Raw genomic sequence first — 57,671 nt, 5'->3', positions numbered from 1 at the left:
GATACTATTCAGGCAAACTAAATACTATTTCTACTAACTGCCCATCGCGTTCAACCATAACGCCGATTTCTGTTAATTCTTGTAACTGTGCCATTACTTCTAATGATTGTCCCATGTCGGTCAAATCATAGCCGTTAATGGATTTGGCTAAATCATTGGCTTTAAACCCAGCTGCGGTAAATAAGGTTTTATTCTTACCTGGGTTCAAACGGTAGCCACTCACTCCGTCAGCTCCACGCACCGGAGAAATAGCTAAATAATCTGTTAATTTTCCTGGGTCTGCTAATAATTCATCACGCGAGTCGCTAATTTGCTGAGCAACTTCAGCATTTTGGCGGCGATCAATGCGCTGAACTTCACGATCTTTTTTAGCTTGTTGTAATGATTGGTTTGCCTGGCTTTGTGTGGTGTAGCTTAAGCCGTCTAGCATTAAGGTTTCGTAACGCCCAGCGTTAGTGATAATAATTCGGTCTGCATAGACTTCTTTTAATGAGGCCGATGTGCCTTTAATTTTATCGCCAAGACTGTAGGTTTCTTGACTACCTTTCGATTCAATGACAGCAAGGCCATTGGTGTCGGAAGTCGATGCAACCACACCAGTTAACAGAATAGACAGATTGGTTTTAGGGGCATCGGTAATTTGTTCGACGGGTGCAGGCTTTTTAGGACGGCCATCGTCACTGGCATCTTTCTCACCAAATAATGACAACTTCTGAACACTACTTAGCTCCACTCGCTTCGCACTCGCAACGGATGTAGGTGAAGGTTGCCAAGCAACAGCTTGGCTATTAACTGGTATTAATTTCCAAGTAATCTGTGCTGTCAGTAATAGCACAATCACTAATCCCAACCAGAATACAGCGGTGCTTAACGGCTTTTGCGGTATAGCTGAAGCCTTCGTTATAATTTTATCTAATACATCCATATTCGGCTTGGACCCTCTATGCAGGTCGCTGTTCTAATTCTGTTAATTTAGGAAATACTGCATCATGCTAACCTACCCAGCTTATTGCAACAAGCCCGTAGCATATCGATTGGCGAAATTGCACCGAATATGCTACATTTGCGCGCCTAAAAACGCTGTGAGAAACACCGTTATTTGTGCGCTTTCCTACATTTTAAATATTAAAAATGTCAACCTTGTGAACTCATACCACTTTTGGGGGTGTTTAGATGGGCCAAGCTTCATCATCAGCAACATCAGTCAGACTCGATAAATGGCTATGGGCGGCGCGCTTTTATAAAACACGCTCGCTTGCAAAAGAGATGATCAATGGTGGAAAAGTACACTATAACGGTCAACGTACAAAATCCAGCAAGCAAGCTGAAGTCGGTGCCAAGATTCGTTTACGACAAGGCCACGACGATAAGGAAATAATTATTGCTCAATTGTCAGAACATCGACAAGGAGCGGCTATAGCACAGACGCTATATGAAGAAACAGCCGAAAGCATGAGTAAAAGAGAATTTAATGCCGAAGCCAGACGCTTAAATATTTTGAATAATCCTGCACCAGAAACCAAGCCGGATAAAAAACAGCGTCGTCAACTTATTCGCTTTAAAGATCTATAAAGACGATTAAAGCACAACAAACGAGAGTGAACATGAGCAAAGATATTTTACATCGCTACTTATTTGATAATGCCGATGTGCGTGGTGAGATGGTACAACTTGAAAAAAGCTATCAAGAGATTCTATCTGCCCATGAATACCCATTCGCATTGCAGCAATTATTGGGTCAATTAATGGCGGCAACGTCATTATTAACAGCCACAATCAAGTTTAGTGGTGACATTAGTGTGCAGCTTCAAGGTGACGGTCCTGTTTCGTTGGCCGTTATCAATGGCACTAATTTACAAGCGCTTCGTGGTGTTGCACGCTGGAAAGGTGAGTTAGCTGACGATGCATCCCTAACTGATCTAATGGGTAAAGGCGTAATGGTTATTACGCTGACGCCTGACGAAGGTGAGCGTTATCAAGGTATCGTTTCACTTGAAAATGAAAGCTTAGCAGCTTGCCTAGAAGAATATTTCAGCCAGTCAGAGCAATTACCTACTCGCATCACCTTATTTGCTGATGGCAAACAAGCTGCAGGTATGTTGCTACAAGTATTGCCGGCTCAAACCGATGAAAACGAAGACTTCAACCATTTAATGGCCCTTACTGAAACCATCAAACAAGAAGAGCTTTTCACTTTAGATGCTGAAGAGATTTTACATCGTTTATATCATCAAGAAGAGGTTCGCCTTTTCGATCCGGTTGATGTCACATTCAAGTGCACCTGCTCAAAAGAACGAAGTGCTAAGGCGCTAGCGACATTAGCACAAAACGAAGTAGAAACCATTTTGGCTGAAGAAGGTAAAATTGAAATGGGCTGTGAATATTGCCCAGCGGTTTACACTTTTGACAGCATCGATATTGCTGCAATTTTTGCAGGTAATTTTGAATCTACCACACAGCAATAACTGATCGATACAACACCAAGACTTTCACAAAAAAGCGCATTTAGCGCTTTTTTTGTGTAAAAAATCTATCTTAAAACTAAAAAAACACCCCAAATTACAAAAAAGTTACCAAACTGTTGATTACCTGTATTGTTTATTACGTTACAATGACATCGCTAAATTAGCTTCAACCTAAGCAAGCGATAACGTAAGTCATCCTAAATATAAATCGGCAACATAGACCGATAAACGACCTATTTACGACGGAGAAGACCCGATGACAGATGGAACAAACAGCGTACACTTCAACCTGACAAGCGCTGAATTAATTGAACTTGCTTTACAACGTAACGAAGGACAATTAACAGCCAATGGCGCATTAGTCGCTAAAACCGGTGAACGTACTGGTCGCTCACCAAATGATCGCTTTATCGTTCAAGAAGCCAATACCCAAGATGATATTGATTGGGGTTCTGTTAACAAAGGTATAGCTGCCGATACTTTCGATGCCCTTTGGGGAAGAGTTGAAGCTTACCTTTCTGAAAAAGACATTTTTGTCTCAGAACTGGAAGTAGGTGCCGATGATGAGCATTATCTTCCTGTGCGTGTCACCACTGAATACGCTTGGCATCAAGTATTTGCACGTAACCTATTTATCACTCCAACACATTTCAACCGTGGTAATAAAGACGTATGGCAAATAATGAACGCCCCAGAGTTTGTCTGTGACCCCGCTCGTGACGGTACTCACTCTGATGCGGTTGTGATGATCAACTTCGCCGATAAAAAAGTATTGCTAGCAGGGCTTAAGTACGCAGGCGAAATGAAAAAGTCGATGTTCTCTGTCCAAAACTTCTTATTGCCAGCTAAAGGTGTACTGCCAATGCACTGTTCTGCCAATGTCGGCCATGATGGTGATACAACCTTATTCTTCGGCTTATCAGGCACAGGTAAAACAACCTTATCAGCCGATCCAAAACGTTTTTTAATTGGCGATGACGAACATGGCTGGGCTCCGGGTGGCGTTTTCAATATTGAGGGCGGCTGTTATGCCAAGTGCATCGACTTAAGCCAAAAAAATGAACCCGTTATTTGGGATGCGATTCGTTTTGGTACCGTACTTGAAAACGTCATGCTAGACGAAAATAGAGTGCCTGATTACACCAATACTGAACTAACCGAAAACAGTCGTGCAGCTTATCCACTTGAACATATTGCCCAACGTAAAGAAGAAAACCGCGGTGCAGAGCCTAATTCGGTCGTATTCCTAACATGCGATGTTTCAGGTGTCCTTCCGCCAGTTTCTGTGCTTACTAAAGAACAAGCAGCTTATCATTTCTTATCGGGTTATACCGCTAAGGTGGGGTCAACTGAAATGGGGTCAACATCTGCCATTCAATCGACATTCTCGACTTGTTTTGGAGCACCATTCTTCCCTCGTCCAGCAGGTGTTTATGCTGAACTATTGATGAAGCGAATCGAGTCTTTCGGTAGCCGAGTTTATCTGGTTAACACGGGCTGGACAGGTGGTCCACATGGCGTAGGTAAACGTTTTGATATTCCAACAACTCGTGCCATTGTCGACGCGATTGTCAGTGGTGAGCTTAAAGATGTGGAAACACAGCATATCGATAAGCTGAACTTAGCGGTACCCGTCGCTGTTTCTGGTGTTGATACTCAACTATTGAATCCAATTAACACTTGGGCAGATAAAGCTGAGTACAACAAATATGCACAGCAATTGGCAGAAGAGTTTACTGCTAACTTTGCCAAATATCAGGTATCTGATGCAATTAAAGCAGCAGGGCCCAATAGTTAGGTATTGCTAACTTTCATATTGTTTTATCTGCACTAAGCCTCAAATGACATTGAGGCTTTTTTATTTGTTACATTTTAAACAACAAACAAAGCAACAACCTGCCCTTAACCTCTTGTCTCAATGTTGAAATAATTTATGATAAAACAACACACTTGCTCATTTTGTAGGGATATCTATGCGCCGCGTTTTACTTGCCAGCTGCATCATAAACTCACTTATTTCTTTTTCTAGCGTGGCGACACAGATCACTCCTCCTTCAGCAGGCTCTTTGCAGCTTAGTTCGGAATTTGCCAAACCGGTTTTTATTAACGATGTTATCTTGCCTCCCATTAAGCCTTGGAGTGGTTCAAGTGAAACATTACTGCGATCTGCTGATCAATCTTGGTCAACGCCATTTGAACAAAACGGATTAACCACCAGCCCAAACTATGATGAAACTCATCAATGGATAACTAACCTTGTCGATAATAGTGAATTACTAACACAAGTCTCGATTGGGAAAAGTCCACAAGGGCGAGATATTTGGATGGTGGTTGCCTCAGAAACGGGGGCAACAACCGCCGCGGAATTATCACAAAGTAATAAGCCTACTGTGCTAGTACAAGCTGGGATACATTCTGGAGAAATCGACGGTAAAGATGCTGGGATGATGTTACTTAGAGACATCACTCAAGGTAATAAGGAACAATTACTGGATAAAGTTAACCTTCTGTTTGTCCCCATTCTCAGTGTCGATGGTCATGAACGAAGCAGCCAGTTCAACCGTGTTAATCAGCGGGGTCCTGTCGATATGGGCTGGCGTACAAATGCACGCAACCTTAATCTTAATCGTGACTACGCAAAGTTAGACACCCTAGAACTACAGCATATGATACGAGCCATTAATATTTGGCAACCTGATTTATATATCGATGTGCATGTCACCGATGGCATAGATTATCAATACGATGTCACCTTTGGATATAACGTTAAAGAAGGCTACAGCCCAGCAAGTTTTGAATGGCTTGAAACCTATTACCGTCCTGAAATTGAGTCGGCATTATCAGCCCAAGGGCACATTCCTGGTAAGCTAATATTTGCAATTGATAATACAGATTTATCAAAAGGCCTTTCTTATTGGAACCCAAGCCCACGGTTTTCTAATGGTTACGGTGATGCCCGACATTTACCCACTATTTTAATTGAGAACCATAGTTTAAAACCGTTTAAACAGCGAGTTTTAGGCACTTATGTCATGTTAGAGCAAACCTTGAAAACGGTAGCTAAGCATGGAACTAAACTCAAAGCCGCTATATATGAAGATAAATATCAGCATCCACAACGTATCCCCTTAACATGGGAAACCGTTGAGCAGCCTGGTTGGGACTTTAAAGGAATAGGGTACTCTTTAGAACAAAGTGAGATTAGCGGTAATGAGGTTGTTCGTTGGAATGGCCAACCTAAGCTATACCCAAACTTGCCCGTTATGGGCAATACACAGCCTGCGATTAATACCATACGGCCTCAATATTATTACGTTCCAGCTCAGTGGCAACAGGTCATAGAAAGGCTATCAATCCACGGGGTGAGAATGACCACACTGACCAAGGCGAAAACAGTAAAAGTCGCGCAATATCAATTTTCCAATCCCGTATTTAATACAAAAGACTACGAGGGTCGCCAACGTGTAAATGCCACCAGCAATAAAGTTAAGTTTGAAACTACACTCCCTGTCGGCACGGTTGAGATTTCGACCAATCAACCACTGGGCGATTTAGCAATATTATTGCTTGAGCCACAATCAGCAGATTCATTTTTCCAGTGGGGATTTTTCAATAGTATCTTTACTCGAACAGAATACATTGAAGATTATGCGGTAGAGCCAATGGCAGCCAGTATGCTAGCAGACAATGAAGCTTTAGCGAGTGAGTTTGCCCTTGCATTAAAAGATGAAGACTTTGCCAACGATCCTAAAGCCAGGTTACGCTGGTTTTACGAAAGAAGTCCTTACTACGACAATCAATATATGAAGTACCCAATATTACGTTCAAATTAGTCTTGGTAAGCTAAAATAGCGATACATTGCGTGCAAAAGGTAATTGTCCCAGCGCTTTGTATCGCTTTATTTCGGTTCATAGCTTGCAACTAATGCCAGCTTTTTTGTTCGAGACAGTTTTTTTACCGCAAGTTCACGTTTAGTGGCAGCACTGCGGTTGGCCACGGATTCTTGATACACTAAATGAAGTGGCCCCTTACCACGTAAAAATTTAGCACCTTTCACTCCCTTTTCATGCTCACTAAAGCGGCGAGCAACATCTGTGGTAATCCCTGTATATAACTGCCCATCTCGACATTGAATCATATAAAGATACCAATTCGCTCCTTTCGCTTGCGACTTATCTACAGGCTTAGTTAACTGTGACGTTGACCCAATTGAGTCATCAGCTTGATTACTGCTCATCGATATAAAAAACCTTCGTTCGGATCATAGTTATCTGTGGCTATCATGGCATAATGCGGTATCAAAAATAAATCTTATGTTCTAAGCCTACCTTAGACAAACCACAACATGATGAACGTCATGTGAGGAGCAACGATGTCAACAAAATCTGATGCCTGTGCACAACCAGGCTTAATGGCACCCCAAGATGCAATTAACGCGCTTTTAGCACAAGTCAGTGTCATTGAAGATAGCGAGATGGTGGGCTTAAATGATGCTGTTGGGCGGATTTTGTCTGAAGATTTAGCATCATGTATTGATTTACCACCTTTTGACAATTCTTCTATGGATGGTTATGCCTTCCGTTATGACGATTTAACAGGCGAGACAGCAACAACACTGACACAGGTCGGTACTTCTTTTGCGGGTCACCCATACACAGGGCCTATTAAACCCAACACTTGCATTCGAATCATGACTGGCGCCCCTGTACCTGCTGGATATGACACAGTACAGATGCAAGAAAAGACTCAAGCGGATGGTGAAAGCATCACTATCGAACACCCTAGCGCCAAAGGCAATAGTATTCGCTATCGTGGTGAAGAGTTACTGGCAGGAACCAATGTATTAAAAAGCGGTACTCAAATTCGTGCTGCCGAAATGGGCGTACTGGCGACTATCGGAATTAGCCAAGTGCGAGTAAAGCGTCGCTTAACGGTTGCCTTCTTTTCAACAGGCGATGAACTCCGCCCTGTTGGTAGCGAGTTAGCACCAGGACAAATTTATGACTCTAACCGTTATTCAATTCAAGGTTTGCTAACTCAAGCAAATGTTGAATGGATAGACTTAGGTGTTATTGAGGATGATAAAGAAGCCATTCGTGGCGCTTTTAAAGAAGCGGCAGACAGAGCAGATATGGTCCTTACCTCTGGCGGCGTGTCAGTTGGCGATGCTGATTACACTAAGCAAATTTTATCAGAAGTAGGTGAAATTACCTTTTGGCGTTTAGCCATCAAACCAGGTAAACCTTTTGCATTTGGTAAACTTGGCAACGCCGTATTCTGTGGTTTACCGGGTAACCCTGTTTCTTCAATGGTAACTTTCTATAAACTCGTTTGGCCAATCATCAATAAAATGCAAGGGTTAACCCCTAAGCCAGCCTTAGTGGTCAATGCAACCCTATCAACGCCTATCCGTAAACAACCTGGCCGAGCCGAATATCAACGTGGTATTTTAAGCCGCAATGAGAACGGTGAACTTATTGTTGCTTCTACAGGTGGCCAAGGCTCAGGTATGTTGACCTCAATGAGTTTGGCAAATTGCTTTATTAACTTAGATCAAGACCAAGGGGATATTGCCGCTGGTGCAACCGTTCACGTCGAACCATTTACCAGTGTGCTGTGCTAAGGAAATATCATGACTCAGATACCTAAAGATAATGAAGTCGATATTTTAACTGACAATGAAATGCTGCGTTATAGCCGTCAGATCTCCATTAAAGCAATGGATATTGAAGGCCAAGAAAAGCTTAAACAAGCAAAAGTGTTAGTCATTGGAGCCGGTGGTCTTGGGTGCACGGTGACACAATACCTCGCTGTCGCGGGTGTAGGTGAAATGACCATTGTTGATTTTGACACTGTAGAGTTATCCAATCTACAGCGCCAAGTCTTACATCAAGATGCCAATATTGGCCAAGCAAAAGTCGACTCTGCCAAGCAAACACTTGCTCAATTGAACCCGCTCATCACTATCAATACCATCAATCAATTTTTGGATGAGGATCGTATTGATGCGTTGGTTGCTGAACATGGGTTAGTACTCGATTGCACCGACAATGTTCAAGTCAGAGAGCAACTAAATCAAAGCTGCTTTAAACATAAAGTCAGCTTTATCTCAGCTGCCGCGATCAGAATGGAAGGCACTGTCACTGTTTTTGATTATCAAGCCAGCTCTCCTTGCTATCACTGTTACAGCAGTTTGTTTGGAGAACAGCAGTTGACCTGCGTCGAGTCTGGTATTCTAGCGCCAGTTGTTGGTCTTGTCGGCTGCATTCAAGCAACTGAAGCTATCAAAGCCATTAGCCAGTTTGGTCAAGGCTTAAATGGACGCATTTTAATGATTGATGCGATGACAATGGAGTTTCGAGAGATGAAGCTACCAAAGCAAACTAATTGCTCTGTTTGTGGTGGAGAAAAGTAACAAAAACGGCAATTTGTGGTTATCTTGTCTATAGTTAAATAATGAAAAATAGCAGCGTAATCAGGATGCTAAAATGTTCATTGATTTAAAGATAACCACTGTATTATCTTGCTTCAAAAAACACTGTGAGTTAATAAGCCCGCTTAGCTTGGCAATTTACAGTGTCATTTTAGGTAGCTTAACAGCCTGTTCAGGCGATGACATAACGCCGCTACATTCAACTAATCCTGCTTCGAATTATTGTTTAGATAACGATGGGACACTTGAAACCATAAAACACATCAATGGCGATATCTTGTTATGCACTTTACCTGACGGAGAAGTCATCGAAACTTGGGAATTATTTAGACGGGATCACCAAAAAACCTAATCAATTTATAAGTGGTTAAACTTAATTTATGCCACTTTCAGCAAGCTTTACATCCTCAACACCTTGCAAATCTGCCGTTTCAGCACTAAGTAGTGCTTTAGCTGCTTGTTCCTCTACTGCCCTATCCGCTTTTGAAATATATTTAGGTTTATTACTCGCGCCAGCCTTTTTCGCATTGGCTTTTTTAGCTTTACCTTTTAGGGTTTGATTAATTTTTTTACGTCGGTTCATCTTAGTATTACCCTAAAGTACATATGGAAAAGCGGTTTCATTACAGCTCTGTCAGTCGAGGGGGGATTTTACAATCTATACACCAAAATACCAATTCAAAATCGCTTCAACCATCGACGCAATTAAGAATTGGCCTTTCTGTTACAGCTACTCACTCATAAAAAGTGCTTGTTGCTCATCCCCGCAGTTCTCGCTAAATGCCTATTCTTGTATTACAACCCAAATGGCATGGAGCAAACCAGGAATGAAAAATAACAGGCACAAGATAACGTTAATAAGTAAGTCTTTCCCCACACCTTTTTTCAAAAAAACCGCAACCGGTGGCAATAAAATAGCAATGATAATGAGTAATAGTTTATTTGTATCCATAAGTGTTTAATCCTTTATTTGTAAGTGAATCAATTTAATTACAGCTCAACTGCAACAATTTGTTAAACAGTTCAAATATCATTATGATGATTAATAAATACAATTTATTCTTGATTTTTAATCATTTAAGCTAATTACTATGTAGAAGGTGCGATGATAGAAAACAGTAGCCTTATTCTCGTTCAAGTTATTTGCCTATTAAGCTTCGCAGCGACAATAGCTTGGACAGTTATGGTCACCCCAATGCGAGTTTCGCCTAGCGCAAGTTGGCGATTCGCATTAGCTAATTTTTCTATCTTGATAGGTATGTTGCTGTATACCCAGCGCACATTTGAACCCAGTTACCTGCATTGGCTCGTTGCAGATAATATTATTCTAGTCGGTTTTTGCTTATTGCGCTGGGGAGCCCAGCGTTTATATCATCTCAATTCCAGTTATCAGTTTGATATTGGCGTATTACTGGTCACCTGCGGCTTCATGCTCATGGTACAACCCCAAGCAGAAAATGCGTCCTATCTCATGATCATCTTATCCTTGGCCGCCTCAGTGTTATTTTTCATGTTAGCCAAAGATCATTACACCGCTTTCAAAGCTAACTTTACCGCTTTTGCCACTTACTGGCTGGTTGTCCCTATTTTCTTGATTGGTTTATTGTTCTTTATCCGCTCGGTAATTTTAATTATCTATCCAGAAAAAGTAGCCACCTATGCAGCTTTTAACACTGAACAATCCATCCCTGTTCTTTGGACTTACATCGTCCTTATTTTAGTCGTCAACATTCTCATTATTGGCAACACCATTAATCGCCTAGTCGTTAAAATAATGACGCTTGCTAACAAAGATCCTTTAACAGATCTTTGGAATCGAAATGCATTACAGAAAAAGTTAACCGCTGAACATGAGCGCTGGCTACGAGATAAAGTGATGTATAGCGTCGTGTTAATCGACATAGACCACTTCAAACAAATTAATGACACTCACGGGCATACCGCAGGGGATGAAGTATTAAAGCTGACCGCTAAACGGCTTAGTAAAGTGACTAGAAAAATAGACTTTTTGTGCCGTTTTGGCGGAGAAGAGTTTGTACTAATTTTACCTAACACCACTGAGCAACAAGTTCTTTGTGTTGCAGATAAGCTGCAACAGACGCTAGCAGAGATTGACTTTGAATGGCAAGGTACACCGATTCAAATACAAGCGAGTATTGGCTGTGTCACCATCACGGAATCACTAGCAGTAGATTCGCTATTACAGTTGGCAGATAAAGCGATGTATGAAGCAAAAGCCAGTGGTCGTAACTGTATCAAAAGTGCTAATTAGCCATACAGTCTCGGACATCAAGCTTAATTTTCCAACTCATGCCTAAATCGCTGAAGGTTTAGTTTTGGCTTTCGGCCAATCTAGTGCTGCCGGAGTCTTCCAATCACCTTGTAATTGCTTAGTGACCTTTTCATTTGAAAAGATCTCACCAGAGACTGGAAGTTGGTTTATGTGATAATGCTGCCCTTTGTAATAAAAATCTAATGCCATAGCATGCAAATAACAACGATCGCTTTGTTCGGCGCCATAAAGCGTGTCTCCAACTATCGGAACGCCAATACTGACCAAGGCAACTCGTAACTGATGGGTTTTACCACTTAACGGTTTTAATAGGTACAGTCGCAAGCCGTTTTCTAGCGAGTAAGAGAAAAACTGAGTGATAGCAGGATTCTCTTTGCTGCGAAGCAATTTATACATACTGCGCCGAGATTTACTCATGTCACCGATAACCCAACCTTGCTTCTTTTTCGGTTTACCCTGAGCAATGGCGACATAGTATTTTTGAATACGATGCTCAGTAAACAACGCAGTAAACTCCGCTGCAGCTTGGGCAGATTTGGCTAAAATAAGCAGCCCCGAGGTTGGTGTATCTAAACGATGAACACTAAATAGCTTAATACCTAAATCAGCCTCAACTTGAGCAACCACTCCTGCACTGCCATCTTGGCTGTGGAAATGCACATTAGGTGATTTATTGATCACAATAAAGTCAGGGTGTTGTTCAACGATTTGATACATAGACTGATTTCTGTTGGGGAAAATGAGTAAGGTTTATCTGTTTTACCAGCTGGCTTAAAACTGAATGTCGACAATCAAACCCGGGTGATTATCTTTAAGTTCAATAGTAGCATGATGACGCGATAAAATCGCTTTCACCATTGATAAACCAAGCCCAGTCCCCTTGTGGTGACGACTTGGATCAAGCCTCACAAGACGCTCAAATACTCGCTCTTTGTCTTCGTCGCTGATCCCGGGGCCGTTATCAATAATCTGCACAGTGCGACCAGTTTGAACAATTTTAATCTCGGCATCTTCAGGCGCATATTTAATTGCGTTATCAACTAAGTTAAACAGCGCTTGGAATAACAAATATTTATCGCCTGAAATGGTCACATCATTAGCCACACTTAGTGACAAGGTTTGCTGCTTCGACTCCGCAACCACCTCTGCCATTTCAAACAAGTCTTCACATAATAACTGCAAACTCACAGGCTGTTTATCTAACGTCTGCTGGCCTTCTTCAATGCGTGTTAATGACAGCATCGCATCAAAAGTCGCTAAACAATGATCCAGTTCTTCAAGTAGCATAGCCGTGAGTTCTGGCACCTGTTCAGCTGGTTTACTCGGTAACTGCTCAATGCCTATGCGCAAATGTGATAAAGGTGTTCGTAAGTCATGGGCAATATTATCGGTCACGCCTCGCACTGACATTAAATTATGCTCAAGCGTATCTAACACTCGGTTAAATTGTCCGGCTAGCATGTCAAATTCATCTTGATTATGACTAACGGGCAAACGGGTGTCGTACTCTCCTTGTTCAATTTTCTCACTGAGTAAATTGTACTGTACCAATCGTCTTAAAATGGCCTTGGAAAACACAAAACCAACCGCAAGAGTGATGCCCAAAGTAAACGCAACCGCCCAAAAAGCAGCATTGATAAACTTCTCAATTAAGGCTGACAAATTATCGGTTCGGGTTGCAATCAGCACAGGCCCGTAATGGGTCATGACGATTCCGCCAGTGAGGATATGTAGCTTATCAGGGCCACCCGTCAAAATCGGAAAGTCACGGGTTTTAGGCAATAGCGGCATGTTGTCTGGCACAAAACTTAATGCACCAACCATATCTACACTGTTACGCCATGCTATGAGCGCAGTTTTGGGATCCGCTGCGCGTATTTGGGCTGCAAAGCTGCGACGGTCAACCGTTAAGGCTAACTGCTGATAACGTTGCATTTCTGTGGCAAGGTGCTGCTCGACTTGGTTTTCCTGTTCAATCACCAATTGCCGATAGAGCCCAAACACCAGTAACACAATGAGTAAGGTTACCAGTGTTGAGAAAATCAGCGTTATTCGCCAAGCACTACTTTGGTAGGGTTTAATTCCCTTTGCAAAGGCGATATCCAGCCCCTCGAACCGTTTCAATGATTTCAGGGTGGCCTAACTCTTCAAACTTACGACGTAATTTAGCAATGTGCACATCGATGACATTGGTGCGAGGATCAAAGTGATAATCCCATACTGCTTCAAATAACAATGTGCGACTGATAACTTGATTAGGGTGTTCCATCAGATACTTAAGCAACTGAAACTCTTTAGGTTGTAACAATAACTCATGTTCATCAAGTGTCACTTTACGAGTCAACAACTCCATTTTTAAGTTGCCCACTTCCAAGTCTGTATTGGCTGCAGACGGAGCGTTACGCTGAATAAGCTTCTCTGCACGCACTTGTAACTCAGCAAAAGCAAATGGCTTGGTCATATAGTCATCACCACCAGCACGTAAACCTTTTACACGCTCATCCACATGGCTTAGTGCCGAAAGGATTAATACTGGAGTCTGGTTACCGTTATTACGTAATGCCGTAAGTAATGTAAGTCCATCAAGCTGAGGTAACATGCGATCTAAAATGATAATGTCATATTGATTATGTTTAGCTTGGTGCAAGCCATCATGGCCATTTGTCGCGGTATCGACTTGATATTGTTGAGCGGTAAAACCTTCAGCAACATATTGTAGCGTGGTTGCGTCATCTTCAACGATTAATACTCGCATAGTGCTATTCCTTCGTTTTACAGCATGAAATTCATTGTGAGTTTAGTCCCACTGCAATAATGGCAATGGGCGTAATTCTTCAATATCAAACGCTATCGTATGCTTACTAGAGACGTTCAGCAGTTTCAGCTCAAGATAGCTGATGGCAAGGTCGTGATCTAACTCAGCTTCAATTAAATACCCAGACTGATTTTCTTTTGCCAACTTAACTAATTCGGTAAAAGTCATACCTTTTGAAATTAATACTTTGGCAGCCTTCACCTGATCTAAATCATCGGACTCAAGCGTCGTTAATTTCTTTTTCATCAAGGCGCCATCAACAGCAAAAAAAGACAGCTCAGTGATTTCACTGTCTTCAAGGTTGAGTACATCCACTTCATAGATTAACTGACCATTTTCCACATCCATATCAAATGAAGAAACAATACCGCGATAATCTAATTCAATTTGTTCAATCACAGTTATCGGTTGCACGTATCCACCTTCAGACAACAAAGTATGCATACTCGGGGTTGCCATCACCATTGACGGGAACACAACTAGCAACGACAAAACGATACGGAACATGAAAGCCTCAATAAAGAGAATTGGAATAGTGATACTTTACCTAAGCCCGACAAAAGACCCAAGCTTTGTAAGATTAATAATTGATCATGATTCTAGTATATGAACTTGTTCAGATTTAAGCGCGATAGTCGTCTCTAATCCCGGTTTCAAGTTCAATTTAGTGGCCAAGTGAGAAGGAACATCCATATTAAAGGTCTCTTTCACATCCCGCATAGAGGCCTTAACACGCACAGATTCTCCCATGACCAAAATCGAATCGATGACGATATCCAGTTTATTAATGCTACGACATAATCGCCCACTGGAAATGGCATTAAAGCGAATGCCTTGGTTTGGAATGACCCAACGTACCTGTTGGCCTATCGCCAACTCTGGCGCACTATCACTGGCGATGATCTGTTCGCCCATTTTAAGCCATGTGATATTGGCTTCCTCATCTCGCCCACTGACTTCGGCGTGAAATATATTACGCAGCCCCATTTGCCTTGCGACGGTTTCATTACGGGGATGGGACAATACTTCAAACGGCTCCCCTTGCTGAAGCATATTTCCCTGACTGATAAGAATCATTTTATCGGCCAGCAACAAGGCTTCATTCATATCATGGGTCACCATGATAACGGGTATAGATAATTGCGATTTGAGCCGTGCAAGCTCGATATATAATCGCTCACGGGTTTCCCTATCTACGGCAGAGAAGGGCTCATCAAGTAATAACACCGAAGGCTCACGGGCTAATGCCCTCGCTAAAGCCACACGTTGACGCTGACCACCAGATAATTGCGCAGGCAACCTAGCAGGCAGTCCATGTAAGTTAACGCGCTCAAGCCAGTCTAGAGCCCTCGCTTTACGTTCGCTCTTAGGGATATGGTCTAAACCAGAAATGACATTATCAAGGGCTGTTAAATGTGGGAACAAGCCAAAATGCTGCGGCACATAGCCGATATGACGCTGTTGAGGCGATAAATGCAACTTAGGCTCACTCGCATACCAGTCTTGTCCGCCACATTGAATGGTGCCCTTTTCAGGCGAACTCAGACCAGCAATCATCCGCAATAAGGTGGTTTTACCTCCACCAGACGGCCCTACTACAGCCAAGACTTCGCCAGCCTTACAATCGAATTTGGCCGATAAAGGAATAGGAAGTTGCTGCGAAATATCGCAATGTAAATCAGCGTTGCGGGTTGGCATGCTGCCCCCCAATACGCTTTGATAAACTGGTAGTGATTGCCAGTACACTAATGGCAAAGACAAGCAGCACTAACGACATCGTACCCGCCGCTTCAAAGTCAAAGGCTTGCACACTGTCATAAATGGCAATTGAAATGGTTTTCGTTTCACCAGCGATATTGCCGCCTAACATCAATACCACACCAAACTCACCTAATACGTGGGAAAAACATAATACCACCGCAGTTAAAATCCCGGGCCAGATCATCGGTAATTCGATTTTGAGAAATATGCGCCACCAGCTCATACCACAGCATGCTGCGGCATCTGGAATATCATGGGGGATAGTTTCAAAAGCACGTTGAATTGGCTGAACAGCGAAGGGAATATTGACCAAGATAGACGCAATAACCAATCCGGAAAAATTAAACACTAATTGTGCACCAGTAAATTGCTCAACCCATTGCCCAATAAGGCTTTGGCTGCCTAAGCCAACCAATAAGTAATAACCAATAACAGTCGGCGGCAACACAAGTGGCACCATAATCAAGGCTTCAACCCAAGACTTGCCTTTAAACTGGCGGTAAGCCAAAAAACGGCCAACAAATACTGCCATTGGGACTAAAATTAATACGGTTACACTGCTTAACTTGGCCGATAGCCACAATGACTGCCAATCCATAAATTACTCTTCCGCCACTTGCTGTCTTGGTTGTGGTGCACGAAGTTTAGGTTGATGCAAATGATGCTTGTCTGTCAGTGAGTCTGGAAAACCAAAACCGTAATTTTCTAATACGTCATGAGCCGCACTCGACTTCATGTATTCATAAAACGCTTTGGTGGTATCACCAGCTTTAGGGGTCATCACCATGCGTTGATTAATCGGTTGATATAAAGACTGCGGGATTTCAACATAGCGTCCCATTTTGCTGAACTGCGGCGCAGAAGCTAATGATAACGCCACAATACCACCTTGAGCAGAACCGCTTAGGGCAAATTGAGCCGCCTGAGAGACATTTTCACCCATAATGATGGTTGACTGCAGTGCTTCCCAAAGGCCTTTGTCTGTTAATAGCGCTTGAGCACGTTCGCCGTAGGGAGCGTGAGCCGGATTAGCAATCACAAAACGTTTAATTTTGCCTTGCTCAATTGCCGCTTCAAGACCTGCAAGTTGTGGATCAAGGTTTAAAGAAGAGTTATTAGGCGCAACAAGGGCAAGTTTACCAATGGCATAAATATCACCATCAGAGTCAGTTTTACCGACTTTATGTAACTGCTGTACATAAAACTCATCAGCGCTAAGCAGCATTTCAAAAGGCGCACCATGTTGAATCTGCGCCACAAAATTACCAGAAGAACCGTAAGACACTCTAAGCTTCAGGCCCGTTTCAGCGGTAAAGTTCGCCACAATTTCATCTAAGGCAAACTTCACATTCGATGCTGCAGCAATCGCAGGGGGTTTGGCTGCTTGTGCCGAGAATGACACTAAGGTCACCAAACCAATGACCCCACTCAACACTAAAGCTTGAATACCCTGCGACAAACGGCAACTCACGGTCATAAACTTAGTGTCCTTATTTACTTAACATCATTCCACATTGATGCAGCTTGTTCGTCCGAGTCGCGTGCTTCAACCCAGTTATTGCCTTCTTCACCGGCTTCTAATTTCCAAAATGGCGCTTTGGTTTTTAAGAAATCGATTAAGAATTCACACGCTGCAAATGCCGCTTTACGATGCATACTGGTGACACCGATAAACACGATTTGCTCGCCTAGTTCCATACGCCCTACGCGGTGAATAATCGTGACATAGTTTAGCGGCCAGCGCTCATAAGCTTGCTCCGCTAATTGGACTAATACCGCTTCTGTCATACCAGGATAATGCTCAAGGGTCAGATCCGTTACCGCACTGCCATCATTAAAATCACGCACTTTACCGGCAAAGGTCACCACAGCGCCGTCACTGTTGTCAGCCGCAATAGCAGCGTATTCATCGGCGACATTAAAATCGGCCGTCTGAACACGGACGACTTGTTTTGGGTTTGTTTCTTTACTGGCCGTCATATTAACCGCCTGTCACTGGAGGGAAAAAAGCAACTTCATCACCATCAGCAACCGCAGCATCCCATGCGCTCATGGTTTGATTCACGGCAACAAGTAGTTTGTCTGAAGACAAGACTTTTGCCCATTTCTCATCAGTCGATGCCAATGCTTGGCGTAACTGCTCGGTGTTTGTGATCCCTTCAGCTGAGATTTCTGTTTTGGCTGTACCCAGTAACTCTCTAACTTGTGCAAAAAATAAAACCTGAATCATGACAATGTCTCTTTAAATATTTTGGATGCCAGCGAAAAATTAATCTTCAGCTTGGAAGTGACCTGATTTACCACCACGCTTTTCGAGTAAACGTACTTGGGAAATAATCATGTCTTTTTGAACCGCTTTACACATGTCGTAAATCGTTAACGCCGCCGTTGATGCAGCCGTTAATGCTTCCATCTCAACACCGGTTTTACCAGAAAGTTTACATAAACTGGTAATACGAACGCGGTTGTGTTCTGGTTGAGCTTCTAAGTCCACTTCAACTTTCGTCAACATGAGTGGATGACATAGCGGGATTAAATCTGAGGTTTTTTTAGCAGCTTGAATACCTGCAATACGGGCTGTCGCAAACACATCACCTTTGTGATGGCTGCCACTCATGATCATTTCTAACGTACTTGGCGCCATCTCAATGAATGCTTCAGCACGCGCTTCACGTTCAGTAATGTTTTTCTCTGTCACATCGACCATGTGCGCGTTGCCATCGGCATTGATATGGGTAAAACAATTGCTCATGCTAACTTGCCTTATAAAATCTAGATGTCAGTTAGGGATTGAATTTAGCAACCAAGATTAGCCACCAATTGATGCTAAATGTTTGGTTACGCCTGTTATCCCTTGATGTAAATAATGGGTTTCTTCTTTTTGCGCTAACTGACTGTGTAAACGCTCAATTAACTCTGCTCGTTGAGATTCGTGTTGCAATAAATCTCGTAAGTCCAAACCATTTTCGGTAAATAGACACAAGTGCAATTTACCTTTGGCTGAGACTCGCAGGCGATTACAGCTAGCGCAAAAGTTTTTGGCGTACGGCATAATCAATCCGATACGGCCTTGATAATCTGGATGACTAAAGTTTTGTGCAGGACCATCATCTACGCTAGGTAAGTCATATAACCAGCCTTCTGACTCAAGTTTTAACTTGATATCAAGGCCCGCTAAATGGTGTGCGTTAAAGTAATCATGACCCAAGCCCGTTTCCATGAGTTCAATAAAGCGCAAATCAATCGGTGTGCTTTTGATCCAATGTAAAAAACGTGGCAAATCTTTGTCATTTAAGCCTTTTAACAATACGGCGTTAATTTTAATTCGCTCAAATCCAGCATCCAATGCTGCATCGATTCCGCGCATGACCTCATCAAATTTGTTTTCACCAGTAATTTGGTAAAACATCTTAGGATCAAGGCTATCAACTGAAACATTAATGCGTCGCAAGCCTGCGTCGTACCATTCTTTAGCATGTTTTTCGAGACGATAACCGTTGGTTGTCATTGCGACAGTATTAATGTTGTCATTGTCGGCAACAATACGAACGATATCAGTAAAATCTTTTCTTAGTGTCGGCTCACCACCGGTAATGCGGATTTTTTGCGTACCTACCTCGCCAAACGCTGCCACTAAATTTTCTATTTCATTTAGCGCAAGGAACTTAGGCTTGCCATCAGGCTTGTAGCCATCAGGGAGGCAATAGGTACATTTGAAATTACAAACGTCAGTGACTGACATCCGCAGATAGTGAAATCTTCGACCAAAGCTGTCTTGTAGTTGGGACATGTTAACCTTTCCAAGTGTGGGAGGTAAGCGCATTTCTTTACTCACCCCGGTGGCATTATTACCACGGCTAAATACCCGTATCTGTGGACGTAGGATATAGAGCTCGGAGAACCGTCAACCTTGATTATAGGCCTAAAATCACTCGGATCAGTACCTTTTTATGACAATTTGTCCCAGTTTGAGCAAAATCTGTAAAGATTTGCGAGCTAGCTCACGAGCTCAAAATCGCAGTTGCTACTGTGACCTAAGTCATTTTTGAGGTAAGGTGAGTAAAACAAAAAAACAACAAACCCGCCATAAACCGGGAAACGAAGATCAAAGGTGAGATGATGGAACGCGAATCTATGGAATTCGATGTAGTAATAGTCGGTGCAGGACCTGCCGGACTCGCTACTGCATGTCGATTAATGCAAATATCACAAGATGCAGATAAAGAAATGACCGTCTGTGTGGTTGAAAAAGGCTCTGAGGTTGGAGCGCACATCTTATCAGGTGCGGTTTTCGAACCTAAAGTATTGGATGAATTGTTCACAGATTGGCGAGAATCCGATATCCCTTTGAATACCAAAGTGACTCACGACGAGATTTATTTACTTAGCTCAGAGTCAAACTCCAAGTTAATGTCGAACAGCTTAGTGCCTAAAACCATGCATAATGAAGGCAACTATATTATCAGCGTCGGGAACTTAACCCGCTGGTTAGCTGAAAAAGCTGAAGGCTTAGGCGTTGAAATTTTCCCAGGATTTGCTGCAAGTGAAGTGCTGTTTAATCAAGATAACAGCGTAAAAGGCATTTTAATTGGCGATATGGGCGTCGGCGCTAACGGCGAAGAAAAAGACAGCTATATGCCAGGTATGGAATTACATGCCAAATACACCGTCTTTTCTGAAGGTTGTCGAGGCCACCTAGGTAAAGAGCTAATCGCAAAATATCACCTTGATAATGGAAAGACCCCACAGCATTATGGTTTAGGTTTTAAAGAAATCTGGAAAATTCCTGCCGAGCAACATCAAGAAGGTAAAGTTGTCCATACTGGTGGCTGGCCATTAAACCAAGGTACTTCAGGTGGCGGATTCCTATACCACATGGAAGACAACCAAGTTGCGGTAGGTTTAATCATCGACTTAAACTACAAGAACCCTCACGTCAGTCCATTTGACGAGTTCCAACGTTATAAGCAGCACCCTGTGATCAGCCAAACACTGACAGGTGGTGAACGCTTAACCTACGGCGCGCGCGCAATCGCAAAAGGCGGCTTAAACTCACTGCCAAAAATGAGCTTCCCTGGTGGTCTTCTGATTGGCTGTGATGCTGGCACCTTGAACTTTGCCAAAATTAAAGGCACTCACACTGCAATGAAGAGCGGTATTGTGGCAGCCGAAACCTTAGGTGAAGCCTTAATGGCTGGTGTTGAAGCGGGTAAGGATCTTGATTGTTTCCAAACTCGTATCGAACAAAGCTGGTTACACGAAGAGTTATTCCAATCACGTAACTTTGGCCCTGCTCTGCATAAGTTTGGCACTTATTTGGGGGGCGCATTTAACTTTATCGATCAAAACTGGTTTGGTGGCAAGTTCCCAATCACCTTGCGAGATGAAACCCCAGATCATGCAGAAATGGGCTTAGCGAAAGACTTTACTCCTATAGAGTATCCAAAACCGGATGGTAAATTAAGCTTTGATAAACTGTCTTCTGTTTATCTTTCAAATACCTATCATGAGGAAGATCAGATGTGTCATTTGCAACTTAAAGATGCCTCAATTCCTATCGCGGTAAACTTAATAAAATACAACGAACCAGCTCAACGATACTGCCCTGCAGGCGTGTATGAAGTCGTCACTGAAGGTCCTGAAAACAAGTTTGTGATTAATGCGCAAAACTGTATCCACTGTAAAACCTGTGACATAAAAGACCCAAGTCAAAATATCACTTGGGTCACCCCAGAAGGCGGCGGTGGTCCAAACTATCCAAATATGTAGTTGATATCCTTAGTATCACTTAAGCAAAATTGTCACTTGAACAAAACGCACTATTAATTGGTGCGTTTTTTTATTGTATAAATAACCTATTACCGCAAAATTAGCTCAAGACCACATAAAACCTATTTAACTATTCCGCAAATTGCCGATATTAAACATATCGAACTAATTAGGTTGTCCGAATGAATCAGCTAAAACATCTATCCATTAAACAAAAAATCTTGTTCTCGATGATCTTTGGCGTGGTGTTTTCAACCATGCTAGTGGGAGTACTGAGCCAGCGTAGCGCCAAAGTCGTTGTTGAGCAGCGTATGATTGATTCAGAACTGCCGAGCTTATTGATGCAAATACGTCATAAATTAGAGCTTGATATTAACAACTTGCTCAATGCCGCAGAACAACTGGCAAAAAGCCGAATGCTACTGGACTGGGTAGAGCAAGGTCGTCCCAATGATAGAGAAGACGATGTGATTGCCCAGTTAGGTGATATACAAGCACAGTATCAGTTAGTACAAGCCTCCTACGCGGACCGTGAAACAGCAGCTTATTACACTCAAGATGGTTTTCTACGCGTTCTTAATCCGCAGCAAGATAGTTGGTTTTTCGACTATCTCAATAGCGGACAGGAGCGAATGCTGAATGTCTTTACTGAAACAACTGGCGAAGTAAAACTGTTTATCAACTATCAGCAACCTAATGGCCGAGGGTTAGTCGGTTTAGCTAAATCTCTTGATGATATGGTGCAGCAACTTGCTTCATTCAAGATTGAAGATAGTGGCTTTGTTTATCTTGTTGACGCATCAGGTAGCGTGAAACTTCACCCAGATCCGAACCAGATAGGTAAAGCCAATTTAAGTGGGTTTTATTCTGGCACCAATAGCCAATCTTTATTAGCTAAAAATGACTTTAACTTAATGCGCATTGAGGTTAATGGTGAAAGTAAAATGGTGGCAAGTAGTTATATTCCTGCTATGAACTGGTACTTAATTGCGGAAGTGCCTGAGTCTGAGATTTTTGCCCTACTCGATAAAGCCGTGTACCAAATCATACTTGGCACCATCATTATCGCGGTGTTCTTTATTATCGTAGCAAGTGCTGTTGCTTCTTCAGTGAGTCGCCCTATTGCTAAGGTTGCCGAACTGTTTAAAGATATTGGCGAAGGTGAAGGTGATTTACGCCAACGTCTTCCAGTTGAAGGTCATGATGAACTGGCTCAGCTGGCAAAAGGATTTAATAGCTTTATCACGAAAATACAAGAATCCGTCATTGAAGTGGCTAGAACCAGTGAACAACTGAGTTTATCCGCCAAAGATGTTTCAGCCCAAGCAAACCAAACTTTAGATGACAGCCAGCAGCAAAAAGATAGAACCATTATGGTTGTCACCGCCATTAATGAAATGGGAGCAACGGTCAATGAAATTGCCAGTAATGCAGCCCAAGCAGCGGTAACGGCTAAAGAAGCAGATACCAAATCCTCTGATGGACAGCAAGTGGTAATGAGTGCAAGGAGCACCATTAATCAACTTTCAAATGACGTAGAACAGGTCGGTGAAGTGATTGAGTCGTTGGCGACTCACACTAAGTCTATTGGCGGTATCTTAGATGTGATCCGCGCTATTTCAGAGCAAACCAACTTACTGGCACTCAACGCTGCGATTGAAGCTGCACGTGCTGGAGAAGCTGGTAGAGGGTTCGCAGTGGTTGCTGATGAAGTTAGAAGCCTTGCTTCACGTACAGCGGATTCAACTAACGAAGTGCAAACCATGATTGATAAATTACAATCTGAAGCCAGCCGCGCTGTTGTTGCAATGGAAACATCTCGTAATCGTTCTCAAGAAGGCGTTAACGCTGTGGATGAAGCGAGCCAATCACTTAGCGGCATTAGCCAGCAAATTGCATCAATCAGTGATATGAACATTCAAGTGGCAGCGGCAACAGAAGAGCAATCTACCGTTGTCGAAGACATTAATCGTAATGTCACTGAAATCAACGATATTACTCAGCGCACAGCAGATACAGCCAAGGCAGCAGCCCAAGCCAGTGAATCACTGAATAGCTTAGCAAGTCGACTTGATGTGTTAGTAGCCCGATTTAAAATTGAATAAACGGATGCTTTAATCAGAGACTAAAAACGCACTATACAGTGCGTTTTTTATTGCGACTTAATTGATGAGCAAGTTAAGATTTACTCAACAGGCTCACCTTCTGGGCCATATAAACGATACTGCCAATTCTCAATGGTTTGAGTATCGATACGCTTTTGCATACTGGTAACCCAATTACTAGCCAGTCCTTCACATTGCATCAGCAGTTGATATTGCTCGGCATCGACTTCTGGTAAGAAATAGATTTTCATTGCTTGCGCAACACTGATATCAGTTTTACGCTCAATGAGGACGATGCTATCGCTAGCGTTAATCTCACCCGCTTGTAATACCCGATAAAACCAACCACACATGCGACTCTCTTGCATGGCGAGAGCAAATTTAGGATGGCCGAATTGCTGATTTAGCTTAAAGCAAGGTGAGCGTGGTTGCGTCACTTGCAACATTACTTCGCCAATTTGAATAATATCGCCAATATTAACCTGAGACTCATCGAGTCCCACGGTACTAATATTTTCACCCATCGCTGGCACGTCTTTATGATTGCTGATGAGATCCCAGCGACGATATTGCCCATAATGTTCTCGAGGGAAATGATGTAATACTCGCTCTTCGCCACCATGATGAATCGGATCCGCTTGAGCATCTCCCTCAACTTGGTGTTGATTAACCTTCAGCACTTGCATGGGCAATTTGTTGTTCATCCCACTGTCGATACTGCCTAAAGAATTAATTTTATCCCCACAAAATAATCCTGATATTTTGCTTGTTAACACATGGCCTGCCATGACTACTCTCTCATTGTAAAAGCGCTACTTTAATAAGATAAAACCACCTGATTTCGACCTTGTGCTTTCGCTTGGTAAAGGGCGATATCAGCGCGATTTACTAACTCTTCTGGTTTTTCTGTCTTGCGATGTTCAGCTACCCCACAACTTAAGGTGACACTGATTTTACTCCCATTAACCTTGATGGTTTTCGCTGCGACTGACTCTCGCATTTTTTCAGCCAACTCATTAGCTTGACTGATATTGGTATTAGCCAATAAAACTAAAAACTCTTCGCCGCCCCAGCGACATAACAAGTCGGCATCTGTTAAATGGGATTTAAGCACATTCGCTGCAGATTGAATGACAAGATCGCCAATGTTATGACCATATTGATCATTCACTTGTTTAAAGTGGTCAATATCGAGGATCAGCACTGACATAACTGTGCCATCTACCACTGAGCGAGATAGCGCCTGAGCAAAGTAATCTTCAAAGACTTGTCGATTGGCTGCACCAGTTAACTTGTCTGTGGATGCCATTAACTCTAACTTTCGCTGATATTTACCTATCGTCATATTGGCAATAAACAATATCCCTAAGGTCACAACCAAACTCAAACCAATATTAATCCAAAACGTTGTGAGTAGTTTTTTCTCTGCTTGCACTTCGTCTTGTTCTACCATCAAGTACCATTTGAACTCTTCAACTAAGCGGCTGTTTAAGTAAATCGTTCTGTTATCTCTATGGTAGGAAAATGATGCACTAGGACTGGTGAGAATACGAGTCGCCAGCTTTTCTAGCCCTGCACTACTCTGTAATGTGGTAGCACCTTCAAATCCACTGCTGTGCAGCTTAATATTGCCCTGCCTATCGGAAAAATATACTCGGCGGTTATAACGTGTTTGATACAGATCTATCAGTTTTTTTACTCGCTCAACGGCAAGTCCGACTCCAGTAACACCGATAAAGTTACCCTCAAAATCATAAACTTTGTAGTTTACATAAATCACGGTGCGATTTTTATCGGCAGTATCGGTATCAATATTAACTTCGTAGTCTTCATCTTGCGGCAAAGAGCGCACTCGAAAATACCATGCATCGTCATTAGAGACGTCTTCTATTTTTCTCAGAACCCCTGAAGAATGATAATAATTTCGGCTCGCTTCTGACACAAAAAAACTGGTCACGGTATCGTATTTGTTTTGAATTTCTCTCAGGTAGCGCACTAGCTTTTCAGGTTGCAGCTCATCATTAATCGTCCAGTCACGGACAAAGGTGTCTTGAGCCATTAAAGATGAAATAAAGATAGGGCGTAATAAATCTTGCTGAATTTCGGAATAGATATTGTCACTGGTCAGTGGCAATGTGTTGTCTTCAATCTGTTCGCTTAACGAGTCATGTGCAACTTGATAGCTAATGCTGCTTGTTACTATAAATGCAGCCAAAAGTAGAATGGATAATATCCAGATAAAACGTTTTTTATCGTTCCAAACTTTATTTCCCATAATGCCCCTAATAACTTCATCGCGCATAAATTCAGACGAACCCAGAGAACGGGTTTTGTGAATATGTTAACTCAATGTAAATACTAACTGAAAACCCTAAGTGACGCACCGATTTTCCAAATAGCTTTACAATTTGCCAACCACACTCAATTCGTCAGCGACAAAAATGAATAAAAAAAGCCCTGCAAATGGGGGAATGCAGGGCCGTAAGATCAAACAGAATAAATAGGGTTGTAATTAACTTCCAGGAAGTAGGAAGAGTACAGCTAAAACGCAATCTCCGATAAAAAAGACTAAGCTTTCAACAAATTACGGCGAAAGTATAATCTTTCAATATGACAGATTAGCGACACAAAAATGACGAAATGATGAAGCTGAATGTGTACGGCATAGGCCCGCCTCTACTCAGATTCTGGCGCGGTTAAATAGTATTGCAAACACTGTCCTGGTACTGAACTAGGGGTCGCAACCGCGAATGCTGCCCAACGAGCCCCTTCTTCCATCGCATCTTTGATACCTCTTCGCTGACACAAGTAATGGATAAGTCCAGCAGCGTAAGCATCGCCTGCACCTGTTGTATCAACAACCTCAGCTAAGACTGCAGGCACATGCACTTGTGCGTCTTTGCTATAAGCGACTGCACCATTTTCACCGTCTGTGACCACAAAATATTGTAATGACTCACCAGCAATTTGCTCGGCAAACTCCCATTTATCTCCAATACAACGACCTTGCATATCAGTGATTGAAGCAATAAGCACATGACAAGGACGAACGCGTTCATCTTTGGCTAATTGAGAGACGACAAGGCAATCATTTAACGCCGAAGTCGTCCAACCACTAATTCCTTTTGCTGATGAATTAGTGTATAGCGCATCAAACTGCTGCCATTTCGGCGGAGAGGGTAATTCAAAAACTGGCCGTTGGGGGCGAATGATCGTGCGCTCACCATCAGGCGTCATGACCAACAACATTTCACATGTGGTTCCTTCAAAACGCTCGACAAGCCGACAATCCAACCCCTGAGTACTGGCTTGCGCCAATATCCAGTTGCCCACCTTATCATTACCCACTTGGCTCACTAAAGACACCGAATGCCCTGCCCATACCAAGCCGATGCCAGTATTGGCACCGCCGCCGCCCAAACGTGAGCCGCCGTCTTGATAATGAAAGCGACCACCTGTTTGCAGTGGCTTATCAAGCTGCAGAAGTCGGTCACAATTGATATTGGCAAGGAGTAATATATTAGCCATAGCGCTCTCTGTCTGAATTATTCAACCGCAATAAAACCATCTCAATGGAACCACAGTCATTTGAGTGATATCAAAATCAGTATACTGCAAAAACAAAAAAGGCAGTGAGGATTATCACTGCCTTTAATTTCACGATATTTGCTAGACGATATCATCTGATTATAGCGAAAGCTTACATGTCTTCTGGTCTGAGTGGTTTGCGTAATTGTGCACGGACATTGTCCATACCAGAGTAAAACTCTTTCATCATCAGCAAGCCCATCATTTTACCATTATCGGTCCAAATCAAATTATCTGGATCGTTCGGGTCATTTTTAATTGCGCCAATCGCTTTCATTGAAGCCATTTCTTTAAACAAGGCAGTGTCTAAATTCACACCAAAGGTTTCACGGAAATATTTACGTGATAAACGGCCTGAGAACATACCTAATAAGAAGCGATATTGCATGACTTCTTTTTTGCCGTATTGCTTTTGTTGCTCAACGCCCATCAAGCCGTTCTCAACACGCTCTTGATACTTTTTCAGCGAGAAAGTATTCACGTATAAGGTGTCATCCAAGAAGCTGAAAGAGCCTGAACCAACCCCTAAGTACTCATCATAATCAATAACATACTCATCAAAGCCTTCGTTGTTGGCTTTACCAAATGCCCAACCTGAAAGTTGCGTATATTGACCGTTTAAGCTGTTAAGGATTTGACGATATTGACGGGCCATATCACCGTGCGGCGCAGCCAGTTTACCCTTGACGCTTTTACGTGTTTGGTGAGTAATCATCAATGGATAAGTAGTAATTTGGCGTGGGTCTAATTTAGATGCCATATCCAAATCATGCTGGATGATTTCATCTGTTTGACCACGGAAACCGAAAATCAAATCGACATTAATGATAGGGAATAGCTCTTTAGCCGCCATGATTTTATCGAACGTCTGCTGACCAGTACCAAACTTTTCAATTCGATCTGTCATGGTCAAGATATCATCATTAAAGCTTTGTACACCAATAGACATACGGTCGACTAAGCCTTCTAACTGCTTGAAGCCTTCGCTATCGAGATGCTGAGGATCGGATTCACACGATACCTCTTTAATATTTGGGAATAAGGTTTTTGCATGTTCAATGGTACGTGCTAACTCATCTTCTAATACCGTGGTAGTTCCACCACCGATATACATAGATTCGAAGTCATAACCTAAGTTTTTCACCATATCCATTTCTTTACGTAAAGAAACAAAATAGCGACGGGCTTTGTCTTCTTTAAATAGGAAACGGTGGAAAGTACAGTAAGAACACAAGGTATGACAAAAAGGCACATGCGCATAGAGCATGTACTTTTTACCTTCAACTGGCTTTGGCATCATTTCAGCAGATACAGTGTCCAATCGTAAATTACGATCAACATAAAACTGCATCACTTTCTCCATCGCACTGATCATCCAGTCTGGCGTGGTAATGTTCGCTTGATAAGGCGACTGAATAATGGTGTCTGATGGTTTAATTATTGATGACATAGCATTTCCTACCTTAAGAATGAGCAGACTCGCAGCTCATAGCTGCAGTGTGAGCAGAATACTCTTAAATCACTGACCTTTGTGTGAACTATCTATAACTTAACGTTGAATAACAAGCCAAGGAGTTAATTTTTACCAAGGAGATCACAGATTAGCACCTGTTAAATAATTAATCACTAATAAACAATATCACTATGTTAATTATAAGAAATATCTATGTTTAAATTTTGATCTATCAAAGTTAGATACAAAAATACCCTCAAAAGCGATGCCATTGAGGGTATTTTTACTTAAATTCCAAGACGACTAGTCTCTGTATTTAAGCTCGCCTTTTTCTTTGATTTCATCATACCAAAGGTTGTGATGCTGCTTAGCCCACTGCTCATCACAGTAACCAGACACCATACAATCCATACCACCTTCAGACATAGCTGTTGCCATGAAGATGTGAACGATAGAGAAAGCACAAATAATAATAGCACTCACTGAGTGAACAACAAGAGCAAGTAAGCTTAGGTTACGGCTTGGTTCAAATAAGTTCGGGAACAGTAATAACATTCCTGATACTGAGATGAATAGACCGAATAGAGCAAATGCCCAGAACCATAGTTTTTCACCTGCGTTAGCAAAGCCAGCGTCAGGGTGCTTACCTTTAAATGGACCGAAGTTAATGTAACCACCAACAACCATCATCCACTTAAGATCGTACATCTTAGGCATTTGGTTTTTAGCCCAAAGTACCGTCATTAACGCCCAACCCAACATGAATGGGATAGCCATATAATCGTGAACTTCTTTAGAAATGTAGACTAAGTTAGACCACACTCCTTCACCAATGTATGGCTGCAGAAAGTAACGACCAGCAAGCAATACTAAGCCTGTTAGGATCAATAACATACATGGAATTGCGCCTAACCAGTGAATCGATACGTCGAATTTAGACCAGCGATATACCATCTTACCGGTGAAACCACCGTGTAATTTCGAAATACCGTTAATTTTCATAAACAGTACGAAAATGATGATCATGCCAAATAGCGATAATGCTAAGGCAGGAGCAAGCCAGTCACTACGTAAATCAAATACACGTAAATCATAAGTATTGATTGGTTGTGCATGGAACTCACTTGTCGAAGTAGTACGTCCCTCTGCACCGTCTTTAAGCTGTGCCCATAATTGCGCATTGCCATCTTGAACGGTAAGAGATTCTTCACCACTTCCACTAGCGTGAGCGAATGTCATTACACTGAACATCAGTGCGATAACAACGCCAATTTGTTTGAACCACTTGTTCATAATACATCCTCTACGCTACTCGATGCCTGAGTAACCTCAGGCATCATAGCTAAGCTGACTAACAAGTTTGGAGATTAACCCCAAACACCTTTGTTAGAACCGCGATAAGCAACACGCTCACGGAAGATGGCAGAAACGATTTCTGCATCACCAGCAAGTAATGCTTTGGTTGAACAAAGTTCAGCACACATAGGAAGTTTGCCTTCTGCAAGACGGTTAGCACCGTACTTCTCACGCTCTTCATGAGAGTGATCAGCTTCAGGGCCACCGGCACAGAAAGTACACTTGTCCATCTTGCCACGGCTGCCGAAAGCGCCTGACTGAGGGAACTGTGGAGCACCGAAAGGACATGCATATAAACAGTACCCACAACCGATACAAGTATCTTTGTCGTGAAGTACAATGCCGTCTTCTGTTTTGTAGAAACAGTTTGCAGGACATACAGCCATACAAGGTGCATCGCTACAGTGCATACATGCAACTGAGATTGACGCTTCGCCTTTCATACCATCATTGATAGTTACTACACGACGACGTTGAATGCCCCACTCAAGAGCAGAGTCATTTTCGTTTTTACAAGCAGTGACACAACCATTACATTCAATGCAGCGCTTGGTATCACATAAAAATTTCATTGTAGCCATTTGGCAATTCTCCTAGCTTAGACTGCAGTTATGCTTTCTCAATTTGACAAAGCGACGCTTTGGTTTCCTGCATTTGTGTTACAGGGTCATAACCATAGGTCATTGCAGTATTACAAGACTCACCGATAACGTAAGGAACAGTTCCTTCCGGATAGTTAGGCTCAAGACTTTCACCACTCATCACACCAGCGAAGTGGTAAGGCATCCAAGTAACACCAGGCTTAACGCGTGGAGTAACCATAGCTTTAATCTTAATGCGGCCGCCTTCAGCACCTTCTAACCAAACATTGTCACCGTCACGAAGACCGCGATCGGCTGCATCAGCAGGGTTCATTTCAACAAACATCTGTTGTTGAAGTTCTGCTAACCAAGGGTTAGAACGAGACTCTTCACCACCACCTTCATACTCAACCAGACGACCAGAAGTCATTACTAGTGGGTACTTAGCACTGTTGTCATTATCTTGAATAGTCTTGTACAACGTAGGTAGACGATGAACTTGCATATCGTCATGCGTTGGGTACTTAGATACAAGGTCACGACGAGACGTGTATAGCGGCTCACGGTGAACTGGTACAACATCAGGGAAGTTCCAAACGATACAACGTGCTTTAGCATTACCGAATGGGATACAACCATGTTTGATTGCAACGCGAACGATACCGCCTGAAATATCAGTCTTCCAATTCTTACCTTCAGCTGATGCTTTTTCTTCAGCTGTTAGCTCGTCCCACCAGCCTAATTGCTTAAGCATTGCAGCAGTGAACTCTGGGTAACCGTCAGTGATTTCAGCACCTTTAGAGAAACTACCTTCAGCAAGAAGGTTTTCACCTTTGTATTCCACACCGTAACGTGCACGGAAGTTACCACCACCGTCTTTAACGTGTTTGCTTGTGTTATACAGAATTTGAGTACCAGGATGCTTATGCTCTGGAGTACCCCAACAAGGCCAAGGTAAGCCGTAAGTTTCGCCTTTAGCAGGTCCGCCAGCAGCTTCAAGAGTCTTGTTGCTGAACGTGCCCCAGTTTTGAGTGTGTTGTTTGATACGCTCAGGGCTTTGACCTGTCATACCAATTGTCCACATACCGCGGTTGATTTCGCGAGTGATATCTTCAATCACTAATACATCATTGGCATCTTTTTCGATACGTTTGGTGTATTGCTCTGCAAAACCAAGTTTTTGAGATAAGCGGTACATAATCTCAAGGTCAGTTTTTGATTCAAATAAAGGCTCAACAACTTTTTCACGCCATTGCTGTGAACGACCTGAGTTAGAAACAGAACCTTCAGTTTCGAACTGAGTACAAGCTGGTAGTAAGTAAACACCATTTTGACGACGGTGCATAACACCTGCCATAGTTGGGAAAGGATCCACAACAACTACAGTGTCCATCTTGTCTAGTGCATCACGGATGTCATTTTGACGAACACCAGTGTTAACTGATTGTCCCCAGAAGAATGCCATACGGATGTTATCTTTCTGAGCTAGCTTGCTCTTGTCTTCTAACACACCATCATGCCAGCGAGAGCAAGGCATACCAGGAGTCGTCATTGGCTCACGACCTAAGTAAGTGCCATGATCGAAACGACCATTAACCCACTCTCTGTCTAGATCCCAAACGTTTGTCCAGTGATCCCAAGCTGCAGAAGTCAAACCGTAGTAACCCGGAAGGTTATCAAACAATAGACCTAAGTCAGTTGCACCTTGAACGTTATCGTGACCACGGAAAATGTTAGTACCGCCACCAGAAACACCCATGTTACCTAGGGCTAGTTGAAGTAGACAGTATGCACGAGTGTTAGCATTACCGACGTGATGCTGAGTACCACCCATACACCAAATAACAGTACCAGGACGGTTATCTGCCATTAATTTAGCAGCTTGGTAAACTTCTTCTTCAGTACAACCAGTTACGTTAGCAACTTCTTTTGGTGGGAATTTTTTCGCTTCAGCGCGAATTGATTCCATTTCGAAAACACGTTCTTTGATGAACGTCTTATCTTCCCAACCATTTTCAAAGATGTGCCAAAGCATACCGTAGATGAATGGGATATCAGTACCAGGACGTAGACCACAATGTAGGTCGGCGTGCGCTGCAGTACGTGAGAAACGAGGGTCAACAACGATAATTTTTGCGTTGTTTTTCTCTTTCGCTAGTAAGATATGCTGCATTGCAACTGGATGCGCTTCAGCCGGGTTTGAACCGATGAAGAAGATTGCATTTGCATTTTGAATATCGTTGAAAGAGTTAGTTTGCGCACCGTAACCCCAAGTGTTAGCAACACCGGCTACCGTGGTAGAGTGACAAATACGTGCTGAGTGATCGACGTTGTTCGTGCCCCACATAGCCGCAAACTTACGGTACATGTAACAGCCTTCGTTCGAGAACTTGGCACTACCCATGAAGTAAACTGAATCAGGACCTGACTCTTCACGGATATCTAGCATCTTGTCGCCGACTTCGTTGTAAGCCTGCTCCCAAGATAATTTCTTCCACTTGCCATCAACAAGTTTCATTGGGTACTTAAGACGCTTCTCACCATGACCATGTTCACGGATTGCTGCACCTTTAGCACAGTGACCGCCAGCATTGAATGGGTGATCGAAAGCAGGCTCTTGACCTGTCCAAACGCCATTTTGTACTTCTGCGTATAAACCACAACCAACAGCACATGCAGAACATACAGTACGTTTGATTTCAGTTGGCGCATCATGAGGTACATCATGAGCTTCTGCTCTACGCATCATGCCAGTGCCCATTAGTGAAGCAGCGGCGATACCACCAGTAGCAATACCTGCATTCTTCATAAATTGACGACGGTTGATACCGAGCGACTTGGTAGCAGCTTTAGGAGCTGCGGTAGACTTGCGAGTTAACTTCATCGCTTATTTCTCCTGAATTAGCCGCGTAAGCTATCGTAGTAGCTACGAATATGCGCAGTTTCTTTGTAACCGTTAGAATCTTTCTTGCTAACGTTACTCTCGGTTGCTTGAGCCACACTCACACCAGTTACGGCGATGGCTGCTGATGCAGCGCTACCTACGGTGATGGCTTTCAGCAAAGATCTGCGATTCAGATCAGGCTGTTGCTTCTTCATCTTTACTCCCGGTTTAAATCACACCAACTCTGTGGTTGATGCCCTTGTAGGCCTTTACGGTCACTAAACACCATTTGTAAACAAATAGTTAACTAAGTAGGCCAGAAAGGTAAAAACACTTCTAAATGAATAATATCCACAAATTTACGTGGCTAATATATAGAGAGATAACGAAGAAAAAATTGATCTAGCGCCTGTTCATATTCCAAAAAAAGACACGGAAAGTACAAAGCGTTAACTAGGTCAAATTTTTATCATGAGCATTATGGAAGACATCTAGAACGGGGTAAAAATCAGCTAACAACAAATGTTAAAAAAATTAACATAGTGACTGATTTATATAGAAATAATCTCACTTTGGTATTGAGAATTCTTATTATTTACTTATAGCTATTTGAGCTTAAAACCTTATTCAATAGTCTTTTTAGCTATGAAGGAATATGACCAGGTGGAATTGATAAATGTTGATGACATCATTAACAATCACATCACCTACTCTCTTATTACAACCGATTTTACCGGTGTGATAAACAAGTGGCTGACAACCAATTAATCCACTATCTTCATCGTCCAACCAAAACGGTAAACAGGAGTTCCAACACGATGCAGCAACAAGGTAATCAGACTGATTTTTTACAAACAGAAATTGGCAAAATTATTGAGTGAATGACAGGAATAACGACTGACATTATTTACAATTTTGATACGTCAGCAGCGTATTTTATATCAATCCAATAAAAACGCCCCAAAGCAATGTGTCTTTGAGGCGTTTTACTCGCTTAATTATTTACTAATGAGCTTTAGTCTTGATATTTCAACGTACCGTTGGCTTTAATCTCATCGTACCAAAGGTTGTGATGCTGGATTGCCCAGTTTTCATCACAGTAGCCTGAAATCATAGATTCCAAACCGCCTTCACTTAATGCCGTTGCCATCCAAATATGCACAATCGTAAATGCAATTAAGATCGCCGCGCTCACTCCGTGAACCAGTAACGCAACCATAGACGCTTCACGTGGTAAGTCTAAACCAGGTAGCACTAACATCATGCCAGAAACACTGATAAATAGACCAAAGAAGACTAATGTCCAAAACCACATTTTCTCACCAGCGTTAGCAAAACCACTGTCTGGATGCTTACCTTTAAATGGACCGAAGTTGATATAACCACCTACAACTAAGAACCATTTAATGTCATACATCTTGATGGTTTGTAGTGGCATCCACTTAACGATACACATAAGCCAAGACACGATAAATACTGGACCAACCCAATCATGCACTAGCTTACAAAAGGCAATAATACCTGCCCAAATGCTATTACTTACGTACGGTTGAATCGCAAATTTACCCAGTAAAATCACTAAGCCTGTCAGCATTAAGATTAAACACGCAATGGCCATAATCCAATGCAGCCAAATGTCTGCCTTCGACCAGCGCTCGACCATTTTGCCAGAGAAACCTTTGCTTAATCTTGCTGGACCATTAACAAAGTAAAAGATTAAGAAAGCACCAAATACACCCACCAACGCAAGCGCTACTGCTGGTGTAATATACTTATCTCTTAGTAATCTTCCTTCGTTGCCGCCAACATTAATTAGCACCCCAGGTTCGATACCTTGAGCAGTGGTAAAGCCTGAGTCACCGGCCTTAACTGCTCGCCATAAATCTGCTGGGTTTTCTTTCCCTGCCTGCTGCTTACTTGATTGTTCATCTGCCGCTAACGTTGTGGTCGCAAAACCCAACCCCATCACCAGAACTAACAGAGCAAATAAGCTACGCAGTGATTTGTTTAACTGATTGTTTAACATTGTCACTCCTTGCTTGGTTACGGACCACAGTCCGTAACCATTTGCACTGCCTAAACCATATCACCCGTTTTAGGATCGTAGCCCCAAATAGTATTTGGGTTGCCACGTTTTGCCATACGTTCACGGTAAATGGTAGATACAATTTCAGCATCACCAGCAAGCAAGGCTTTGGTTGAACAAAGCTCCGCACACATAGGTAATTTGCCTTCAGCAATACGGTTTGCACCGTACTTCTTGCGTTCAGCTTCTGAATGGTTCTCTTCTGGGCCACCGGCACAGAAAGTACACTTATCCATTTTGCCTCGGCTGCCGTATGCAGTCTTTTTAGGGAACTGCGGCGCACCGAAAGGACAAGCATAGAAGCAATAGCCACAACCAATACATGTATCTTTGTCGTGCAAAATTAGACCGTCTTCGGTTTGATAGAAACAATCCGCCGGACAAACGGCCATACAAGGTGCATCGGTACAGTGCATACATGCCACTGAGATTGATGCTTCGCCTGGTTCACCATCATTGATAGTGACCACACGGCGACGTTGAATTCCCCACTCTAGAGCGGAATCGTTTTCGTTCTTACAAGCTGTGACGCAACCGTTACACTCGATGCAGCGTTTGGTGTCACACAAAAATTTCATGACTGCCATAATGGCTTATCTCCTCATCAAGTTAATTAGGCTTTGCTGATCTGACACAAGCTAGACTTAGTCTCTTGCATCTGAGTCACAACATCATAACCATAGGTCATCACGGTATTGGCAGACTCGCCGATAACGTAAGGAACCGTTCCTTCTGGGTAGCTCTTCTCTAGGCTCTTGCCTTCGAATACACCCGCAAAGTGGTATGGCATGAAACACTCACCAGCAATGACTCGTGGAGTCACCATTGCTTTAACTGTGATCTTAGCGCCTTCTGGACTGTGAACGAATACGTCATCACCATCACGTAAGCCGCGATCTGCTGCATCTGCAGGGTTAATCTCAATAAACATTTCTTGCTGTAATTCTGCAAGCCATGGATTTGAGCGGGTTTCTTCACCACCACCTTCATACTCAACTAAACGACCCGTCGTCACTGCTAATGGGAAGTCTTTTGAGAAATCTTTGTCTTGAATTGTCTTATACAAGGTTGGAAGACGTGCAACCATACGGTCTTCGTAAGTTGGATACTTAGACACTAAGTCACGACGAGGGGTATATAATGGCTCACGGTGAACCGGGATATCATCTGGGAAGTTCCAAACAATACAACGGGCTTTCGCATTACCGTAAGGGATACAACCATGCTTAATCGCAACACGTTGAATACCACCAGAAATATCAGTTTTCCAGTTTTTACCTTCAGCGTGAACTTTCTCTTCGGCGGTTAAATCATCCCACCAGCCAAGCTGTTTAAGCATGTCAGCGGTAAATTCAGGATAACCGTCTTGAATTTCGCTTCCTTTAGAGTATGAGCCTTCAGCAAGAATGTTGTTACCTTCATGCTCAACACCGTAACGTGCTCGGAAGTTACCACCACCGTCTTTCACTTCACGGCCCGTGCGGTACAAAATTTGTGTACCAGGGTGCTTCATATCTGCAGTACCCCAACATGGCCAAGGTAAACCGTAAGTTTCACCTTTTGCTGGGCCACCTGGTGCTTCTAAGCTTTCAATATCGAACGTGCCCCAGTTTTCTTGGTGCATTTTCAAGCGCTCAGGACTTTGACCTGTATAACCAACAGTCCACATACCTTTGTTGAATTCACGAGTCATATCTTCAATCAATGGCTCATCGCCATTCACTTTAATGTGCTTACAGAATTCGGCATCGATGCCCCATTTTTTCGCCAGCTTGTACATGATGATGTGGTCAGCTTTTGATTCAAATAATGGCTCAATAACTTGAGTACGCCACTGCAGTGAGCGGTTAGATGCAGAAACAGAACCATATGTTTCAAACTGAGTCGCAGCAGGCAGTAGATATACGCCATCTGTACGCTCATGCATAACACCCGCCATGGTTGGGAATGGATCGACAACCACTACCGTATCCATTTTGTTCAATGCTTCACGCACTTCACGACCACGGGTTTCGGTATTGACTGATTGCCCCCAAAAGAATGACATACGAATGTTATCTTTCTGCGCAATCTTAGATTTGTCTTCAAGTACACCATCATGCCAGCGTGAACATGGGATACCCGTCGAAGTCATTGGGTCTTGGCCTAAGTGTTGAGCTTGATCGAAGCGGTTTTTAACCCATTCGTAATCAAGATCCCACACATTACACCAATGCTTCCAAGAACCGGTCTTCAAGCCGTAGTAACCAGGCAAAGTATCGAATAGTAAACCAAAGTCGGTTGCACCTTGTACGTTATCATGACCACGGAAGATGTTAGTACCACCACCTTCAACACCCATGTTGCCTAGCGCTAATTGCAAGATACAGTATGAACGCGTGTTCGCATTACCGACGTGATGCTGAGTACCACCCATACACCAAACCACAGTACCAGGCTTAGTTTCTGCAAGCATTTTAGCCACACGGCGCATTTGCTTTTCAGGTACACCGGCAACATTTTCAACTTCTTGTGGATTCCACTTTTTCACTTCCTCACGAATACGTTCCATACCGTATACACGTTGGTCAATGAATGTTTGGTCTTCCCAACCGTTTTCAAAAATATGCCACAACAAACCATAAATGTAAGGAATATCCGTACCTGGACGGATATGCACGAACTCGTCAGCTTTTGCTGCAGTTCGGGTGAAACGAGGGTCGACTACGATAATTTTCGCGCCGCGCTCTTTACCTTCAAGGATGTGTTGCATTGAAACTGGGTGAGCTTCACAAGGGTTCGAACCGATAAACATCATCGCTTTCGATTTACGAATGTCATTAAATGAGTTCGTTTGCGCACCGTAACCCCAAGTGTTTGCAACACCGGCTACAGTGGTAGAGTGACAAATACGTGCAGAGTGGTCGACGTTGTTCGTGCCCCACATTGCCGCTAATTTGCGGTACATATAAGCTTGTTCGTTCGAGAACTTCGCACTACCCATGAAAAATACTGAATCAGGACCTGACTCTTGACGAATATCTAAGGCTTTTTGGCCTACTTCTTCAATCGCTTGTTCCCAAGAAAGTTTTTTCCACTTACCGCCTTCAAGTTTCATTGGATACTTAAGACGCTTTTCACCATGACCATGTTCACGCAGTGCAGCACCTTTAGCACAGTGGCCACCAGCGTTAAATGGATGATCAAATGCAGGCTCTTGACCTGTCCATACACCATTTTGAACTTCAGCATAAATACCACAGCCCACTGAACAGTGAGAACAAATAGTACGTTTTACTTCGGTAGGTGCATCATAAGGTACATCTTTCGCTTCAGCTTTACGCATCATGCCAGCGCCCATCATTGAGGCTGCAGCAATACCACCTGTTGCCAATGTGGCTGATTTCAAAAACTGGCGACGATTGAGTCCAAGTGCAGGTTTATCTGCGACTTCAACTGTCTCTGTTTTGCGGGTTAATCGCATCACATATTCTCCTTTAATTACTTACTACGTAAGGTGGCGTAGTAACTACGTACATGGTCTGTTTCTCTATAACCATCACTTTTATCCACACTTGATGTGGCTTCTGGTGAGGCAGCTAGAGCTTGTCCGCTAACAGTAGCAACTGCGCCAGCGGCACTACCGACAGCCAATGCTTTAAGCATTTGACGACGATCCATGACGGAAGCTTGCTTCTTCATAGTCTCTCCTTAATGTAACGCTAAAATAAAAGGGTCTTGTTTACCCTAGATTAAGTGGGAGTCTCCTCCCGTTTCTGTCTACGCCACTGACAATGTCAGTGGCGTAAATCTTTGCCCCATCAATCACGAAATTAAGATGCTAATTCGTTTGTTGAAGGTTCAATTTTCTCTGCTGACTCAGCGGCTTTAGCTTCAGCCTCACTGCCTGGGCAGTTCACTGGAATATCTAAGCTAAGCTGTTCAAACTCATTAGCTTCAATTTCAAAAAAGGCTTTTGCCAGTTTTGCCACTGGTGCGTAAAAGGCTGCGCTGGGAGTTTGTTCTAATGTGTCGCAAAAACGCGCAATCCAACTGCCAATATGGCGTTGGTAGAAAGCTAACTGACGGTAACCAGGAGCCTCTAAAATTAATGTACCCATGACTTCACATAATGCAGCCACATGATCTTCTGGCTCTTTTACTTCGTCTTCACGAGCAAAACCTAATTGCAGTAAATCTTGACGTAAAAGGGCTAATGGCTTGTCCATTAGTGAGCCTGTCATAAACCAGCTTGCGTATGGCAATACTTCACCACGACCCACGCCGTAGAAAATATTGAAGTATTCTTGCTCAAGCTCTTCAGCGGTATACTTGGTCGCAGCTTCTTTCAAGCCAAGCCAAGCCGCTGTCATGTCATTGTCTTCTTCAGCATCAACTTCAAGCTCAGCTAAAAATGCCAGCAACTCGGCGTTAGGCTCGCGACGTAACAAGGCTGCCAATATTTGGTAAATATCTGCCCGTAGCTGATCGTTTTCTGAAATTTCTCTAACTAATTCGGTCATATCTGATCTCTTATCGAAGTTGCTTCTCTGGGTCTTCAAGAATGTCTTCAAACATATCTTTTACGCGGCAATCACCACACATTTTTAAACGCTCAACATTGGCATTAAATGCAGAGTGTCCACCAATCATATCTATCATTCTGTGTACCATTGACTGTGTGGCAAATGCGGTACCACATCGAATACACTCAAATGGTGGTTCTTCTTTTAATGTTTGGCGTTGCTGACGTGAGGCTTGGTCTAAGTTGATTTGCGAAGTAATGCTAATCACATTTTCAGGACAAGATGTTTCACATAAACCACATTGAACACAGTCTTGCTCAACGAAATGTAATGCAGGTTTATCACCACCATCCGTTAAAGCTTGAGTTGGACATGTCGCCACACAAGACATACACAAGGTACATTTGTCAGCATTCACTTCCACTTTGCCGTATGGCACATTACTCATTGAAATACAGGTATCGCTTGCTGCAGCTTGCTGATTCAAATGATCCACTGCGGCGTATAACGTTTCACGCTTAGTTGTTGGCGTAAATGCTGCTGGTACCGTTAGTGGCCAGTCTAAGCTAATCGCTAATTTATCATTCAGCGCAGAAAGCATACTCGGGTCAATTAAGCTGATGCGTTGAGGCTGGCCCATTTCATCTAAGATGGTATTAGCAAGCGACAATTCACCGTTTAGCATTTGCGTTAATGTTGGTGCAGTTGCGTCAGTGTTAAGAATCAAGACTTGGCGAGCGCCCCAAGCAAGTGATGACATCCAATGGTCGATGCTAGCAACTGTAATTTCTTCTAACTCAACAGGGATAATGTCCCCGACTAAATCAGCTGTAATCAGCTCAGCACCAACACCACTGTCATGGAATAAAATCACTGGAGCAGCTTGGGCTTGCTCAAGGTAGCGGCTGATCAGTTTTTGAATGTAACTATGAAGCGCTTGTGGCGTAGGTAAATCAAAAGCGATTGCCCCTGTAGGACATGCGTTGGTACAACTACCCGCACCATGACACAAGTAAGGGTCAATTTCGATTTTGTCTTCAATGCTACTAATAGCATCTGCTGGGCAGAAGTTTAAACAGCGATTACAGCCATTAACGCCATTGCGATTGTGGGCACAAATATCACTGTTAACTTTGACATAGCGTGGCTTATCAAACTCACCAACTAAATCAGGAATTTGTGTTAATGCATCAGCAAGCTTCTCTGCATCCTGACCTACGTAAAAATAACCTGGTGGCAGCATTTCAAGGTTCAAACATGGCGTCATGCTTAAATCTAAAACGATATCAAAATGTGGTTTACGAATAGCAACAAGGCTAAGTTCAGCAGCTTTGCTGTCTTGGCCTTCGCTTTCTACCGTCACTTGGAATTGGCCTAAAAAGCCTTTTACTGAGATAAGTTTGTTGTAATAGCTTTCACTATTAACTGCTGCATTCATTACCGCTTCAAGATGTACTTCATCTTGGCTAGTAATGGCTTCATTTGCCAAAATGACGACATTCGCCATATTGGACAATTTGTCTGCAGCTAATCGAGCCAGATCTTCTGGGCCGATAACCAGCACATTTCCTTCAGTAGTATAACTGACGGTAGGTGGAATCAAGTTTTGAATAACTTGAGTCTGTGCTAATACCTGCTGGCGAACTTGTTGCAGTTCAAGCGGGGTTTGACTATTGCTCACATTGCATTCCTGAACAGTTTTCAACGTTCGATGGACTTACTTAGCACTGTAATCCTTTCATCATTAACTCTTTCATCAGCGAGTTAATCACTTCTGCTAAAAACAATAAGTACGACATCTACCACGTTAAAATAGTGGACATTAAATTATCGACGTTTTCTGACCTAAACTTGGCGCTGAGGCGATATCTCTGCCTCTGAAGCCATAACCAGATCATCACTCTGGTTAGTCGGGTCAGTCTTCGCGACTAATTCACTCTTTTCACTTAATACTTCTTGCGGGGCATCAGTTGCATCACCAACTGTGTCATCTCCCTCGCTTGCTAGTAACGCTTCATCTTCAGCTTTGTCTTCATCTTTCATGACGTTGCGGAAAACTTTTTTCGCCAACTCAGCTGAAACCTCAGGGCTCAACTTAGGTTGGTTACTGTAATCAAGGGCATACTCAAGTAGGCCATCAATTTCGTTATACTGTGGTTGTTTCCATAAAGCCTTTAAGGCTGCAGATTTTGCAGCAGGAGAAACATTCGCTCCCATAAACGATGCAAAACTACCACCAACCTCGATTTTTTCTGGATCAGGTAAATCTTCAGCTTCAAGAATTTTTTCTGGATCAGCCGTCTCAACAGTGTGCGCATCAACTGTTTCAGTGTCACCTTCAGGGCTTACCTGCTCTGTTTCAGTTGCCTGTGCTTTTGCTGCTAAATCAGCAGCAGCTTCAGCTTCAACCTGCTCACGACGCTCAGTCCAGCGAGAAAAAAATCCTCTTGGTTTATCGCTCATTTAGTGGCTCCGAAGGTGATCTGTGCTTGGGCCTTGATCCTTGCGGCGATTCACATGTTTACGGCGCTTAGCTGAAATCTCAACTTCTCCATGACGCGTTATAAAAGCTTCAACCCAACAAGCCAGCGCTTCTGGCATTGGAATATTGAGCACTGGCGTTTCAGATTCTAAACAGCCTGCTGCGACATTTTGGTCGCAAGATATAGCTGCAGGAACCCAGGTTCCATCACTAAGCTCATCACATACGATGTAAAGCATAGTGTTATCCATATCGAGATTGATGCGGTAACTACCACGCTCATCTTTGTGCAGCTCAAATAACACCAGCGTTGCGCCTTCTGGTGCCTGATGAGAAGCAGGGACGATTTGATCGACCTCCCACGTAACCGACGGCCAGCGACCAACCATTTTTTCCACTTTTTTCAGTGAAACGTAAATAGGCCAAACATTTTCAGTATGTTGCATAAAAGCTTTGCCTTATGAAATCAGAAAACAACAAGAAACAAACAAATAACCAATAAATACATAATGTTATTTAACAACCTTATGACTTTGAATACTGGGGTTATTAGGTTTTGTTTCCTTTATGCGTATAGTGCTGCAAAAATAGTGCCAGAAGGATTGATTACTAAAGTTTGACCTAGATCGCTAATTCCACTTTAAGAGTAGGACAATTTGTCCATATTGCTAATTTTAATAGGACATAAGGCTACGTTAATTAGCTATCACTGATAAACATTGGTGTTAGATCACGCATTTACAATCTACTTACTATTGGAGGTATAAAAGTTGCTATGCTGATAGGCAGTTAGTTTTAATCACGATTTTCGTCTTAAATACCGACATTATTGGTATCAGATGACACAGTCAGAGGCCGCTACGTAAATGACCCAAACCAATGCCACAGCAAAAGCCCCACTTAAACTTGTTAAAACCCAAGCCGAAGTCCCACTGACTTTGCCAGTAAAAGCAATCAATGAATTGGGCGAAAGTATTGATAAGTTTGTCGCCTGTGAAAGACCCTTAACTGTTTACCTCAACTGGCAACCCATTGTGACCTTAATGACACTGGGAGCTAAGCCTGAATCATTAGCATTGGGATACTTAAAAAACCAAGGTTTTGTTAGCGATGCCAGCTTGTTAGAGTCAATTATTGTTGATTGGGACGTCAATTCAGCGGCTATTTTAACCGCTGAAAAAACAACAGATTTAGAAAAAAAGCTATCAGAAAAAACCGTCACATCTGGGTGTGGTCAAGGCACGGTTTATGGTGGCTTTATGCAAGGGCTTGATGATATTAACTTGCCGACACCTCAGCTTAAACAGTCAGTATTGTATAGCTTACTTAAAAACATTAACGCCTATAACGAGACTTACAAAAATGCGGGTGCTGTTCATGGCTGCGGTATTTGCCAAGATGACCAAATTCAAGCATTTATCGAAGATGTAGGCCGTCATAATGCGGTTGATACACTCGCTGGCGATATGTGGTTAGCAGGTGAAAATGGCAACGATAAGATTTTTTATACCACTGGCCGTTTAACTTCAGAAATGGTGATCAAAGTGGCTAAGATGGGGATTCCGGTTCTGCTTTCTCGCAGTGGGGTTACACAGATGGGACTCGAATTAGCACAAAAAATGGGTATTACCATTATCGCACGTGCTAAAGGTCGTCATTTCTTGGTCTACCATGGCGCGGAAAACATCGAATTTGATGCCAATAAAGCCAAGTAATTCGCTGTGATGAGATAGGCCTGTATTTGACTGTTATTAGCCTAGCTCTTTTAAGCATTTCTATTAACCAGCTCTGTTAAAGAGTAGCCCTTATTGATGACAAGCTCGCAATGGGCTTGTTATCGATTAAACAACTCACTTCATATCGCGAAATTTAGCCCACTGCTCACGCTGCTTCTCGGTTAAAAAACTCCATGCAAGTACGCGAGTAATCTTGTTTCCCTGCTGCATCTCAATGGTTTTTACCGTATCTACAGACAATTTATCGAGTAAGGCATAACACGGTTTTAAGTTTTCAGATTTAGAAATTAGCGAACTAAACCATAAACATTGAGTTCCAAATTGTTGGCTTTCTTTAATCATATTAGCCAAAAACTGTTGCTCGCCACCTTCGCACCATAACTCCGCTTTTTGTCCGCCAAAGTTCAGCTTAGGGTCTGTTTTAGATAACTCAACACCAGTTTTACCTTGATGAAGGTTCGATTTCATTCTCTTGGCGCGATTTGCTGCGAGGTTAGCATTTTTCTTGATGCTGCCCTTAGTCGCGTCTTCAAGTGAGCGATGAAACGGCGGGTTACACATAGTCAGATCAAACCGTTCATCAGCTTTGATAATGCCTGAAAAAATGGCACTCGGGTTAGCTTGTAAACGTAATGATAACTTTGAGGTTAGTGACTTATTTTGTTCAGCAATTTTAGCCACATTACTAATGGAGATAGGGTCTATGTCACTGGCAACAAACTGCCAGCCATATGACTGGATACCTAGTAACGGATAAATACCATTGGCGCCCGTTCCAATATCTAACGCTGTCACCTTGGCACCTTTTGGCACCTTGCCGTTGACACTTAATAAATCCGCAATGTAATGCAAATAATCAACACGACCTGGCACAGGTGGACACAAAAAACCTTCAGGAATATCCCAGTGTTCAATGTCATAATCCAGCTTTAATATCGCGGCATTGAGACTCTTTACTGCTTCAGGATCAGCAAAGTCTATTGATAGATTTCCATAAGGATTAGTTTTAACAAAGTGGGACAATTTGGGACACTTTTTAATAAGTGCTTCAAAATCATAACCTTGCAAATGCTTATTTCGAGGGTGTAATGCTTTAGGTGCTAATTGCCCAGTGGTGAGCTTCTGCTGCGGTTTTTTGCTGTGCTTATTGATCGATTTGGTCTGTCGGCGTTGACTCTTGACTGGCTTGTTATCAAGTTTAGCGTTTTTCGAATGCTTTGCTGCGCCTTTAGAAGGCGCCTTAGATGCTGTCACAGATTCAGTGCTCTATTTAATCGTACAAATACTTGGTAAACAGTAAATTCACTACTAATTCACTACCCGTTTCTTCTGCGAGGAGCCTATTAACCGTTTCATAGCACTCACGGCGAATGTCTTCACGACCAGTGAGTGACTTCACTTTATCTTCGGCTTGATTACCTAACACTTCAACAATGGCTGAGCGTAATAAAGGGTCATGATGTTCAATTAGCAATAAATGGTCAGGATCTTTCACCATCAATTCGACACCGATTTTAACAAAACCTAACTTCTTACGATTAGAAATATAGTTAGTGACAATATCAGGTTCAAAACCATAATAAGCAAAATTTTCTAAGGCCTTTTCATCTGCGCTTTGCACATTCATTGAAAATATCAGTGAAAGAAAAATTGCGTATATGTACTTTGCCATCGTTAATCAAACTCCATTATTGATATAAGCGTTGTCGTGATAAACTGCACCCGTTTTGTAAATTTTAACGAGTAATGAATGACAGTAACCAGCTTAAGCTTTCCATACGGTGAATCTATTCAATGGTTTTCACCTGAGAACTTCCATTCTATGCCAAAAACAGCTTTAAAAGAATGGTTACTTGCCACTGGCAGTTTAACCCAAAAATTAAAAAGCTGTTGCCAAGATTTTGAAGTAAAGGTGTTAGGCGAACACCTGACGACCCCTTTAGCAGGTGAATGCCCTAATCAAAGCCGAGTATGGGTCAGAGAAGTGCTACTTTGCCTTGATGGTAAACCTTGGGTATTTGCACGCACGTTAATTCCAGAGAGCCTTACAGAACATCAGCAACATAACTTTAAACGTTTAGGCTCTAGGCCGCTTGGTGAGTTACTTTTTTCGAGTAATGATATTGTGCCAGGCAAAATCGAAGTGGCAGAATTCGAAAGCTGTAGTAAGTTAGCACAACTCGCGACGAGTTTATCTCAAGCTGTATCGGAGCCATTATGGGGACGCCGTCGCTACTTTACTTTGGCGGATCAGCAAATCATTGTGAGCGAAATATTTCTCCCTGCCGCAGTAAAAATTATCAATAGTGAATTAGCACCTTCAATGGCTGGCACGGACTGATAAATCGTTTTATTTACAATTAAAAAAGGCATGGTAAACACCATGCCTTTTATTATTTTGCATCAGTTTATTATCTACGGCTCTGCCTTTTTCGCATCAATAAACTCAGCATGAACAGTGATAACCAACCTAGGCTACCTCCACTACTCTCACCACTATTATCGGGTACATCTTCAACAACTGCAGGTAAGAAAAATGTCCAGGCACTTTTTTCTACATTGCCCTTTTCATCAGTAACAGTGAGTATAATCTGATATTCACCTTCAGTTGTATAAGTGTAATTAGCAGGGTTTTCACCCGTTAATGTCGTGCCATCACCCATGTCCCATGAATAATCTAATGTACCAAAGCCACCAGTTGTATTATTGGTCATTTTGACGGTCATATTATTACTGCCCACAATGGCAATAGAAAAATCAGCTGAAAGTTCAATCACCACTTCAACTATACGACTATAACTGGCACTGATACCTGTTGAGTCTGTCACGGTTAGCGTCACAACAAACCCGTTAGAGCTACTATAGATATGTGTAGGATTAGCTAAATCACTGCTAGCACCAGCTTCACCAAAGTCCCAAACATAACTGTAGTCACCATCACCTCCCTGCACTGATGCGGTAAAAGCAGCCTCAAAATCAGTCACAACAACATCAAAATCCACTGTGATTTCTGGATCGTCTGGATCTGAGACAACAATATTTCTGCTGAACTCGACAGTCGCAGTTTGGCTACTGGTCGACTGAGCGGTGACATCCATACTCAAGCCTAATTGTTGTAATACCATGCCAGATTGCGGCTGAAGCGGTGCACTAAAGTCGTTACTATCGTCAAACTGACTTTGATTACTTAAATGATTATCTGAACCATAAGCCGTTTGCGGATACAGGCTAAAACTTGCATCGCGCACTTGCACATCACTACTGCCATTCATGATCAAGTTTTGGTCAGCATCGACAACACCGATTAAACTATAACCTGCATGCTCACTGACATTATTGTCTTCGTAATTGCTGTTTTCTAGCCATAACAATACGCCTGGCTCATAGCCAATATTTTCTAACCCTTCGTCAAGGCCTAGATAATTGCGAAGCTGTGCAATATAGCGCTGCGGTAAGCCTGGGACGGTATCATCAATGCGAGCATAACCATCTACATTAACCGATGACACGGTTTCGGCGTCATCACTGAAGATCTCACTACCCTCAGCCGTGAGTGAAATATTGTCGACTAACATCCCAAAGCCACCTACGGCTTGATCTGTGATGTAATTAATTTGCAGTTCCACGCTTTGACCTGCATATGCTGATAAATCATATGTCAGCTCAACCCACGCATCACTGCCGCTTCCACTACTGATGTCGGATGATTTCCCTGATATATAGTGATTAACGTTGTTATATAGCGGATTATTAGCAATTGTATGATTACCTGCGATTGCAACATTGTTAATCAGCACCTGGCTATAATCATAATCAACTTCGATATCCCACAATGCATAAAAACTCAGCATTAAGGGAGATTGCGCAGGCAAATCAAGATCAATCGTCATGGTATTGGTCATCATGTGCCCTTTACCTGAGTAGTATTGATATTCGCCAGCATAAGGCGCTTTAAAAGCAATGTTACTTACTGGTAGCGGAATCGATAATTGATTCACTTCTTCGGCATTCACCGCACTGACAAGATCAGCACTTAAGCCTGTTTCACCAATTTCTGCCCAATTAATAGTGCGCTCATTGACCCACTTCCCCTTATAACGCGCTTGCAGGTATGAACGTGCATATGGGCTAAAACCTGACGGTTTGGTGCCAGGAATATATGTCCCACCAGCAGCTTGCCCTACCCAAGTACCTCCAGCCATTAGCGACCAGCTCCCTACTGGTGAGCCATCACCGCCGTAGCTTGTATCATATTCGTCTGGCAGACCTAGATCATGGCCAAACTCGTGAGTAATCACCCCTGAGGCTGAGTCGATAGGCTGCACGGTATAACCATAGACCTTCATTGATGTGCCAGGAATCGTGGAGCCAAATGTACTTGCGCCAACAAAAAATCGATGCGACCAAATAGCATCAGTGCCTAGCACGCCACCACCGACTTCCTCACCTAAGCTAGAATGAAAAATAACGATGTGATCGATCATGCCGTCGGCTTCATCGAGATTGCCGTTATTATTTAAATCATAAGGATCTTCAATATCAAATTGCGCAAGCTCTGCCGACGTCATACCTGCAACCGCTTTCGTAACAGCTTCCATCACCAGTTCAGGCACTGCAACATCATTGTCATTATTATTAGCATCATTACCGCCATAGTAAGCAGCATTGTTATCAGCGGTTACCCAGCCTTTAACTTCTCCGTTGAATGAGAAGGTTCCACCAGATGCTTGATCAAAGTATTGATAAGCCGTTTGTAGGTTTTCACCGTTTGGTCCTGCAAAGCCGCTAGATGAAAATAAAATGTCTTCATAATGCGCTACAGCATAATCGCTGTAATACATTGCAGTGTCAGATGGGGTTAATTGATTATCGTTGTAAGGTAAGTCCGGAAAATCAACTAAAACAGCCAAGACATTCACAGCTTTTTCAACATCACTATCGGCCAATGTTGATACTGCTGCGACATTTTGTTGCTGTTTTTTATTCGCTAAAACCTGATTAATTCGTTTTGTTTGATTTAAAGGAACCGCTAAGTTATTTGCCCGTGCTTTACGGGTAAACTCTGCAACAGCTTGCTGTTTTTGCAGCTCGGTAGCATCAGGGCTTAACTCACCACGTTTGGTTAGCCAGTAAATAATTTGCGGTTCATTGATAACACCGGCATCGGCAGGTGACGTGTATTTAACAGGCGCAGCGATTGAAGAAGCACTCAATGCTAATGACAAAGTCAGTGCTAACGGAGTAAAACCTAATTGAGAATGCTTAAAACTAACCATTATAACGACTTCCCTTTGTGACATTTTTTATAGGCATCATTGCGTTTAGCAATATATTCATTAATAACAGCTTGCTGTTGTGCCTCAGTCATTTCAGGCGTGATATCACCTCGGTTTAGCAAGTTGTTTCTAATCCCTTGAGTATTTAATGGAGGTGGCGTTGCACCGCATTGTATTGTTGGTATAGGGGCAGTCTGTTGTTGCGAGGCCGATTCAGGCATTGCTGCTTGATGACTACAAGCCAACAAATTTGCGCTCAAAAGTACCAATAAAGTCCGTTTCATAATTCAACTTATAACAGTGTAGATTAACTGAACATTAACAGTTATTACCCAGCGATTACAAACAGGCAAATAAGGTTTTTTGTCTCCGCTCCAACGCCAATGTTCATACAGGCAGACAACTGAGGTAACAGACTAATTATTAAGTTAAATTACAGCCGATTATCGTCAAACAGTAAAAACAAAAAAGGCCGCTATTGCGGCCTAATAATACGAAGTTATCCTAAAACAAGATCATTTGCTGTTTATGCAGTGCTCTTCATGTAGCTCGACACACCATCTAAGAACATTTGTACAGATATCATCACTAGCACCATTCCCATTAAACGCTCTACCGCTGTCAGGCCTTTCTCGCCTAAAATACGGGTAAAGACTTTATAGAAGAGTAATATCACCGCACTCACACCCCAAGCAGCGACTAACGCAATAGTCCAATCTGTCATTCGTGAGCTGTCACTATGAGCAAGCAATATCAATGCTGCTAGCACTGACGGCCCCGCCATCAAAGGAATCGCCATTGGCACAATAAAAGGTTCTTCACCCGCTGCTAAACCGACAACCCCACCAGGCTGCGGAAAAATCATTTTAATCGCAATTAAAAATAAGATAATACCACCAGCAATACTGACGGATTCTTGGCGTAAATTAAGGAAGTTGAGAATCGCCTCACCAGCAAATAAAAACAACAACATAATCGCTAGAGCAATGAGTAACTCACGTATCAATACACGGCGACGCTTTTTAGGCTCAATGTGACGTAAAATTGATGCAAAAATTGGTAAATTCCCTAACGGGTCCATGATTAAAAACAGCATCACAGCGGCTGAAAATATGTCCATTACATTTATTCTATTAATAATTAACAAAGAATCGCCATTGTATACTTAATACTGCGATTTTGGAGGTATGAGCAGTAAATTTGTTTATATACTCACGATTTTGGCTATGCTTTACCGTGTAAATTCTAATGATGATGAATAATCAAGCACCACAAGTATTAAGTTAATCCAAATACTAGGATATACTTGATTGTTTTTTCCGTTTCTTAGATTCTTTTGGATTCCATGCTCTATCTAGTTGCCAGCTGTATCGCACTTTTATTCGGTCCGCTTTTTTATCGTTATTTCTCTTCAGGAAGTGGCTTACAAAAAGGCCTGGATGGATTTATTTTCGTCTCGTTAGGCGGATTAGTGCTAATCCACATTTTGCCTGAACTCCTCGAACATGGCGGTATCATTACCCTGTTGTTTGTCGTGTTCGGTTTATGGGGACCAACTGCCAGTGAGCGCTTATTTCATCGTTATTCTGAAATCACCCACAATGTCACACTTACATTAGGTATTGCCGGCCTTTTGCTGCATACCATTACCGATGGCGGCGCGATGGTTTTAGCCCAGCAGGAAGGTAATTCCATATTACTCGCCTTGGGCGTCATCATGCATCGTTTGCCTGTGGGGCTCGCTATTTGGTGGTTATTGAAACCGCAAGTTGGCACGCAATGGGCCAGCGTCGTTCTTGCTGCAATGATGGTATTAACGGGTGTTGGCTATTTTGCCGGAGAACAACTGCTACAACATTTGAGTATCGAAAATACCGTGTACCTGCAAGCATTTGTTACAGGTTCTATTTTGCATGTTGTATTACATCAACCACATGGCAATCAAAATGATGATCGTCACGGACGTTACCAATATCAAGCAGGCATTGGCAGCCTATTAGGCGTAGCCTTACTAGCAGTATTGTTGCTAGTGGATACGGGTGGCGACGCTCATAGCCACCATAGTCACGGCTCAGGGCAATTTTTAAATTGGATACTGACCATTTCGCCTATTTTGATACTAAGCTACCTTATTGCTAGCCTGCGCTTTAAGGCCGGATTAACACCGCAAAATGAGCGCCTTTCTAGCCGTTGGCTGCAACGTCTTGCTGGCCCAGAGGCCTTAATTATTACTTTGCTGTTATTGGGCCCTTGGTTTGCGATATATCAAGCAATTGGGTTACTAATCATTGGCGCATTACTCAGTCTAGGCAAGGTTGAGTTAACCGATCCACACGAAAATCTTCCGCAATCCAGTTGGCGCTTTGGTTTTGCTCATTTAGTGGATAGAAGCGCACCTTGGATTGCATTAAGTCTGATATTGGCTAATTTAATTGGTCACCCATCAGTACACCTTGAGCACCCAGCACTGCAAGTTTTCTTACTACTTGTTGTATTCCTACCTATGCGCTTTTGTAACCTAGGCGCTGCAGTATTGGCTTTATCGCTTGCGTATAGTGGTTGGCATAATGTGGCTGTGGCTTTTGCCTTAATCGCAGCGCCAGTGCTGAGTATCAGTCAACTTAAACTGATGAGTTGGACAATGCGTATCGCTCTAGCCTCTGTTATCGCTTTAGCATTATTATTCGCCAATAATTACTTGGTTGATTGGCATCAAATGCTGACCTTACCCGATACCGTTAATGTGGCTGCGGTGATCATTGTCGGGCTGATTTTTAGCGCTTGCTTGTTACGTTTAGGCCCAAGGAAGTTTCTCAGCCGTTTAATGATTCAGTTCAATGCTCATAACCATGACCACGCGCACGGCCATTCACATAGCCATACACACAGTCATCAACATGATGATAGTCAACACACTGGCCATCAACACAAAGAGCATAAGCACTAACAACCAGCTGCGCTCTCGAGATCATCGAGAGCGCTTGTCTGTTGCAAATCAATTGCCTCTTGCTATTAACTTAATAGTGAACTTGCTCCTCAAATAAGCAAAACTTGTCCACTACGGCTTTTAGGTTATGATGAATTATCATCCTTAAAAAAGTCGAATCCATGTGCATCCTATTCATTGCTGTCGACATGCATCCTAAATGGCCACTTATCGTATGTGCCAATCGAGATGAATTCCATCACCGACCTACCGAGCCTGCTCACTTTTGGCCGCAAGATGCCACAACACAAATTCTGGCAGGTAAAGATCTTCAAGCAGGTGGAACCTGGCTTGGGGTAAATCAATTAGGCAATTTTGCAGCGCTAACTAATATTCGCCTTCAAACCAGTGAAGATGGAATGCGCAGTCGAGGCGAATTAGTACTAAAAGCGCTCGCTGATGACAATACCTTCAACCCGCAATGGCTTGCCCAACATGCTGATAACTACAGCCCTTTTAATTTGGTCTATCAATACGACAAACACCTATGGTGCTTCAATAGCGTCACGGCAGAAAATACACAACTCAAAAAAGGGTTTCATGCCATCAGTAACGGCGCATTAGATGATGTGTGGCCAAAAATGGCTAAAGGACAAATGGCACTTGAACAACATGTACTAAAACATGCCGCTCCCGACATTCCCCACATGCTTAAGCTAATGCGAGATCAAACACAAGCGCAAGACAGCAATTTACCCGATACTGGCATTGGACTTGAGTGGGAGCGGTTACTGTCGGCTATTTTCATCAAACATCCTGAATACGGTACTCGTTCCACCAGCGTAGTACTTCAAGATTGTCGCGGAAACATAGAATTGACAGAAGTGCGTTATGACGGCAAAGGAAGAAATTTAGGCCAACAGCAATTCACTATTAGCCTCTAAGCTGAAGATAACCCTTCTGACTAAAGCCGTGACAAAAATTAGCTCCTGTACATTAAAAACGGGGGGCTATTTAGTGATCCAAATAACAGGCGATCAGTCTGAAAACTTCCCTTCTGATTAAAGCCGTGACAAAAGTTAGCTTCTGTACATTAAAAACAGGAGCTATTTAGTGGTGCAAATAACATGCGATCAGTCTGAAGACTTCCCTTCTGACTAAAGTCGTGAAAAAAATAGCTCCTGTGCACTAGAGACGAGAGCTATTTAATGGTGCATGTAACACGCGATCAGTCTGAAGACTTCCCTTCTGACTAAAGTCGCGAAAAAATTAGCTCCTGTACACTAAAGACGGGAGCTATTTAATGGTGCAATTAAAACAGACGATCAGTCTGAAGAATGATCATGGGTAATGACCCATTTATCATCAATACGCTCGATTAATAAGGTGAATACACCACTGGGTTTATCTTTCGCACGCTCAAGTGTCCAACGTCCAACTACGAGTGCGGCATAATTACTGAGCATTTTGATTTCACGTACATTAAAGCTCAATTTCCCCATACGTTCTTGTGTCGGATAACTGCGTTTGTAGCTACTTAATATTGAGTCCCAGCCATAATTGTATTTGCCATTAGACACAAATCGCAACTTATCGCTTTTCCAATAACCTTGCATATAGGCATCAATATCACCACTGTTCCATGCTTTTTCTTGATTCGAAATAACCGCACGGATCCTATCGGTTGGAATGGCACTATTCGCATTCACCTCATCAAGGGAAATCGAGGCAGCATCTTCAGGGTTAATATCCACTGCAGCGACGGGGGTTGTCGGCGTATAGATGTCAGGTTGCTTTTCTGCCTCGCTTTTGAGTTCATTAACAGCATCATCTTGCGCTGCAGTTGCTACTTTATCAGGCGCAGTTTCGCTTTCGACAGGCGAAATTGCCCCCGTTTCTACAACCTGATCTGTCACCGGCTTTAACGGAACCGTTTTCAGCACTTGTTCGGTTTGCTCCGCCAAAACAACATCATTGTCAGATTTAGCTGCAGTCACTTGAGTATCATCGATAACCTTAGCGTCATTCGCGACAGCCAGTACTAGCGGCGACATACAGTATGCTATTACACTAAGGCAAAAAATTGTAAGGTGCTTCACACACTCTCCTTGTCATGACTAAGTGTTGATATTCCATTTAAGGCATGCCAACTTAGTACTTTTGTATGATTAGTCTCGGCCAAATAAGCACGTTCATTATCTGACTTTCTATGAGTGACAAACTAATATCATTCACTAGCACTGCAGAATTAATCATAAAATATTTCATTATCTTATCGTTAGATTCTAACGTAAATAGTAACAATAAACTGGAAAATACCCCATGTTTCGCAAATTTTGTTTATGGCTTCTCAAAATAAATCACTGGCAATTTGAAGGGAGCGCACCACATCAAGGGCAGTTCATTATGGTCGTTGGCCCACATACCAGTAATTGGGATTTCATCATTGGTATTATTGCCCGTTTCGCCTTAGGTATTAAAATTCACTTTCTAGGCAAACATCAATTGTTTTTACCCCCTTGGGGCTGGTTCTTTAAATTATTAGGTGGCAGTCCAGTAGACCGAAGGAAAAATAACAATATGGTTGATGCCGCTGTGGCATTGTTTGCAGCAGATCCACAATATAAATTGGCATTAGCTCCTGAAGGGACTCGAAGCCCTGTCACACGTTGGAAAACTGGCTTTTATCATATTGCCGCAAAAGCCAAAGTTCCGATAATAACTGTCGGCCTCGACTTTGCTCGTAAAACCATTGTGATTAATCAACCGATGAATACCAGTGGCGATATGACCGAAGATATGAATCAAATTTTAGATTTTTTTCGAGGAATATCAGGTCAGCACCTTAAAGTTATTCCAGAATACATACCTGCAAAAACAAAAAAGTCGAGCTAGTTAAGCTCGACTTTATGCGTAATGAGATTAATGTGCAGCGCTTTCAGGCTTGATGCTGCGAATATCTTCACCTGTCGGATTTTGGAATGCTTTCAAGCCAAACTCTGGCAGAATAGCAAAAATATGATCAAATATATCCGCTTGTATTCCCTCATAAAATGCCCAACGAGTATCATTGGTAAACACATACAGCTCAATTGGTAAACCTTGAGTCGTTGGCGCTAATTGGCGCACCATTAAGGTCATATCCTTGTGAAGTTTATTATTATTTTTAAGATAAGCATCTAAATAAGCACGAAAAGTCCCGACATTGGTTAATCGTCTGCCATTCACTGGCATTTCAATATCGCTCACTTGTTCATTCGCATGGTTAATTTCAGACACCATTTTCGGGAAATAATCTTTTAAGTAGTTCACTTTAGATAACCGTGTCATATCTTCTTCGGTTAAAAAGTGAATACTATTAACGTCGATATTGAGTGAGCGCTTGATTCTGCGTCCGCCCTTTTCTGACATTCCACGCCAATTTTTAAACGCATCAGACACCAATGCATAAGCTGGGATCATCGTGATCGTGTTATCCCAATTACGCACCTTCACGGTATTTAAAGAGACCTCGTCAACAGCACCGTCGGCGCCGTATTTATCCATTTGGATCCAGTCACCTTTACTCACCATGCGGTTAGCTGCAAGCTGAATACCTGCAACAAACCCTAAAATGGTATCTCTAAATACCAACATCACTAAACCTGTCGCAACACCTAAACCACTCAAGAAATAGATTGGCGACTGATCCGCAATAACAGAGATTGAAATGATAAAACCAATAAAGAAGAGAAACAGTTTAAATAGCTGCACGAAACTTTTAACCGGTAGTCGGCGACTAATATGTCTGACATCGGCAATTTCATTCACTGCATCAAGGCATGAATAAATAGCTCGGATAACAAAAATAACCACGAGAACACTCATGGCTCGGTCAATAATAGTGCCAAGCAAGTCTTGGTGAGTCAGAATAATGGGTATCAACAAATCTAATACCATTATGGGGATCAATAGCGCTAACTTCTCCAATACGCCGTAGCGCATAAAGATATCATCCCAAGTCACTGCTGACTTACGGATCATGGCATTGACCGCTTTCACAAACACCTTGCGAGTAATGTAATAAGCAATCGCTGCAATCAGTAGACTGGCAAACAATAAAATTGAGGTTGCGAGGCCATCTGACGGCTGGCTATTTACCCCAACTTCTAATAACCATGCGGCGATATCTGAACGTAACTCGTTATCCACTATTGATTCCTTTAGCACTTGAAAACACTGACTAACATAGCATATTTCTCGCAAGAGCAATGATAATCAATTATATGACACAGACACATAAAACCACTCACTGACATGAAACAAGTCGCTAACAATTAACCCAAAATCAACGACAATGTCGTGAAAAATACGCGCAATTATTGACCTCCAGCCTCTAGCAACTAACAATAGCGCCATCTAATCAGGTAGAGGTTTACATGAAAAAAATTTGGCTCACTTTACTATTCACTTTTAGCTTAGTCACATATAGCCAACACGCCCAAGCAAGCACAGAGGAACCTCAACAGTTCAAGCCTTCTGTTGCCCTATTAGTCGACTATATTGATACTCGTGGTGACATGTTTGGTGTCACTATTGCAGCCAAACACTTTGACCCTGATTATGCGGATTGGGGATACTATATCGGCTATGCATGGGGCAGTGAGTACGATATTGATGTTCCAGAACCTGGCGAAGGCTATGCTAAAGAGTACATGTGGCGTTTTGGTTTGAGCTATAGCTTAACTCAAGATTTGAGTGTGTACGCTGGCGCCACGGCGTTTATCTACGAAGAAAACACCACAGATAATATCGTCCCACTGATTGTTGGTGCTGAACCTGTTTGGGAGCGTGAACGTCAAAAGGACTGGGGAGCGGAAGTCGGCCTCAGATACACCATTATGAATGGCTTTGTGATTGGCGCAGGTTACGATACCAACTCAGAAGCAGCGGTCATATCCATTGGTGTCACCATGTAATATTTTCCCAATAAAAATCCCTAATAAAAATCCCTAATAAAAAAGGACCTTGCGGTCCTTTTTGTTATCACTCTCACTTAGTCAACGCACTACATCATCGACATTTAAAAGCTCGCCAATAAACCCGCAGGAAGATAACGGTTAAAACTCGCGCTGTATAGCAAGTCTGTTGCATTATCGATATCAGGCGCAAAGAAA

The 57,671-nt window shown here is 42.6% G+C and carries 55 protein-coding genes and 1 riboswitch (1 of these 56 only partly in view); of the genes, 16 read left to right on the top strand and 39 right to left on the bottom strand.

All coding sequences use genetic code 11. The features are described from left to right. Positions 1-4 precede the first annotated feature (4 nt). The gene (gspC, locus tag A9267_RS20265) at positions 5-925 is read right to left on the bottom strand and encodes a type II secretion system protein GspC (protein WP_055024197.1); all 921 of its coding nucleotides are present in this window, start codon (positions 923-925) and stop codon (positions 5-7) included. A gap of 248 nt (positions 926-1,173) precedes the next feature. On the opposite strand from gspC, the gene hslR reads away from it, so the two are divergent. The 4 genes from hslR (at position 1,174) to A9267_RS20245 (ending at position 6,298) form a co-directional block, all read left to right on the top strand. After that, entirely contained in the window at positions 1,174-1,572 is a 399-nt protein-coding gene (gene hslR, locus A9267_RS20260) for a ribosome-associated heat shock protein Hsp15 (protein WP_065110535.1), read from the top strand. A gap of 32 nt (positions 1,573-1,604) precedes the next feature. After that, complete coding sequence (hslO, locus tag A9267_RS20255) at positions 1,605-2,465, top strand: Hsp33 family molecular chaperone HslO (protein ID WP_065110534.1); 861 nt, start codon at positions 1,605-1,607, stop codon at positions 2,463-2,465. Positions 2,466-2,721: 256 nt separating this feature from the next. Beyond that, the gene (locus A9267_RS20250; protein WP_055024194.1) at positions 2,722-4,263 is read left to right on the top strand and encodes a phosphoenolpyruvate carboxykinase; all 1,542 of its coding nucleotides are present in this window, start codon (positions 2,722-2,724) and stop codon (positions 4,261-4,263) included. Between the two features lie 175 nt (positions 4,264-4,438). Next, a complete protein-coding gene (locus tag A9267_RS20245; RefSeq protein ID WP_065110533.1) occupies positions 4,439-6,298 on the top strand; it encodes a M14 family metallopeptidase in 1,860 nt (619 codons plus the stop codon). 66 nt (positions 6,299-6,364) lie between these two features. Here the strand turns inward: A9267_RS20245 and A9267_RS20240 are convergent, their stop codons facing one another. Next, complete coding sequence (locus tag A9267_RS20240; protein WP_065110532.1) at positions 6,365-6,703, bottom strand: GIY-YIG nuclease family protein; 339 nt, start codon at positions 6,701-6,703, stop codon at positions 6,365-6,367. A gap of 135 nt (positions 6,704-6,838) precedes the next feature. On the opposite strand from A9267_RS20240, the gene moeA reads away from it, so the two are divergent. From moeA to A9267_RS20225, 3 genes are all read left to right on the top strand, one after another. Then, positions 6,839-8,089, top strand: a complete 1,251-nt coding sequence (moeA, locus tag A9267_RS20235) for a molybdopterin molybdotransferase MoeA (RefSeq protein WP_065110531.1) — start codon at positions 6,839-6,841, stop codon at positions 8,087-8,089. Between the two features lie 9 nt (positions 8,090-8,098). Continuing rightward, on the top strand, positions 8,099-8,881 hold the full coding sequence (gene moeB, locus A9267_RS20230; protein WP_065110530.1) for a molybdopterin-synthase adenylyltransferase MoeB: 783 nt from the start codon (positions 8,099-8,101) through the stop codon (positions 8,879-8,881). A 73-nt stretch (positions 8,882-8,954) separates the two neighbouring features. Further along, the gene (locus tag A9267_RS20225) at positions 8,955-9,251 is read left to right on the top strand and encodes a putative hemolysin (protein WP_082972481.1); all 297 of its coding nucleotides are present in this window, start codon (positions 8,955-8,957) and stop codon (positions 9,249-9,251) included. Positions 9,252-9,272: 21 nt separating this feature from the next. Here the strand turns inward: A9267_RS20225 and A9267_RS20220 are convergent, their stop codons facing one another. Both A9267_RS20220 and A9267_RS20215 read right to left on the bottom strand, forming a co-directional pair. Beyond that, entirely contained in the window at positions 9,273-9,482 is a 210-nt protein-coding gene (locus tag A9267_RS20220; RefSeq protein ID WP_055024189.1) for a DUF2986 domain-containing protein, read from the bottom strand. A gap of 201 nt (positions 9,483-9,683) precedes the next feature. Next, the gene (locus A9267_RS20215; RefSeq protein ID WP_065110529.1) at positions 9,684-9,851 is read right to left on the bottom strand and encodes a YqaE/Pmp3 family membrane protein; all 168 of its coding nucleotides are present in this window, start codon (positions 9,849-9,851) and stop codon (positions 9,684-9,686) included. 153 nt (positions 9,852-10,004) lie between these two features. Between A9267_RS20215 and A9267_RS20210 the strand changes: the two genes are divergently transcribed. Continuing rightward, positions 10,005-11,171: a GGDEF domain-containing protein gene (locus tag A9267_RS20210; RefSeq protein WP_065110528.1), complete on the top strand. Its 1,167-nt coding sequence runs from the start codon at positions 10,005-10,007 to the stop codon at positions 11,169-11,171. Between the two features lie 42 nt (positions 11,172-11,213). On the opposite strand, the gene A9267_RS20205 is transcribed toward A9267_RS20210, so the two are convergent. The 11 genes from A9267_RS20205 to moaA form a co-directional block, all read right to left on the bottom strand. After that, positions 11,214-11,909: a TIGR01621 family pseudouridine synthase gene (locus tag A9267_RS20205; RefSeq protein WP_065110527.1), complete on the bottom strand. Its 696-nt coding sequence runs from the start codon at positions 11,907-11,909 to the stop codon at positions 11,214-11,216. 54 nt (positions 11,910-11,963) lie between these two features. Continuing rightward, complete coding sequence (locus A9267_RS20200; protein ID WP_225442287.1) at positions 11,964-13,238, bottom strand: sensor histidine kinase; 1,275 nt, start codon at positions 13,236-13,238, stop codon at positions 11,964-11,966. Between the two features lie 31 nt (positions 13,239-13,269). After that, complete coding sequence (locus tag A9267_RS20195) at positions 13,270-13,947, bottom strand: response regulator transcription factor (protein WP_065110526.1); 678 nt, start codon at positions 13,945-13,947, stop codon at positions 13,270-13,272. Positions 13,948-13,989: 42 nt separating this feature from the next. Next, a complete protein-coding gene (locus A9267_RS20190) occupies positions 13,990-14,514 on the bottom strand; it encodes a hypothetical protein (protein ID WP_055024185.1) in 525 nt (174 codons plus the stop codon). Positions 14,515-14,598: 84 nt separating this feature from the next. Next, positions 14,599-15,705, bottom strand: coding sequence for an ABC transporter ATP-binding protein (locus A9267_RS20185; protein ID WP_065110525.1), 1,107 nt, complete (start codon positions 15,703-15,705; stop codon positions 14,599-14,601). Continuing rightward, positions 15,686-16,366, bottom strand: coding sequence for a molybdate ABC transporter permease subunit (gene modB / locus A9267_RS20180; RefSeq protein ID WP_065110524.1), 681 nt, complete (start codon positions 16,364-16,366; stop codon positions 15,686-15,688). Before modB ends, A9267_RS20185 begins: the two co-directional genes overlap by 20 nt. Positions 16,367-16,369: 3 nt before the next feature. Continuing rightward, entirely contained in the window at positions 16,370-17,245 is an 876-nt protein-coding gene (modA, locus tag A9267_RS20175) for a molybdate ABC transporter substrate-binding protein (RefSeq protein ID WP_065110523.1), read from the bottom strand. A 17-nt stretch (positions 17,246-17,262) separates the two neighbouring features. Beyond that, positions 17,263-17,748 (bottom strand): molybdopterin synthase catalytic subunit MoaE, encoded by a 486-nt coding sequence (gene moaE, locus A9267_RS20170; protein WP_065110522.1) that lies wholly within the window; start codon positions 17,746-17,748, stop codon positions 17,263-17,265. 1 nt (position 17,749) lies between these two features. Next, entirely contained in the window at positions 17,750-17,998 is a 249-nt protein-coding gene (moaD, locus tag A9267_RS20165) for a molybdopterin synthase sulfur carrier subunit (RefSeq protein ID WP_055024180.1), read from the bottom strand. 39 nt (positions 17,999-18,037) lie between these two features. Then, positions 18,038-18,520, bottom strand: a complete 483-nt coding sequence (moaC, locus tag A9267_RS20160) for a cyclic pyranopterin monophosphate synthase MoaC (protein ID WP_055024179.1) — start codon at positions 18,518-18,520, stop codon at positions 18,038-18,040. 57 nt (positions 18,521-18,577) lie between these two features. Then, positions 18,578-19,558 carry a GTP 3',8-cyclase MoaA gene (gene moaA / locus A9267_RS20155; protein WP_055024178.1) on the bottom strand — a complete coding sequence of 327 codons (981 nt, stop codon included), beginning with the start codon at positions 19,556-19,558 and terminating at the stop codon, positions 18,578-18,580. Then, a riboswitch (molybdenum cofactor riboswitch) is annotated at positions 19,546-19,679 on the bottom strand. Its footprint overlaps the gene before it by 13 nt. Positions 19,680-19,887: 208 nt before the next feature. On the opposite strand from moaA, the gene A9267_RS20150 reads away from it, so the two are divergent. Together A9267_RS20150 and A9267_RS20145 are read left to right on the top strand one after the other, a co-directional pair. Next, positions 19,888-21,537 (top strand): electron transfer flavoprotein-ubiquinone oxidoreductase, encoded by a 1,650-nt coding sequence (locus tag A9267_RS20150; protein WP_065110521.1) that lies wholly within the window; start codon positions 19,888-19,890, stop codon positions 21,535-21,537. Between the two features lie 182 nt (positions 21,538-21,719). Next, positions 21,720-23,642 (top strand): methyl-accepting chemotaxis protein, encoded by a 1,923-nt coding sequence (locus A9267_RS20145; protein ID WP_065110520.1) that lies wholly within the window; start codon positions 21,720-21,722, stop codon positions 23,640-23,642. Positions 23,643-23,722: 80 nt separating this feature from the next. Here the strand turns inward: A9267_RS20145 and A9267_RS20140 are convergent, their stop codons facing one another. From A9267_RS20140 to A9267_RS20065, 16 genes are all read right to left on the bottom strand, one after another. Continuing rightward, complete coding sequence (locus tag A9267_RS20140; protein ID WP_065110519.1) at positions 23,723-24,430, bottom strand: MOSC domain-containing protein; 708 nt, start codon at positions 24,428-24,430, stop codon at positions 23,723-23,725. A gap of 29 nt (positions 24,431-24,459) precedes the next feature. Next, a complete protein-coding gene (locus A9267_RS20135; protein WP_065110518.1) occupies positions 24,460-25,917 on the bottom strand; it encodes a sensor domain-containing diguanylate cyclase in 1,458 nt (485 codons plus the stop codon). A gap of 401 nt (positions 25,918-26,318) precedes the next feature. Further along, positions 26,319-27,170 carry a PfkB family carbohydrate kinase gene (locus tag A9267_RS20130; protein WP_065110517.1) on the bottom strand — a complete coding sequence of 284 codons (852 nt, stop codon included), beginning with the start codon at positions 27,168-27,170 and terminating at the stop codon, positions 26,319-26,321. A gap of 172 nt (positions 27,171-27,342) precedes the next feature. Next, complete coding sequence (locus A9267_RS20125; RefSeq protein ID WP_055024173.1) at positions 27,343-28,680, bottom strand: coproporphyrinogen III oxidase family protein; 1,338 nt, start codon at positions 28,678-28,680, stop codon at positions 27,343-27,345. Between the two features lie 306 nt (positions 28,681-28,986). Beyond that, on the bottom strand, positions 28,987-29,976 hold the full coding sequence (locus A9267_RS20120; RefSeq protein ID WP_065110516.1) for a formate dehydrogenase subunit gamma: 990 nt from the start codon (positions 29,974-29,976) through the stop codon (positions 28,987-28,989). 74 nt (positions 29,977-30,050) lie between these two features. Further along, positions 30,051-30,620 (bottom strand): formate dehydrogenase FDH3 subunit beta, encoded by a 570-nt coding sequence (gene fdh3B / locus A9267_RS20115; protein WP_065110515.1) that lies wholly within the window; start codon positions 30,618-30,620, stop codon positions 30,051-30,053. A gap of 28 nt (positions 30,621-30,648) precedes the next feature. Further along, positions 30,649-33,504 (bottom strand): formate dehydrogenase subunit alpha, encoded by a 2,856-nt coding sequence (locus A9267_RS20110; RefSeq protein WP_065110514.1) that lies wholly within the window; start codon positions 33,502-33,504, stop codon positions 30,649-30,651. Between the two features lie 17 nt (positions 33,505-33,521). Further along, positions 33,522-33,719, bottom strand: a complete 198-nt coding sequence (locus tag A9267_RS20105) for a twin-arginine translocation signal domain-containing protein (RefSeq protein WP_055024169.1) — start codon at positions 33,717-33,719, stop codon at positions 33,522-33,524. 800 nt (positions 33,720-34,519) lie between these two features. Further along, on the bottom strand, positions 34,520-35,530 hold the full coding sequence (locus A9267_RS20100) for a formate dehydrogenase subunit gamma (RefSeq protein WP_055024168.1): 1,011 nt from the start codon (positions 35,528-35,530) through the stop codon (positions 34,520-34,522). A gap of 50 nt (positions 35,531-35,580) precedes the next feature. Further along, on the bottom strand, positions 35,581-36,177 hold the full coding sequence (gene fdh3B / locus A9267_RS20095) for a formate dehydrogenase FDH3 subunit beta (RefSeq protein ID WP_055024167.1): 597 nt from the start codon (positions 36,175-36,177) through the stop codon (positions 35,581-35,583). Positions 36,178-36,203: 26 nt separating this feature from the next. Then, entirely contained in the window at positions 36,204-39,053 is a 2,850-nt protein-coding gene (locus tag A9267_RS20090) for a formate dehydrogenase subunit alpha (RefSeq protein ID WP_065110513.1), read from the bottom strand. A 17-nt stretch (positions 39,054-39,070) separates the two neighbouring features. Further along, positions 39,071-39,271, bottom strand: coding sequence for a twin-arginine translocation signal domain-containing protein (locus A9267_RS20085; protein WP_055024165.1), 201 nt, complete (start codon positions 39,269-39,271; stop codon positions 39,071-39,073). A gap of 131 nt (positions 39,272-39,402) precedes the next feature. Next, positions 39,403-40,092, bottom strand: a complete 690-nt coding sequence (locus A9267_RS20080) for a TorD/DmsD family molecular chaperone (protein ID WP_055024164.1) — start codon at positions 40,090-40,092, stop codon at positions 39,403-39,405. A 10-nt stretch (positions 40,093-40,102) separates the two neighbouring features. Then, complete coding sequence (locus tag A9267_RS20075; protein WP_065110512.1) at positions 40,103-41,776, bottom strand: 4Fe-4S binding protein; 1,674 nt, start codon at positions 41,774-41,776, stop codon at positions 40,103-40,105. A gap of 164 nt (positions 41,777-41,940) precedes the next feature. After that, a complete protein-coding gene (locus A9267_RS20070; RefSeq protein ID WP_065110511.1) occupies positions 41,941-42,558 on the bottom strand; it encodes a DUF3306 domain-containing protein in 618 nt (205 codons plus the stop codon). Next, entirely contained in the window at positions 42,559-43,023 is a 465-nt protein-coding gene (locus A9267_RS20065; RefSeq protein ID WP_065110510.1) for a DUF3305 domain-containing protein, read from the bottom strand. A gap of 420 nt (positions 43,024-43,443) precedes the next feature. Here A9267_RS20065 and A9267_RS20060 point away from each other — a divergent pair, with 420 nt between their 5' ends. Then, complete coding sequence (locus A9267_RS20060; protein WP_065110509.1) at positions 43,444-44,292, top strand: formate dehydrogenase accessory sulfurtransferase FdhD; 849 nt, start codon at positions 43,444-43,446, stop codon at positions 44,290-44,292. 135 nt (positions 44,293-44,427) lie between these two features. Here A9267_RS20060 and rlmF read toward each other — a convergent pair whose 3' ends face one another. Then, positions 44,428-45,567 (bottom strand): 23S rRNA (adenine(1618)-N(6))-methyltransferase RlmF, encoded by a 1,140-nt coding sequence (rlmF, locus tag A9267_RS20055; RefSeq protein WP_065110508.1) that lies wholly within the window; start codon positions 45,565-45,567, stop codon positions 44,428-44,430. Between the two features lie 16 nt (positions 45,568-45,583). Further along, positions 45,584-45,985, bottom strand: a complete 402-nt coding sequence (locus A9267_RS20050; protein ID WP_065110507.1) for a flagellar basal body-associated protein FliL — start codon at positions 45,983-45,985, stop codon at positions 45,584-45,586. A 78-nt stretch (positions 45,986-46,063) separates the two neighbouring features. Here A9267_RS20050 and A9267_RS20045 point away from each other — a divergent pair, with 78 nt between their 5' ends. After that, entirely contained in the window at positions 46,064-46,654 is a 591-nt protein-coding gene (locus A9267_RS20045) for a chorismate--pyruvate lyase family protein (protein WP_055024157.1), read from the top strand. A 70-nt stretch (positions 46,655-46,724) separates the two neighbouring features. Here A9267_RS20045 and A9267_RS20040 read toward each other — a convergent pair whose 3' ends face one another. The 3 genes from A9267_RS20040 to A9267_RS20030 form a co-directional block, all read right to left on the bottom strand. Further along, positions 46,725-49,589: an immune inhibitor A domain-containing protein gene (locus A9267_RS20040; protein WP_065110506.1), complete on the bottom strand. Its 2,865-nt coding sequence runs from the start codon at positions 49,587-49,589 to the stop codon at positions 46,725-46,727. After that, entirely contained in the window at positions 49,589-49,873 is a 285-nt protein-coding gene (locus A9267_RS20035) for a hypothetical protein (RefSeq protein ID WP_055024155.1), read from the bottom strand. The genes A9267_RS20040 and A9267_RS20035 overlap by 1 nt, the downstream gene beginning before the upstream one ends. A 242-nt stretch (positions 49,874-50,115) precedes the next feature. Continuing rightward, the gene (locus tag A9267_RS20030) at positions 50,116-50,709 is read right to left on the bottom strand and encodes a YhgN family NAAT transporter (protein WP_055024154.1); all 594 of its coding nucleotides are present in this window, start codon (positions 50,707-50,709) and stop codon (positions 50,116-50,118) included. A gap of 225 nt (positions 50,710-50,934) precedes the next feature. On the opposite strand from A9267_RS20030, the gene A9267_RS20025 reads away from it, so the two are divergent. Both A9267_RS20025 and A9267_RS20020 read left to right on the top strand, forming a co-directional pair. Continuing rightward, positions 50,935-52,536 (top strand): metal transporter, encoded by a 1,602-nt coding sequence (locus A9267_RS20025; RefSeq protein ID WP_065110505.1) that lies wholly within the window; start codon positions 50,935-50,937, stop codon positions 52,534-52,536. A gap of 161 nt (positions 52,537-52,697) precedes the next feature. Further along, positions 52,698-53,459 carry an NRDE family protein gene (locus A9267_RS20020; RefSeq protein ID WP_065110504.1) on the top strand — a complete coding sequence of 254 codons (762 nt, stop codon included), beginning with the start codon at positions 52,698-52,700 and terminating at the stop codon, positions 53,457-53,459. A gap of 381 nt (positions 53,460-53,840) precedes the next feature. On the opposite strand, the gene A9267_RS22135 is transcribed toward A9267_RS20020, so the two are convergent. Beyond that, positions 53,841-54,263, bottom strand: a complete 423-nt coding sequence (locus tag A9267_RS22135) for a YybH family protein (RefSeq protein WP_065110551.1) — start codon at positions 54,261-54,263, stop codon at positions 53,841-53,843. Between the two features lie 574 nt (positions 54,264-54,837). Here A9267_RS22135 and A9267_RS20010 point away from each other — a divergent pair. Then, positions 54,838-55,410, top strand: a complete 573-nt coding sequence (locus tag A9267_RS20010; protein WP_065110503.1) for a lysophospholipid acyltransferase family protein — start codon at positions 54,838-54,840, stop codon at positions 55,408-55,410. 27 nt (positions 55,411-55,437) lie between these two features. Here the strand turns inward: A9267_RS20010 and A9267_RS20005 are convergent, their stop codons facing one another. Beyond that, positions 55,438-56,706 carry a mechanosensitive ion channel family protein gene (locus tag A9267_RS20005; RefSeq protein ID WP_065110502.1) on the bottom strand — a complete coding sequence of 423 codons (1,269 nt, stop codon included), beginning with the start codon at positions 56,704-56,706 and terminating at the stop codon, positions 55,438-55,440. A 227-nt stretch (positions 56,707-56,933) separates the two neighbouring features. Here A9267_RS20005 and A9267_RS20000 point away from each other — a divergent pair, with 227 nt between their 5' ends. After that, complete coding sequence (locus tag A9267_RS20000) at positions 56,934-57,473, top strand: TonB-dependent receptor (RefSeq protein WP_065110501.1); 540 nt, start codon at positions 56,934-56,936, stop codon at positions 57,471-57,473. 104 nt (positions 57,474-57,577) lie between these two features. On the opposite strand, the gene hutH is transcribed toward A9267_RS20000, so the two are convergent. Further along, on the bottom strand, positions 57,578-57,671 hold the 3' end of the coding sequence (hutH, locus tag A9267_RS19995; protein ID WP_065110500.1) for a histidine ammonia-lyase. It continues 1,448 nt past the right edge of the window; the window shows 94 of its 1,542 coding nt (coding positions 1,449-1,542); its start codon lies off the right edge, out of view; it ends in the stop codon at positions 57,578-57,580.

The sequence above is a fragment of the Shewanella sp. UCD-FRSSP16_17 genome (assembly GCF_001675935.1).
Classification (GTDB): Bacteria; Pseudomonadota; Gammaproteobacteria; order Enterobacterales; family Shewanellaceae; genus Shewanella; species Shewanella japonica.
The sequence above is the reverse complement of the archived record's forward strand: the minus strand, read 5'-3'. Positions and strand labels throughout refer to the sequence as shown.

Coding starts and splice junctions, on each gene's coding strand:
- moaC (WP_055024179.1), bottom strand. CDS start 18,520: ATGAGCAATTGTTTTACCCATATCAATGCCGATGGCAACGCGCACATG.
- A9267_RS20080 (WP_055024164.1), bottom strand. CDS start 40,092: ATGACCGAATTAGTTAGAGAAATTTCAGAAAACGATCAGCTACGGGCA.
- A9267_RS20085 (WP_055024165.1), bottom strand. CDS start 39,271: ATGAAGAAGCAAGCTTCCGTCATGGATCGTCGTCAAATGCTTAAAGCA.
- A9267_RS20205 (WP_065110527.1), bottom strand. CDS start 11,909: ATGTATCAAATCGTTGAACAACACCCTGACTTTATTGTGATCAATAAA.
- fdh3B (WP_065110515.1), bottom strand. CDS start 30,620: ATGGCTACAATGAAATTTTTATGTGATACCAAGCGCTGCATTGAATGT.
- A9267_RS20195 (WP_065110526.1), bottom strand. CDS start 13,947: ATGCGAGTATTAATCGTTGAAGATGACGCAACCACGCTACAATATGTT.
- A9267_RS20000 (WP_065110501.1), top strand. CDS start 56,934: ATGAAAAAAATTTGGCTCACTTTACTATTCACTTTTAGCTTAGTCACA.
- A9267_RS20025 (WP_065110505.1), top strand. CDS start 50,935: ATGCTCTATCTAGTTGCCAGCTGTATCGCACTTTTATTCGGTCCGCTT.
- A9267_RS20225 (WP_082972481.1), top strand. CDS start 8,955: ATGTTCATTGATTTAAAGATAACCACTGTATTATCTTGCTTCAAAAAA.
- moaD (WP_055024180.1), bottom strand. CDS start 17,998: ATGATTCAGGTTTTATTTTTTGCACAAGTTAGAGAGTTACTGGGTACA.
- hslR (WP_065110535.1), top strand. CDS start 1,174: ATGGGCCAAGCTTCATCATCAGCAACATCAGTCAGACTCGATAAATGG.
- A9267_RS20020 (WP_065110504.1), top strand. CDS start 52,698: ATGTGCATCCTATTCATTGCTGTCGACATGCATCCTAAATGGCCACTT.
- A9267_RS20120 (WP_065110516.1), bottom strand. CDS start 29,976: ATGAACAAGTGGTTCAAACAAATTGGCGTTGTTATCGCACTGATGTTC.
- A9267_RS20030 (WP_055024154.1), bottom strand. CDS start 50,709: ATGGACATATTTTCAGCCGCTGTGATGCTGTTTTTAATCATGGACCCG.
- A9267_RS20135 (WP_065110518.1), bottom strand. CDS start 25,917: ATGGGAAATAAAGTTTGGAACGATAAAAAACGTTTTATCTGGATATTA.
- A9267_RS20045 (WP_055024157.1), top strand. CDS start 46,064: ATGACAGTAACCAGCTTAAGCTTTCCATACGGTGAATCTATTCAATGG.
- A9267_RS20145 (WP_065110520.1), top strand. CDS start 21,720: ATGAATCAGCTAAAACATCTATCCATTAAACAAAAAATCTTGTTCTCG.
- A9267_RS20100 (WP_055024168.1), bottom strand. CDS start 35,530: ATGTTAAACAATCAGTTAAACAAATCACTGCGTAGCTTATTTGCTCTG.
- A9267_RS20140 (WP_065110519.1), bottom strand. CDS start 24,430: ATGGCAGGCCATGTGTTAACAAGCAAAATATCAGGATTATTTTGTGGG.
- A9267_RS20250 (WP_055024194.1), top strand. CDS start 2,722: ATGACAGATGGAACAAACAGCGTACACTTCAACCTGACAAGCGCTGAA.
- A9267_RS20220 (WP_055024189.1), bottom strand. CDS start 9,482: ATGAACCGACGTAAAAAAATTAATCAAACCCTAAAAGGTAAAGCTAAA.
- A9267_RS20245 (WP_065110533.1), top strand. CDS start 4,439: ATGCGCCGCGTTTTACTTGCCAGCTGCATCATAAACTCACTTATTTCT.
- A9267_RS20190 (WP_055024185.1), bottom strand. CDS start 14,514: ATGTTCCGTATCGTTTTGTCGTTGCTAGTTGTGTTCCCGTCAATGGTG.
- A9267_RS20125 (WP_055024173.1), bottom strand. CDS start 28,680: ATGTCATCAATAATTAAACCATCAGACACCATTATTCAGTCGCCTTAT.
- A9267_RS20010 (WP_065110503.1), top strand. CDS start 54,838: ATGTTTCGCAAATTTTGTTTATGGCTTCTCAAAATAAATCACTGGCAA.
- A9267_RS20130 (WP_065110517.1), bottom strand. CDS start 27,170: ATGGCTAATATATTACTCCTTGCCAATATCAATTGTGACCGACTTCTG.
- A9267_RS20050 (WP_065110507.1), bottom strand. CDS start 45,985: ATGGCAAAGTACATATACGCAATTTTTCTTTCACTGATATTTTCAATG.
- A9267_RS20240 (WP_065110532.1), bottom strand. CDS start 6,703: ATGAGCAGTAATCAAGCTGATGACTCAATTGGGTCAACGTCACAGTTA.
- A9267_RS20090 (WP_065110513.1), bottom strand. CDS start 39,053: ATGCGATTAACCCGCAAAACAGAGACAGTTGAAGTCGCAGATAAACCT.
- modB (WP_065110524.1), bottom strand. CDS start 16,366: ATGGATTGGCAGTCATTGTGGCTATCGGCCAAGTTAAGCAGTGTAACC.
- hslO (WP_065110534.1), top strand. CDS start 1,605: ATGAGCAAAGATATTTTACATCGCTACTTATTTGATAATGCCGATGTG.
- A9267_RS20065 (WP_065110510.1), bottom strand. CDS start 43,023: ATGCAACATACTGAAAATGTTTGGCCTATTTACGTTTCACTGAAAAAA.
- moaE (WP_065110522.1), bottom strand. CDS start 17,748: ATGACGGCCAGTAAAGAAACAAACCCAAAACAAGTCGTCCGTGTTCAG.
- moaA (WP_055024178.1), bottom strand. CDS start 19,558: ATGTCCCAACTACAAGACAGCTTTGGTCGAAGATTTCACTATCTGCGG.
- A9267_RS20215 (WP_065110529.1), bottom strand. CDS start 9,851: ATGGATACAAATAAACTATTACTCATTATCATTGCTATTTTATTGCCA.
- A9267_RS20105 (WP_055024169.1), bottom strand. CDS start 33,719: ATGAAGAAGCAACAGCCTGATCTGAATCGCAGATCTTTGCTGAAAGCC.
- A9267_RS20110 (WP_065110514.1), bottom strand. CDS start 33,504: ATGAAGTTAACTCGCAAGTCTACCGCAGCTCCTAAAGCTGCTACCAAG.
- moeB (WP_065110530.1), top strand. CDS start 8,099: ATGACTCAGATACCTAAAGATAATGAAGTCGATATTTTAACTGACAAT.
- modA (WP_065110523.1), bottom strand. CDS start 17,245: ATGACCGTGAGTTGCCGTTTGTCGCAGGGTATTCAAGCTTTAGTGTTG.
- A9267_RS20070 (WP_065110511.1), bottom strand. CDS start 42,558: ATGAGCGATAAACCAAGAGGATTTTTTTCTCGCTGGACTGAGCGTCGT.
- moeA (WP_065110531.1), top strand. CDS start 6,839: ATGTCAACAAAATCTGATGCCTGTGCACAACCAGGCTTAATGGCACCC.
- A9267_RS20040 (WP_065110506.1), bottom strand. CDS start 49,589: ATGGTTAGTTTTAAGCATTCTCAATTAGGTTTTACTCCGTTAGCACTG.
- A9267_RS20060 (WP_065110509.1), top strand. CDS start 43,444: ATGACCCAAACCAATGCCACAGCAAAAGCCCCACTTAAACTTGTTAAA.
- A9267_RS20150 (WP_065110521.1), top strand. CDS start 19,888: ATGGAACGCGAATCTATGGAATTCGATGTAGTAATAGTCGGTGCAGGA.
- A9267_RS20185 (WP_065110525.1), bottom strand. CDS start 15,705: ATGCCAACCCGCAACGCTGATTTACATTGCGATATTTCGCAGCAACTT.
- A9267_RS20035 (WP_055024155.1), bottom strand. CDS start 49,873: ATGAAACGGACTTTATTGGTACTTTTGAGCGCAAATTTGTTGGCTTGT.
- A9267_RS20210 (WP_065110528.1), top strand. CDS start 10,005: ATGATAGAAAACAGTAGCCTTATTCTCGTTCAAGTTATTTGCCTATTA.
- fdh3B (WP_055024167.1), bottom strand. CDS start 36,177: ATGGCAGTCATGAAATTTTTGTGTGACACCAAACGCTGCATCGAGTGT.
- gspC (WP_055024197.1), bottom strand. CDS start 925: ATGGATGTATTAGATAAAATTATAACGAAGGCTTCAGCTATACCGCAA.